This is a genomic window from Pseudomonas sp. AM4(2022) (assembly GCF_036346515.1).
GTDB lineage: Bacteria > Pseudomonadota > Gammaproteobacteria > Pseudomonadales > Pseudomonadaceae > Aquipseudomonas > Aquipseudomonas paracarnis.
Genome location: NZ_JAOTNW010000017.1, coordinates 55506 through 113176, shown reverse-complemented (window position 1 = coordinate 113176; position 57671 = coordinate 55506). Strand labels below are relative to the sequence as shown.

The following is a 57671-nucleotide window of genomic DNA, read 5'->3' as shown; positions in this document are numbered from 1 at the left end:
GCGTGCTCACGGCGCGGGGATTCAGCTGCCCGCTTGGGAAGCTGCCCGAACTGACGGCAGTAAAACCGCTCGGGGCCAAGTGGTTGAACAACCCCTCCGAGAGAACGCTCCGGCAGCTATTTGCCGTACACATAAATAGTACTTTCATGGGTTTCTCCTAGACAGGGATGCTCAGCCGCAACGCCAGTGCCACCAGCGTTACCAGCAAGATAGGAAGGGTGAGGATGCTGCCGACTTTGAAGTAGTAGCCCCAGGTGATGCGGATATTTTTCTGCGACAGCACATGCAGCCACAGCAGCGTGGCCAGACTTCCGATGGGCGTGATCTTGGGGCCAAGATCGCAACCGATGACGTTGGCGTAGATCATGGCCTCACGTACCAGTCCCGTAGCGTCGCTGCCCTGAATGGACAGAGCGCCGATAAGCACACTCGGCATGTTGTTCATGATCGAGGACAACAGCGCAGCGGTGATACCGGTGCCCAAGGTAGCGGCCCATAGGCCATGCTCGGCAAATATGTTCAGCAGCCCCGAGAGCGAGTCGGTTAGGCCGGCATTACGCACGCCATAGACCACCAGATACATGCCCAGCGAAAACACGACAATTTGCCAGGGCGCATGCTTGATGACCTTTCTCGTGGAGATGATTTGGCCTTTACCTGCGATGACCAGCAGGATCATCGCACACGCAGCAGCAACGGCGCTGATGGGGATACCTAACGGCTCCAGTGCGAACAGACCAACCAGCAGCAGGCCAAGTACCCACCAGCCAGCAATGAAGGTCGCCCGATCACGAATCACCGACTCTGGGGCCTCAAGCTGATCCGCGTCGTACTGGGCGGGAATGTCCTTGCGATAGAACATCCAGAGCATGAACAGTGTCGCGGCCACGGCCACTAGGTTCACTGGCCACATGATAGAAGCGTATTCATCGAAACCCACGCCAAAAAAGTCTGCCGAAACGATGTTCACCAGGTTGGACACCACCATCGGCAGACTGGCGGTATCAGCGATGAAGCCTGCGGCCATCACGAATGCCAAGGTGGATGCCGGGCTGAAACGAAGCGCCGTCAGCATCGCGATGACGATTGGGGTCAGAATCAGTGCGGCTCCATCATTAGCGAACAGTGCCGAAACGGCTGCACCGAGCAGGATCATCAGCGCAAATAGGCGTCCGCCTTTGCCCTGACCCCAGCGAGCGACATGAAGCGCCGCCCACTTGAAGAATCCCGCTTCATCGAGCAACAAACTGATGATGATCACAGCAATGAAGGTCGCGGTAGCGTTCCAGACGATGTGCCACACAACCGGCACATCCCCCAGACTTACGACGCCAGTCAGTAGTGCCAGAACGGCACCCGCTGCCGCGCTCCAGCCGACACCTAACCCCTTGGGTTGCCAGATAACAAAGACGAGCGTAACTACGAAAATCGATGCTGCGATGAGCATGGGTGTGTTCCAGATCAGGAGGTCAGCAGCAGGAGGCTTGGCGCACGGGTCTGTCTTCCATGGAAGCCAGCCGCCCTTGATGGTCGTTAACCCAGGACTGGTGCGCCTGCGTAGTAACATTCAGAACATCCAGTGCCCACTGTTCAAGCTCGGGATGTAACCGGTAGTAAACCCACTGACCCTGCCTCCGATCTGCGAGTAACCCGCAAGCCCGCAGTTGGGCAAGATGCCTGGAGACCTTCGACTGGTTATCGTCCAGTGCCCAGATCAACTCGCACACGCACAGCTCACCCTCAGCCGAAAGCATGAGCATGATCCGAGCGCGAGTTTCGTCCCCCAGGCATTTGAAGAAGGTGTGTGGTGCAAGGCTCATAAGCAATTGCTCCGTATATGTGGATAATCGAATATACAGATTCAATCACATTCAGCCTACTTGCACAAATGCCTGTGGCGGGAGTTAACGATGGGGGGCAATGCTCACCGGTCGACCACGGGGTAGCGACCCGGAAGGATTAGCAATCGCCTCAGCACGCGGACGAAGGTTTGATTTTCGAATGGATGTTCGCTGAAGCGATTTTGGATTCAGTACGCTAAGCGTAATGGCAGGATAGCTGGTCAGGTCGAATGCAATTGAGTGGTCAGCGCGAATGCAAATGAATGGTCATCGTGAATGGAAATGGGTGGTGAGATGCTAGGTAATTTTCCACCTTGGTCGCGTCATCTTTGTATAGCCTATAAATACCTATAGACGTAGTTTTCTATTTCCTACTGCGCAGGTAGTACCAGCCTGTCACCGTTCCCCTATCATTACAGGGGGCCTCTCGGCACATGATCAGGCACGTTACCACGCTCTCGCTTCTAGCGTTAATCGCCAGTTGCACGACCCAAACGGCGCAGACACCCAAGCCCGCTTTCGACAGCAGTCGCAATCCGGACATGTTGACGCCAGACCTCTATCCTGGCGGCGCCGTTCCTGAAAAAGAACCAGTAGTGCGCTATGGCCGCTACACCCTCGTCAGCACGCTGCCAGATTCTGGCCAACGTGACCTGATGGCTCAGATTATCGACATCAGCATTCCAGCCAACATGCACCCAAATGTGCGTGAGGCCATGCAGTACGTGGTGGACCGTTCAGGTTATACGCTTTGCTCGGCAGACTCTGGCCACGTCAACATCCTTTACACCCGACCACTCCCAGCAGCCCAATATAAACTTGGCCCTATGACCCTGCGTAACACCCTGCAGGTGCTCGCAGGTCCGGCCTGGCAGGTGAAGGTCGACGAGGTCAACCGTCAGGTGTGCTACGTCCTGCGCCCTGGCTACCAGCTCCCGGACTCTCCACGTCCTGCATCAACTCAGATTGCCCAACTCAACACATCGACAGCTGCACAGCCTATCGCAGCGAAGAGCAATAACAATGATGCGGGCAGCCAAGTAGTAGTCGCCGCCGTTCCCCAAACAGCGCCTTTCACAACAACGGCATCAGCCGCTACCCCTGTGGCGAACACTGCACCAGCCAAAACCGTGGCCCCTCCTAGGGTGATTACCAAGGATGGCTCTACAAAACAAACGTCTGCCTTGCCGACTCAGAGTCCGGCCTCGACCTCGTCCAGCAACCCAGATGCCAAGGCCGCTTCAACTCCGAAACTGGTCACCGCGCCGTCCGCAGTTTCTGCAGCGCCAAAGCCGGTTGCGACGGACATTGCAGCGCCGAAGCCGCTGGCCCAGACATGGACGGCTTCAACTGGCTCAACCCTTCGTCAAACCGTCGAAGGCTGGGCTGAAAAAGCGGGCTGGAAACTGATGTGGCAGGTCGATGATTTGGATTACTCAATTGACGCTCCACTTCGATTTGAGGGCAGTTTCCAAGAAGCCATTGGGTCGATTTTCCCTCTCTACGACTCGGCTCCACGGTCCTTTCTGGTCGATGTGGTCGACAGTAACTCCTCACAGCGGCTGATTTTTATTACAGAGAGGAACAAATGATGACTGCTCGTCTCTGGATCAAAAGCACAGCCTTGTCACTTATCGTCGCACTGGTGAGTTCCTGTTCGCTGCAGCGTGTGAATGAATCGGCCAGCCGAGCTGAAAATGACGCTGCGACAGCCTCTCAATACAGCCGATTTCTGAGAAATCAGCAGCAAGAGTCCGCGCGCGCTACGGTGGTGTTCAGCGACAAACCATGGGTGTCCAAAAAACCGCTGGTCGCCAAGCGTGGTTTACCGCTGACCATGGATTGCGACATCACCTATCGCCCCTCATATAACGTTGGGATCGCTGAGATCGCGCAGTACATCACTAGTGAATGTGGTGTACCGGTCATCGTAGCCCCTGACGCAATCGACCCAAGTGTCCTTTCCAGTTCGACGCAGGGCAACTCAGGACCTGCAGTTCCACCTGGTTTGGGCTCTGCCGACAACCTGACCAACTTCATGCCCGCCGGCGTCATCGGCAATGTTCCGAGCAACGCCCGCTCAATGAATTCGATTGGGCTGACTGCACCCAACACATTCCCCATTAAGTACAGCGGCAAGCTGTCAGGGTTGTTGAATCAAGCGACCTCCCAGTTGGGCTTAGCGTGGAATTATTCCTCCGATGATCGAAGCGTGCATGTCACTTACTTCGACACCAAGACGTTCGACGTCTGGGCATTTGGTGATGACCAGGTCATTGAAAGCACAGTGAAGTCGGGCTTGCTGACCGCTACAGGCAGCGGGAGCAGTTCCGGTGGTGGTGGCGGCGGATCTTCGTCGACAGGTGCATCGGGTGAATCAGGCAGCAACCAGAGCACCACCGTTACCATCAAGACCTCGCTGATCGGAGACATTGAAAAAAACGTCAAGGCGATGCTGAGCCAACAGCCCCAAGGTCGGATGTTCCTCTCGCGTTCCACTGGCACCCTGACGGTAAGTGATCGACCAGAAGTACTCTCAAACGTTGCTAAATACCTGAATTCGATCAACAGCAGTATCACCCGTCAGGTGTTGTTCAACGTCAAAGTTTTCGAGGTAACTCTCACCGACACAGACCAGACCGGCCTGGACTGGACGGCTGTCTATACGTCCTTGAGCAACAAATGGGGCTTTTCGCTGAAGAATGCCACCACCGGCATAAGCACGGGCGCGGTGTCGGGCTCGTTGAGTATTTTGGACACGTCGAAGTCTCCTTGGGCTGGCTCCAACTTAATCATCAAAGCACTTTCCGAACAGGGCCGAATCTCGAACGTTCGCTCGCCGTCGGTCACCACGCTGAATCTGCAGCCGGCACCCATCCAGATCGGCAACGTAAAGAGCTATGTCGCATCAAGCTCGACAACCACTACGGCTTCCGTTGGATCGTCTACTTCGCTCACCCCCGCGACTATCACCAGCGGCTTCAACATGATGTTGCTCCCTCGAATCATCGACCAGGACAACATGTTGCTGATGATCACCCTGAGCATGAGTAGCAAACCGACCTTCACCACTTTTACGAGCAACGGCTCCAGTGTCCAGACAGCGGATTACGACACCAAGAATCTGTCGCCCAAGGTCAAATTGCGCAGCGGTCAAACCCTCGTACTGACTGGTTTTGAGGAGAACAGCGAAAACGCAACCAAGTCTGGCGTAGGGGATCCTGGATTCTTCGGTTTGGGCGGCAGCCGTGTCCGCACCACAGGGCACAGCGTACTCGTAGTGCTGATTACTCCTGTTGTTGATAGCGACACAGGCAGCCCCAGCGCGGTGATTTCACCTGCTGCCAACGAGCCTTGGGGCTCTTGCCCTACCCCACTGCTGCATTGCACAGGTTCCAAGGGGTAAGCCATGGTTGCGGAAACCTCAAAAAATGCACGCTCTGCTCGAGTCCAGGTACTCCAGTATCGTGGAAAATCATTTGTCACCGGTCTGCGCTGGCATCCGCTGGGTAGTGTCACCGGGCACATGAAGGAAGCGCGCCAGTACGGTCGTGAGCACCACCTCGACATTGTCGCCATTAGAAGAACACCAGCCATTATTCAGGCAGGTTTTGTAGCGCGCAGCGAGGAGGTCATCAAAGGGATGTACTCGCTCGCGGCCACCCTGGCTGGACAGCTGGGGGACTCATGGATCGCGGCCTGGAAAACTGAAAGCGAGATTGACCAATATGCCCTCGTTGCTGTGTATCAAGGTGGCGTGATCTCTGGCTGCGACATGATCGGCACTGGTGCTGAGGTCCGCCGCCGAGTCGCGCAACAACGCAGTCGTGGGATCAACTTCGACAACGAGTACCTGCCCCCAGAGTTCGATATGGGCGGTCAACCACTGGACGTGGCAGAGCTGCTTCAGCCGTCGCATCTAAAACGCGAGTACCGGCTACGGCCACTCGTCTTTGGGCTATCCAAACCAGAACTTGTACAGCTGGCGGTTCTTGGCGTGCTGATCGCTGCCGGCATCATCGGATGGGCTCAATGGCAGAACCATCAGGACCAGATAGCCAAAGAGGCGGCTTTCCAGGCTGAACAACAACGCCTGGCAGAGTTGGCCAGACTGCAGAAAGAATCCGGTATGGAACAGACGCCCCAAGCGCTTGAACACCCTTGGGCCAAACGTCCATCTGTTGCAGATTTCCTGGAGGGTTGCAGCAACGTCATTTATCAGTTGCCTCTGTCCATTCAGGGATGGCAGTTCACGAGTGCCGTCTGCGACGGTGCACAAGTCTTGTCGTCTTATAAGCGCTCGGGCAATAGCACGGCCGACAAACTGATACAGGCGACGCAGGGCCACTTTTCTGATCGGCCGGCCTTCTTTGACGAGGGCAACTCGGCCACGTTGAAATTCGACATCTCGCTACCCGCAGCCGGTGATGAGCCTCTAAAAGACGCCATCGTGATGTTGGCGAACCTGTCGTCTTGGCTGCACAGCTTCACTCAAACCCCAGTGCTGAAAGAAGTGCCGGTCGTTGTGCCCATTCAACCAGCGATTCCGGGCCAACCTGCGCCACCGCCGCCCCCACCGCCTCAATGGAAGCAATTCGAGCTGAGCTATGCCACTGGCATTACGCCGCTGGACTCATTATCCGGCGCACCCAGTCAGGGCTTACGGCTGCGCGAAATCACAACCAAATATGAGACCGGCCACCTTGTCTGGTCAGTAATAGGTGACCTTTATGCGAAATAAAGCGCTGTGCTTTTTGTGCTCCATCCTTGCGTTAGGGGCACCATCGAGCTGGGCAGATGAGAACACCCTATCTGGGGTGAACGTCGGCGAGCTGGCCCAGATTCAAAGCCAGACGATCTTGTTGAATGCCAAAGCCGAGAAGGCCAAGGCCGAAAGATCGATCAAGGGCGAAGACCAAAGTGCGACGACGCAGCCGTCAACTGTGTTTTTTTCTCAAGGAAACCTCACACAGCCGGCTGCAGCCTCGGCGCACAGCAGTGATACACAGTCTGACTTGCCTGTCGTGAAAGCGGTATTCGGCTCAGCAAAACGGCTGCGTGCAACTCTGCTCTACAGCAGCGGATTTGAAGTAGACGCAGATGCCTCATCTCGGGAGTTACCCGGTGGCTATCGCATGGCCATCCTCTCCGTCGAAAACGTGACCCTCGAGCGTGGCGGTAAGCGCTACCCCCTCGGCTTTTCCAGTACGCCCCCGGCCAGCTTGAGCAACGTTAACAATTCAGCCCCCAGCATTACCCCATCAGCACCTATGCCGCCTGGGCTGATCCCTGGCCAACGTTGATTGAGAAGTTCGATGACGATCCTGACTGAAAAACCAGATGTCATAGAGCCTGACAGTGATGAGTCTGCTGCAGTCCTACTGACGTCGCACCAAACACTGCTGACGGCCCCTGGTGGACCGTTTGAGCTGAAACCCGAGCTGCGTCAACTATGTGCGTTGACCAGCGATGGGATTTTGTATGTGTCAGCCCAACACCAAACGGATGCCTATGTCATGGCATTCGAGGACCAGCTGGAACACGAAAATCACCACTTTGAGGTCAAGGTCTGCTCGATGAGCACGATCAAGGCACTCTACCGCGCCAATGATGATGCAAATGGTAAAGCACTATCGGCGACTGAGACGAAGCGCCAGGCCCAGGTGGTGCAGCTTTTAGGAGAAGCCCACCGGCGCAATGCCAGCGACGTCCACTTTGTCGTAGGTCACGATATCACTCGAATCTTCTTTCGCATCCACGGGCTCTTGTGGGAGGCAGAACAGCACCAGAGCCAGGTGGGCATGGAGCTCTGCTCGTCCCTCTACAACAGCATGTGCGATGTCGCGAAAGACCACTACCAGCCGCAGGTGAGCCAGGACGCCAGGGTAAAACGCGCCTATGTCGACCAACTCGGTTTGTTCGGTGCCCGAGTCGCCACTCGGCCGCTCGTAGATGGCCCTCTGATGGTTTTGCGTCTGCTGTATGACGACAAAACCAAAATGACGCTTAGTGATCTCGGTTTCCTGACGCAGCAAATTGATGCATTCAGCCGCATCCGCAGCTTGCCTTATGGGGTGAACCTGATCACTGGACCCACCGGTTCCGGCAAATCGAAGTCGCTGCAGGTAAACCTGAACCTCTTGCACGAAGAGTGCGGTGGAACAAAACACATTCTGACGATGGAAGATCCACCTGAATATCCACTTCTCGCCAATCAGTCACCGCTGGGCGCCGGTGAAACCTGGAATGACGGGATCACCAATTCCATGCGACTCGACCCTGACATTCTCATGTATGGGGAGATCCGGGACCTTGCATCAGCACAAGCGGCTTTCCGCGGCGGTATGACTGGTCACCTGGTGCTGACGACACTGCACACCAACAACGCTGTAGCAGCTCTTCAACGACTGATCGACATGGGTGTAGACCGACACCTGGTTACTGATCCTGCACTGATGACAAGCGTGGTCAATCAATCCCTCTTGCCCGTGCTGTGTTCCCACTGCCGCGTCCCCGCACGCGAGCATCTCGGGCAGCTCAACAGTGCGCTGGTGCAGCACTTGCGCGATTTGGAAGCGATTGATGAGACCTACCTCAAAGGACCGGGATGCCCGCATTGCAAAGGCTTGGGCATCACCGGTCGCACGGTGGTTGCGGAAACTTTGCTCACCGACCTTGAATTCATGCGCGTTTTCAATGGGCAGGGTGCAAGTGCGGCACGTCGCCACTGGGTCAAGGAAATGGGCGGTATTACCAAGACCGCACACACGATCATCAAACTGAAACAAGGATTAGTAGACCCCCGCCACGCCGAAATGACGGTGGGGCCGTTGGACTTTGACCGGCAAATCCTGGAGCTCGCTCATGCTGAGTGACGTCAGAGCGATGCTGAATCGTTGGGCAGAGACCTTCTATGCCAAGCAGTTTGGCAAAAACGAAAGAATCCAGTTCTACGAGAGCCTGATGGGCATCCTTGAGGATGGTGTGTCGCTTGAAGACGCACTGCACACGGTGGCCAGAGCATTCAGCGATAACGGGCAGAAGCTCCATCCAGTGTCCCTTGCCTGCAGGGATATCGCGCAATCGGTAAAAGGTGGGAAATCGCTGAGCATTTCCTGCGAAGGCTGGGTTCCCTATGACGAGAACTCTTTGATCGCTTCCGGGGAAGACACCGGCAACCTGGTGCAGGCATTTCGGGACTGCGTGAGGATCATCGAAGTACGTCAGCGGATCAGCAAACTCGTAGCGTCCGCCACCGTTTTCCCCTCCATGGTGTGGAGCGTCATGGCGGCGTTGCTGTATGTGATTGCAGTGTGGATGGTGCCCTCCATGACACGACGCTCCAACCCCGAGGCGTGGACCGGCGTGCCGGCCTTCCTCTATGCCCTATCGAATTTCGTGACCCACTACGGGCTAGTGACGCTGATAGCTGTAATCGTCTTTATCCTCATATCGATCATCACTCTACCCGTGTTTTGCGGCCTTCAGATTACGGCCGCCAGCCCTTCGTGGAAGCTGCAGTTGAACAAGCTGCTCCAGGTCCTGCGAGTCCGAGCAGAGAGGCTCCCGCCTTGGTCAGTCTACAAGGCGCTCCACGGATCGATCTTTCTGCTCAACATGGCTGTGATGCTGCGCTCCGGCATCAACCAACTAGATGCGCTGACCTCTCTTCAACGCAATGCCTCTCCATGGTTGAAAGAGCGCCTGAGCGCCATTCATTACGGAGTGAGCGCCGGCAAAAACTTCGGTACCGCATTGAAGCTTGCGGGTCATCAATTCCCAGACCCCATGGCGATGCATTTTCTGGAAGTGCTCGCCACCCGCAAAGGCTTCGCTGAGTCGATGGAACGGTTTTCCAACCGGTGGCTGGAGCAAACGCTTCAGCGCGTCGAAGCCATCGCCAAATCTCTTATCGGCATGTCCTCCATGGCCATGGGGGTCATGATGATTCTGGTAGTGGTCGGGATCTTCCAGTTGGCCGGCAATGTGACTGCAACGCTTTAAATCAAACCTAAATGAGGTACTGGAAATGCCAACAAACACTCAAAACAACCAACGCGGATTTCTCTCCCTGGACGGGATGTTCTGGTTGATGCTGATCGCGGTGGCACTTGGTTTCATCGTGTTCATGGGCTACAGAACGTTCGGCAGCTCGGACGTCACCATTGAACAGAGCAATCTCGGCACGTTGCTGAGCAATACCAAACGACTGAAAAGCACCACGGGCTACGCCACGGCAGGCACCAACTTGGCGCCTTCTTTGATCAACCTCGAGGCAACTGGCGGCATGAGCATCAACGGTAATGCCCTGTCCAACCGCTGGAACGGCGCAGTGACCGTAATGAGCAACGGCATGACCTTCACCATCACAGAATCCAACCTTCCGAAAAATGCCTGCATCACCCTTGCCTCGAACATGGCCAAGGACAAACAGACAACGACGGCGATCAATGGCGGCACTGCAATTGCCGGCGAAATCACTGCGGTGGCAGCTGCGACCAGCTGCTCCTCGGACGCCAATACCATCGCTTGGACTTCGTACTAAGGAACTCAGTGTGAGCGTGATCTCTGATGCTGAATTCGTCGACCTGTACCTCGGCGATGGATTTGCCGACGCCAAAGGTCTCCCTGGGCAGGCACGAAGGGTTGAAGCGCCCGCCGAATGGCGGGCAGACCTTGAGCGCTTACGGGCGCAGTGCGAGGAAAAGCACAAGGCAACCCAGGATCCAGAGTTCGCCCTAATTGAAGATGGCGTCGTCCTTCGTGTAACCCAGTTGCTGGATTTGAATGGCAAGCCTGTGTTTGTCGTAAGCAAATCCTCAGTCCAGATCCGTCCATTGGACATGCTGGGTCTGCCCGACTATCTGCAGGACGCGCTGATGAGCGACACGGTACGCGGCCTGATATTTATTTGTGGGGAAATGGGCACAGGGAAAACCTCAAGTGCTGCATCACTGGTGAAAGCACGTCTCGAGGCCTGGGGAGGCATTTGTGTGGCTGTAGAGGATCCTCCAGAACCATTTTTGAATGGCAGGCATGGGAGTGGGCGCTGCATTCAAGTTCCGGTCTCTCGCCGGATGGGGGGATACGAGGAAGCTTTGATCCTAGCGCTGCGCACAAGAGCCGATTTCCTGTTCGTGGGAGAAATTCGCGACAGCTCGACAGCAGCACAAGTAATTCAAGCCTCGATCAATGGCCATCTCATTATCAGCACAGGTCATGCCGGCAGCGTTACTCAAGGCATTGAACGTATATCAGCCCTGGCTCAGCCGTTACTCAATAACGCCCGAGAGCTGCTCTCCAAGGGGTTGGTGGCTGTTCTTCACCAGTCCTTATCAAGTGGCAACGAAGGAAGTCGTCGATTAACCCTGCAGAGCCTGCTTTTCACAGGCGATGACGGACCGGGCATCCGAGAGAAAGTCCATGCAGGAAAGATCACGATGCTCGATCACGACATCGCTCACCAATCATCAAGGAGTCTCTGGAATGACCAGTAGGATCAAGCAGCGGGGGTTCTTGAGCTTGGACATGGCGATCGGATTGGCCGTTTTCTCCGTTGTCGTCACTTTGGCGATCGCATGGCAAATCAAGCAGATGGATTCTCAGGACTATCGAATTGCGGCTGATCAACAGAGAACCATTTCAGAGGCATTGGCCAAATATCTGAAGGATAACTACAGCGTGGTGCTGGCCAACGCGGCAGCAACCGTACCGGTGCAAATAACCGTTCCGATGCTCGTCAACACCAACTACCTTCCTGCAGGTTATAGCCCCACTAACGCCTTTGGGCAGACCATTGTCGGCCTCGCCCGGAAACCCAACGCCAATCAACTGGAAGTGATTGTGGTTACTACAGGTGGGCAGACGATTCCTGAAATGGGTATTCGAACCATCGCTGAAAATCTCGGAGGACCTGGTGGGTTCATCTCTTCTGCCAATCCGAACATCGTCCAGGGCGTGCGGGGTGGATGGCAGGTAGCACTAAGTAACTATGCTATAGCTCCTGGCCCAGGACATACAGCTAGCGCACTTTTTCTTATGGATGGAGCGTTGGCTAATGACTATCTATATCGAAACGCAGTGCCCAATCATCCAGAATTCAACACGATGAATACTGATATCACGATGGGCAACCACAATATTAACAACGCAGGAAGTATCACAGCGTCAGGCAACATAACAGCTAACGCCGACATTACAGCTCGAAACGTTATCGCCACAGCCAATGTTAATGCCGCTACTGCAACCATTACCGGTGATACCAGCACAGGTGGTTGGTTCAGAACACGTGGTGACACAGGCTGGTACAGCGAAAAATGGGGAGGCGGGATTTATCAAAATAGCCCCAACTGGGTCCAAGTTTATAACGACAAAAACTTTTCAACCGGAGGTGAACTATGGGGTGGAAAGATAACCTCGACGGGCAAGATAACGGCCTATGATCGCATTCAGACAAATGAATATTTGTCCCTGGGAGGCATAGCTACCGAGGGGCAACAGTGCAGTGACCGAACCCTTCTTGCAAAAAGCGCCGCGGGAATAACGTTGTCCTGCGAACAAGGCTTATGGAAAAGACCAGGTGGGTGGGAATTCCAGCTGATCCAGGGCACCTGCCAGGCGCCTGCCAGAGGAAGTGTGACCTGCTCCCTTGGCGACACTACATGGAAGTCATGCTCTTTAACTGGCGCTTTTGGCATCGGGGATAGTGAGACTGGGTACATCTTCAGAAATGCAAGTGGATGGTTTCTCTCCACATCTCGACTTTCCTGGCCAGGTCTTTTCTATTGGAGCTGCTTCAAATAAAGCATCCATTTATAAAATTTCAAAAACGTTTTATAGTATGTTTATGGGGATTATTGCAGTGCAGACGCTTGAGAATAACGTTGAGTATAGTGCTGGAGAATTACAGACCTGGCTAAGCACCCGAAGCAGGATATGCTCAACTGTGCTATGGCGTCGCGCACTAGAAGAAAAAGAGGCATTCGAGGTCGGCGAGTTCACTTACAAGTTACAACCAACGGCCTCTGGTCGTTATTTAGTAAAAAAGATCGCCACTATGGAATTAATCAATCCACAACGCAAACCAATGAGCATCAAGCGAGCCGCAAAGTGGACTGTCATTGCGCTTGGCCTAGTAGGAATTTGCTTAACATTGATTATCCTCACGAAATAGTTTTGTTATTGACGCGTAGGTGGTAACAACCACCATTTTGTGGATGGAGCTCATATCATGACAATGCAATGGCTCGTTTTGATGATTGTGCTCATTGCCTCCAGCATTTTCATGGAGAACCAACATCAGGACCAACGTACATCCGACTACGCTACCCTCGACTCACTGGGTCGCGGCTTTCTGGTGTACCGATCTGCCGCTACCGAATATGCCCAGGCCAACCCGGGCTTCAGCGGAGTACCGAGCGATTCTGCGCTCAACCTACCTGGGTGGTTTGTGAAACCTGTGGGCGTAGGTTCTTACATCTCATCAGGAACGGCCTATACTTATTTTGATGGGGTTGCACCGTCAGGCTTGCCTTCTGTGCTGGTAGACCTGACAAAGACAACTACCGTTGGTTTAAAGCGTTCAGGAATGCTGATTTCACAGATAACTGGGGCGACCGGTATAGCAATTCCGTCCCCTGTTCCCGAAGGTGCGGTCGTCGCAGTCAATTAGTCTGAGTCGACCGACTTTGAAAGGCGCCGGGTTGCATAAGCTCCGGCCTATCAACATAATGATCACAACAACGTTTCCACCCCGTTGGCTACTGGCGGTCATCAGTAGCGCCCGGTGATGCGGCTTGCCTCATCACCAACCCCAAAGCACGCATAGCTCCGGGAAGGGCGTGCGGACCTGGTTCAGAGCTCTCCCTGTGTCTCCCTGTTCAAGCCAGACACGCAGCCGTCTAACTCGTGAATTGCGAGTTCAAAGGCACATAGGGCTCTGTTGAGGTTCGAAGCACCGTAGTCTAAGGGCCACACTGGTGTTGTGGCCCACACTTTTTAAAGCTCACACAATAGGTAGCCTGATCATCTTGCAAAGGATGATCAGGCTACCTATTGGTAGCTGCTTTTCCTTGCCGGTGGCCCGCCGGCGAAACGCAGGGCTCCCTTTGTGCGCGGATGCGTGCCTTATGCTAGCTGGCCTCAGCCACGATAATCGGCCAGGTGTTGGAAGTAAGACGTTCAGATCACAGCCCAGGGATCAACAACGCCTTCATCCCGCACAGGTGGTATTTTTTTCTGAAAGACGCTACTTACTACATCCGAGAGTGACTGTTGACCCAGCTACTCTCGGTAGCTTCTCCTGTCGACCTGAACCTTCTTTGCCCTCCGCGAAATATCCCTCTCCGCTTGACACATCACCATCCCCCCTTCGATGATATGGACGTGCTTTGCTGACGTCGTCAGCATCATGCCCAGGCAGTCAGGATCTTGAAGACTGCGACACGATGTTCGTGTCAGATCCGCCCAAGACCGCTGAGCTTCTGGTAGCGCGGTCGGTCGACAATCGTCGATGGAAGCACCTTATGCAACTCACCTCGCGGGGAATCACTTCCCCAACGGGGTCAGTGGGTTCTCCGCATTCAACCTGCAGGAGAATCACCATGTCCAAACTTGCTTATGGCTTCGGTTTCGCGCTTGGCACCATCACGCGACAGTTTCTGCGTGCGGTAAAGAAAACCAGCGCTGCGCCCACAGCTATCCATACCAAAGCAGCTCCGTTGCTTCCACCGCCCTGCGTACCTGAGCGTCTCGTACGTGAGATGGATCATGTACCGGCAATAACTCGTAAAGGTGTCGACCTGAACCTTTGGTACGCGGCTAACACTCGAGTGGTCGAAAAGCCAGCTCGGAAACCGCGTAAGAAGCCAGCTGCACGCTCGTTGGTGCCAGCAACTTGCTAAGTCTGCGTCCTTCGCCTCTGTAGGGAGCCTTCCCAAAGGGAAGGTTTCCTCAGAGTTTTCACGGTAGGGGCTTGACAAGCGACAATCGTATTTCCATGATCTGCACATGTATCGCTGACGTCGTCAGCAACATGCCCAAGTAGTCTGGATCCGCAAGACTACGATGCGGTTTTCTGCATTGATCCACTCCCAAGATCGCCATAGCTTCCGGTAGCGCGATCAGTCGACTTAGTCGATGGAAGCACCTTTCCCACCCATGACGGGCCTACCCCGTCAGGGCAGGCCTCTCACTTTTGGAGGTCTGATGAAAACTGAACTGGCTCTCTACCAGGCGTTGATTTCGATTAACGTCCCGGAACAGAAGGCAAATGCTGTTATTGAAGCTTTGGAGACCGACATGCTTTCACGTTTGGCTACCAAGGCAGATTTAACTGCTCTTGCTGCAGAGTTCAAATCTGAGATTTCACAGCTTGAAGTCAAGCTCACCATTCGCATGGGCGTCATGTTGTCTGCAGCTGTCGGTGTAATGATTGCTGCAATGAAGCTGATGCATTAAACAACCTTAAGCTCCACCCACCCTCGCGGGGAATACTTTCCCCCTAGGGCGAAGTGTTTCTCCGCTTTCTGTTATTTCGAAACTGGAGAATCACCATGAGCACTAATCAATCCAACGAAGCAAAATTCTTCGACCTTCACACCACTGGTATCGGTTATCTCAACCGTATCCGTGAAGTGAAACCTCGCGGCAAAGGTAAGCCATTCATGGCAGTTACCGTTGCGGCTCTGCGCGGCTCGATGGATGATGCCGAGTATTCCTATATCGACTGCAACGTGGTCGGCGCTGAAGCTGAAAAGCTGATTCGTCGCAGCCAAGCAGCCGTTGAAGCCGGAAAGAAGGTCCTTGTGAGCTTCCGCATCGGTGATATCTGGACCGACGCATTTACCTACGAGAAAGGCGATAAAAAAGGTCAACCTGGAGCAAGCCTCAAGGGACGCCTGTTGTTTATCGGCTGGATCAAGGTGGATGGCCAAACCGTCTATGAAGCAAAGCCTCGTGAAGTAGAACCAGTTGTTGAAGACGGCGAAGCGGAACCTGAAGCACAGCTCGCAAGCGAAGAAGCATCCGAGCCAGTAGCAGAGGAACAATCCAAGCCAACGCCCGCTAAACAGCAGCGTACGGCATCTTGATTCACTTTGTTGAAAGGCACCCTTCGGGTGCCTTCATTATTATCAAAGTCCGCAGGGAACACCTCCCTTCCGGGCACGGTGATTCTCGTCCGTTGGAGACTCACCTTTATGAACACGTTATTTACGCAATCTCTCGATATACGCGTTGCTTATGCAAAAGCGGAAATCTATGGCGACGAGATTACCCAATATGAGGCTGAGATCGAGGCTCATATTCTGGGTGCCGACGCGTACCGCGCCGGCCAGCCGAACGTACCCGAGCTGTTCAAAACCGTTCCTGCGCTCAGTCGAGCTTGGGGCGAAGGAGTGAACGCGGCCATTAATGGTGGCGGTTGGTCACGCTTTACTGAAGAAGACCAGCAGCAGCTAATAACACCGGAACCATACATTGTGTCGGATTTTGCATACGGGAAACTTGCATTCGCCGAGTGCGGTATCGAGTACCCCCTCCAAATACTGAAGAGCGCTGCGGGCTATTACATTGGTACCGCTGATGAGTTTGAACCGGTATCAAGGGAGTCCGAAGAATACTACCGCAGCGAATATGCCGCGAAACAAGCTTTTGACCTCAACCTCTGGACACAACGCCACGTGTGCTGGTCCTGACATAACCAAAACATACCTAACCGGGAAACCACTTCCCGGACGGGCCGGGTGGTTTCTCACACCTGGAGATAAACATGCAAAGCACCACTAACCTCGTGTCGTCTGACCTGCTCAAGCTCCCGGTCGTTTTAACACCCCGGGCCTGGCAGGAAGCGGTGCATATTGAAAACCCTCAGGATGCAAGTGTTGTCAGTGAGCGACTGGGCGAAGTTGTCCTGGAGGCCTACCGAGAACTGCACTTGCAACCTGACAGCACACAGATCCATTTCGGCCTCTATCGTTTATTGCCTGCCGGCAATAGCACTGATCGAGTCTGGCTGGACCTAAAACTTGACCGTATAGAATCACCGCCAGGCGTTTTCTATCTGTACATCTCACTCAAGGAAGAAACTCATACTTCTTGCCCGTAATCCTTCGACAATCACAGCACTGCCCAAAGCCCGACACCTGTCGGGCTTTTTTCATTCGTAGCAGTGTGGAGCTGCCCATGATCAACATCCCCGGCCAACTGGCCATCCGTACCATCAGCGGCCGTAATGGCGAATTCAACGTCGGACGGCTTTCGACCTCTATCGGTGAGTTCGTGATCAAAGACGCACTCCTCGATCAGTACGATGAAGGCAAATACCGAGGCGACTTTCTGATAACGGAGATCCGTCCTTCGTATTACTCCACAGCAGGCCGCCTGATCGTTGAGATCCGTGCAAGGCTGGAAAGCATGAGCCTCGACGACGTCGACAATCTGACACCAGAAGACGCCGCCAGGCTCTCGCCAAACGAGCCTGACCCTATGGATGAAGAGTCTTCTTCCAACCTCTCCAAGCCTGTGCAGCGTAATAATCCGCCCGCCCTACCGGCCACCAATAAACAGGTATCAAAAGAGGATGCCCCGTTCGGGATGACCCCGACCGGCGCAACCAACGACCTCGAGGCAGATGCCGAGTTGTTCGGCACAATCTGGCCTCTAAGCTATACAGTCAGGCTGGACACAACTGTTGATCGTCAGCAACTACGCCAACAGTGCAGTCGGCTCTCGGAGCTCGGCTATTTACACAACTTCAAACTGCAGGTATGGAATATCTCCAATACCTAACGATGCCGGCGATACGCCAAGCCAATCGGCACATTCATGAGAGGCTCCCTCCTGGGCGCTCCTCGACTCAACAGGAGCAGCACATGAATCTAATCTTCAATAACCTGACCCAACAAATCCTTGAAAACATCGAAGATCAGCTCGCCAATAACGAGGTATCGACGAATGAGGAGCTTTGGGACTTCTTCGTAGAGGAGCTCGAAATGACGGCAGAACAAGCCGATGGCGCCGTTGCCCTTCGCCCCAAATACCTGGGGCAAATCTTTCTCACTGGGCACAGCCCACTATTTCAAAACGAGACGGTCTAGTTTGGCGCGGGGAGTCAGATCGATCTGGAGGGCATCACCATCAGGCTTTGTGTTAACGACAGAAAAGCCCTCCCAAAAAGGAAGAAAAGTATAATATCGCACATAAGAACGCCGGTTTGTTAGATGTGTTTGCTCGCACGAACATCATCAATCAAATCGGCGTTCTTGTTTCTGTGTTGCCCGGAATTCCTTGAAGGTAAGCGTCCGGTAAACACGCCTTCCTGACGCCAACGCCTTAATAGTTGAGATCGGTAGTAGACCACGCCGCACGCTTGCGACGCTTTAGCTGGCGCTGAGATTGAGCGGATGCTTGAACAACGTGACGTGGCCTAGGCCGCGATACAGGACAGGTTAGGAAATTCGCGGCCTCATCCAGACGCTGAGTTAGGCACGCGTCTGCAGTGCCCTGTTTACGTAAAGAGATGAGTTTAGCGACTAGATCAATTAGGCGAAATTCTAGCAAAGAATCCCGCCTAATCCGGTAGTCAGGCCGTCCTAGCGCGATTTGTGGCAACAATTTGCTCATCTGTAAACTGACTGCCGGGAACCATAAATTTTGCGATAAGTGCGTCTCGGTTTTGAGGTGCCCGTACCTTGTCTGCCGCCTCCAGCGCCATCTTCAGCTCCGGCAATGTTAGCTCGGTGCAGTAGGCTGGTGTTCCTGGTTGCTGACGCCACGAATCTTCAAGGCTACCAGCGGCAAGCGCGATAAAGCCCGTATCCTCAACGAGATCCTGCGCGACGGCCTCTGCATGAGTGTCATCCCCTGCTACATGTAAGCCAATGCGTGTCGAAGATCCAGTTGGTTGCCGATTGTCGGCAAGAGTCGCTGCAAGGACGGCGTTCCAAGCCTTAATGACCGGGCGGCTAAACTGCTCGCTTACCCAAACGTTCACGGGCTTGCCGTCGTCAACTTCTATGATTGCCCCGTCGCGTCCCGGATAGTAATTGGACGTGTCAATGACAACGACTTTCTCGGGGACATTCTTTAACGTCTGTTTGAGATCTGGATATTTTGGGAAGGGTATCGAGAGGATCACAACGCCTACCTCGGACACTGCCTCTTCCTTGGTCACAGCGTGTGCGCCGATTTCACTGACCAGGTTTTGAAGGCTTTCGGGGCCTTTCGAATTTGCCAGCTTAACTTCATGGCCGCACGCGACGAGCTTGCGGGCAAGGGTAGCCCCAATATTGCCGGCGCCGCTAACTCCGATTTTCACTTCAATAACCTCCTCACCCACAACCAATATTCAAGTTGCTACCTGGCTAGGTGTGCGAATGAATCAAGCGTGTCGCAAAGCCGCTGCGATCTGGGGTGAGCACGCATGTCGCTTGACTCAGGTAAATACGACTCTTCAAGAATGAAAGGTTACGCTGTCGGTAATCGGCACACGATGCCAGCGTCTAGCGGCATCCAAATTACCGCCATTCGCCCCTTTTGGGTCGGTAGCGACGACCACTTTCGACAATCGGTGTTAATGGTTAAGCCTCAGTCCGTTCCGCATCTCAACGGTGTCATCGACCTAACCCCTCACATCGAACGGCACTCTCGAGCTCCGTATCGCCGAGCATCATTTCAAAACCCGCGGTTTCTTCCTTACGAGATAGTTCAGTGATTAAGGAATCAGAATTTGCGATGAAAATATTGACCGCGGCCGGCGTTAAAAAACTAGGTAATTATGTTACTCAGCAGCGTTGCGAGGAGTTTGAGGTAATTTCGTGTCTGTGCTTAGCGACACCGCTACGTAGCGTAAATTTTTAGCTAGCCGTATTATTTTTGACGACGGATAACGAGATAGCTACAGCAGAATTACAATTCTGACACAATCCCAGCGGAACCTTCTTTTTTTGAGCCGTGTCAAAGTAGGCTGTTGACTAGCACCGTATCGCCGGCTAGAGGAGACGCAGGTCTGCAAAAAATCGCATACCAACAACATACTTTCATCCTAAACTACAATTAGTTTAAATGAGTTTTATTAGCCGTTCTGAAAGGTAGGATCCATATTTGTGTTTTTGTTTGTAGCGATGAGAATCTAGATTGAAGCCAACCACTACATTAGGCAAGGAGAAGCATGTGGGATCCAATCACGCTCATGGCGGTGCCGCTCTACGTGAAGGACACCAGAAAAAACTACTCATGGCGCTTGCCCTGACTGGTATTTTTATGATTGCGGAGGTTATCGGAGCATGCGTTACCGGCAGCCTAGCCCTGCTGTCTGATGCATCACATATGCTCACAGATACTGCTGCTCTGGCAATTTCACTGATTGCTCTCCAAATAGCCAAGCGGCCAGCGGACCAGAAACGGACTTTTGGATATGCTCGCATAGAGATCCTAGCCTCAACGTTCAATGCCTTATTACTCTTTATGGTCGCTGCCTACATTTTGTACGAGGCGTATCAGCGCTTGCTAGTACCGTCGGAGATTGCTACCGGTGCGATGATGTGGATCGCAATTGGGGGTCTTTTTGTGAACCTGATATCGATGCGTCTGCTCTCCTCTGCCAGCAGTGAAAGTCTGAATCTCAAGGGAGCCTATCTTGAAGTCTGGAGCGACATGCTTGGTTCATTGGGCGTGATCATAGCGGCACTTGTCATCCGATTTACAGGTTGGAGCTGGGTCGATACGATTGTCGCCGTAGCAATCGGTATATGGGTGTTTCCACGTACTTGGCAGTTGTTGCGCGAAAGCTTGGGGGGTACTTATGGAAGGGGTACCCGACAATCTCAATATTGCGGAAATAGAGTCCCTGATACTTGGAGTAGATGGGGTCATGGAGGTCCATGATCTGCATGTTTGGGCTCTAAGTAGTGGCCGCAATATCCTGACGTCGCACGTAGTCGTGCGAGATTCATTAAATCGAGATGTTATTCTCGCATCAGTCATTGACGCGGTGAGTAAATCGTTCGAAATTCATCACTGCACGATTCAAATGGAGCAAGCAGCCTTTCATGATAATGCTCCGAAGCCTTCACACTAGTCGTTTTTTTGATGACGCTAATTGTTGTATTTGCAGGCAGAAGCCCTAAGAAAAATCGACTTAAGATGCGTTCCCCAAGACTATACGCGCTTTTAAATATGCATTACTGCCACCTCTAAATTTAACGACTAATCGAGTTGACCGGCGGCCAATATTAAAGGAGCCTTCAGGCAGATTCGCCTGCTACGCGCACTGAAGGCATCCGCCAGCTTTGGCCTTAAAAACCTTACCATTGACAGATTCTCGATTATTCCAAACAATCAATTTATCATAACTATCAATAATATTGCGCAAAAATTACAAATTTGCAAAGCTTACGCGCATTTAGCCAATTCGCGCTAGGATCAGTTATTATTGAGTTAATGTAATGCGCATGAAAATAAATAATGAAATTAAACACCAAGCACACAGCAGTACTACCAATCAGCGTATAACCACACTGGCGGCCGATTGGACTATTATTTTACTCACATCCTGAGATAAGTTATGCGCGTTCTAGTTGTGGAAGACGAAACCAAAAACGTAGAATACCTTCAGCAGGGCCTTTCTGAAAGCGGGTACATCGTAAATATAGCAAACAATGGTGTTGATGCCGCTCACTTATTCAATACTAATATTTATTCGTTTCTGCTTCTCGATGTGAACCTCCCTGACATCAATGGCTTGGACCTTTTGGAAGTCATTAGAGAAACCAGCCGGGTCCGCGTCATTATGCTGACTGCCTGGGGACGAACCAACGACAAGCTCAAGGGTTTGGACGGTGGCGCAGATGACTACCTCGTCAAGCCCTTCGAGTTTCCCGAGCTGCTTGCTCGCATGCGCTCGCTGCAAAGACGTGGCGACGAGCTTTTTGAGAAAAACGCGCTGAGAATTTCGGATGTAGAGCTCGACTCTGTGCGCCATCGGGTGTTCCGTGGATCTACACGCATAGACCTCAACACCAAGAAATTTGCTCTCCTGCACCTTCTCATTAGTCGAGCTGGCAAAGCACTTACACGCTCTCAGAGCATCTGGCTGATATGGGACATGAACTTTGACTGCGATAATAACGTTATTGACGTCTCTATCCGGCGATTACGCTCGAAGATCGATGATCCATTTGAGACCAAGCTCATACATAAACTTCGAGGCATAGGGTACGTTCTGGAGGAGCGCGCATGAGGCCGTTCAGTCTGGCTGTGAAGCTGGGATTCAAAGTCGGTTTGATGAGCGCAGCGCTGCTCCTCCTTTTCGCCACCTTTGGGTATGTGATGGTGAGCCAAGCTCTCGAGAGAAACTCCCGAATGGACCTCGAAGTGAAAATGGCGGGTATGACTCACAACCTATCCGCTATCACTAGTATCGCTGATGTCAATCCAGACGCGCACCAGCTAGTTGACTTGGTCATGGGGCACAATAATCTGTACGTCAGCATCTTTGAGTCAGGACAAACGCAAACTCCACTGCTCTCAATAGGTTCGAAGGCAGTCAACCTGGAAGTGCACAAGTTCAAGCCAACCGAGCAGGTTAAACAGCACGAGTGGCGTGACTCCACGGGTCGCCCGCTACTTAGCGCTTCGCGAGTAATGAATCTAGGCGATGGAACCGAAGTTAGTGTGTTCATGACCATGGACCAGTCAGCCAACCAAGCCCTGCTCGATGCATTGCTAACCTGGGCGCTGATGGTCTCGCCTCTTATTCTCTTGCTGATCTTGGCCATTGGATGGTGGACTGTGCGCAGAGGACTACTGCCTCTGACCAAGTTCTTGAGGATTGCCTCGAAAATTTCCACCGAGAGCCTTGATCATCGCCTACCAACGAAGGGGATGCCGGCAGAACTGAAGAAGCTCGGCGATGGAATCAATATCATGCTGATGCGTCTAGATGATGGGGTTCAGCAGCTATCGCAGTTCTCGGACGATCTTGCTCACGAACTGCGTGCACCTTTGTCCAATCTCATGGGTAAGGCTCAGGTTGCGCTGACCCGGGAAAGGTCTCTTCCTGAGTACCGAGAAGTCTTGGAGTCGTGCACGGAAGAGTTGGACCGCATGAGTCGAATGGTTTCCGACATGCTATTTCTAGCCCAGGTCAGCCACCCCGCGTCAATGGTAGAATTCGAAAATGTCTGTTTGCTCGACGAAATTCAGCGGGTCTGCGACCTCTTCAGCATTACGGCCGAAGAAGGCGAAATACAACTCCAGCTCACAGGAAATGGCGTGGTGCGTGGCAATCAGATAATGATTCAACGAGCCATCTCGAACCTTGTCTCGAACGCGATTCGCTACTGCCCAAGAGGCCGGACGGTTTACGTGAAAGTTCAACGCGGTGCTAACGGAACTACCTTGAGTGTTGGTAACCCGGGGCGCGGAATCGCCAAGGAACACCAGGTGCATTTGTTCGAGCGGTTCTACCGTGTAGACAAAAGCCGAGCACGAAATGAAGGTGGTACGGGTCTGGGCCTAGCTATAGTACAGTCAATTATGGGATTGCATCAGGGTTCTGCGAGCGTAGAAGTGACTGATCAGAATTTTACCTGGTTTCACCTCAACTTTCCCGACACCCAAATGAAGCAAACGCAAATGGGCGCAGCCTAGGTCCCGTATATGGAGGGGGCCGATTTTAGAAGAGCTCTCTTTTTTACTTGAAAGCTTTAATGCCTGAGGGCTGCCGTATTGTTTTGGTCTTTAGCTCGACGTCTAGAGGGGAAGGCAGCCCTACCCGAAAATATGGCGAGCAGCCACATATAACGCGACCTTATCGGCACGCCCCCCCCCCCGCCTTAAACTCTTTCACGCCCCTCTGAGTGAACCACAGACGGAGTCAAAAAAATTCGACAGCCAGTTTGACTAACCGCCAACGGCGCCGCATTTGAGATGCCAGCTAATCTAGCCGTTAGCTTCGATGCGTAAACAAAAATATCCAATCGCTGCTACACAGTCTTTAGATCGTTTATGGCTAGCTTCCACTAGTGGCAAAAAATCCAAAAACATCAATGGCTTAGATATCACATTAAAGGTTATGAAAGAAAAATAGCCTGCTTCGGAGCTTTCACAAACACAAAATTTATACCGTTTCACCAAACGCATAAATTACGAAATTGTAATGATTCCCTCACCCTGCTGTTAGCTTCAAAATCCTAAACTATCAAACCACAAAGGCTGCTAGTTAAGCAGACCTAGTAAACATCGAGGGCACAATGAAATTCATAAAACTCCTCTCTATTGGTATCGTACTGACTGGATTTATGAGTTCCGCTTTTGCTGAAGACGGTTTCGAGCGAACCAAAAATTTCAAAGATAACTTCCGAGCCGAGCAAGCTCGTCTATGGGGTCCTGATGTATCGGAGAAAAGTAAGCAGAAAATTGCTCAAGAAAAACAGAAAGAACCTAAGGGCATTAGCAGCAAGTCGACAACTAAGAGACAGTAAAAAACAATTAACACGATCAAAGCCATCGACAAAAAGCCAGATTAATATCTGGCTTTTTAGCAACCTCTCCCTAATTGTACTTATTAAATAATTTTTCAGCATCAAAGATAAATCCTGAGATGGATTATTCACTTTAAACTGAAAAGCAGCTAGAAATTTAAATACTCTCTTCGCCGGGCTCTTACTTTCAACGGGAGCCAGTAGCACTATCTCCTAGAATATTTTCACCATCCTGTGCAGTGTCCTTCCAGCGGCATAGAAGCAGTTGGCTCGCGTTCGTTTCAGTGATTATTTTGCAACCAACGTCTACAGGTAGATCAGAATCGCTGTCGCGCAAACGCCTGGAAAGGTAGAACGATCTGTCGCGAGGCCACTTGTCAGGATCTTTGATGCTTTTGGACATTCCCCGGCTATAAAACTCCGACGAATACGAGCGGCGGCCAGGATAAATCAGGGGGCCCGATTGAGACGACTGCACATCCAGCCAGGCCTGCACTAAATCTCGCTGGTTCTGAGGACGATCCTCAAGCACACCGTTATAGATAATACCGGCGCCCGCGACTGGCAGCATCAGAGCGCTCGCTGCAGCAGCCCAAGCAGTCTTTCTGCCCACTTCGCTGATACATTCGGCAAGGAGTAGCGTCCATGCAGGCAGAGCAGGAAGAAGATAGGTCCAGAGAATGTTACCAGAGAAAGTAAAGAAAACAGGTGTCGCCAATGCCCAAAGCCAAAGGTATACATCGAAGCGCTGCATCGTCCCACGCCTGCTAATAACGAGGGGTAGAAAGAAAGTCCAAGGAAGCAACGCTAAGCCAAGCTGAATCCATATGGTGCCGTAGGGCTTGGCGTGAGCACTCCCGTAGAGATCCCCGGCCCAATCACTTACAACATATCGGCTCCAGTGCTCGCCGACAAAAAAATACTCAAGGAAACCCGGCGTCTTCATTTCGGCTGCAATGTACCAAGGCACTGATATACCTAACATGAGAGCAATCCCCGTTACCCAAGGAAGCCTCAATACCCGATTCCATTGCTTGTAGATGACGATCCAAAAAAATGCTGGCGCGCCCATCAGTACCAAGGTCAGTGGCCCTTTAGCAAGCAGGCCCAAGCCGAGAGCTAAGAACATAAGGTAGGCATCCCCTTTGCCTGCGCACTTCATCCAACGCCAGAAACCATAGCTGGCCAACAGGATCGAGAACGATAAAACGGGGTCAGTCAGCACAACACCACTGGACACCAAGCCCAGCGCCGTGCCGGAAAAGATGATGGCTGCCCAAATGCCCGCCTTGCGCGATACCTCCTGTGTCGCGAGCCTGATGATGATGAAGCAGCTTGCCAAGTGGAGAAACCAGGCTGGGAATCGAGCAGCAAACTCATTGGTGCCGAATACCGTCATGCTCGCCGCTTGGGTCCAGAAAGACAGCGGTGGCTTGCCCCAAAATGGAACTCCGTAATCGAACATCGGAGTCACCCAGTCACTCAGTTCAACCATCTTGCGTGCCATTTCAGCGTAGCGTGCTTCAGAGGTATCCATCAGGGGATATACGCCCAGCCCCAGGAGACGCAAAAGCAGAATCGAACTCAGGATGAACCACAATGTTCGCTCGCTTTTCAAATTCAGCATTTCTTACCCTCGAGTGAGGAAGCCGGAGGATGAATAGTCATGGGTCGCGCTTCATTATTACTATTTAGAAAATAAAGGGGGCGGCGTTTGACCTCCGCGAGCGTTACGCCTACGTACTCGCCCACCAGTGCAACACCCACGCACATGAATGAAGCAATTCCGACAAGCAGGTGATGGATGTCAAAGGAGCCTGCTACCAGTACTGCGAGCAGGTAGCAGATGCTGGAGACAAAGAAACTGAAGCTAATGAGACTGAATATACGAAGCGGCTTGCGGGAGAAGCTGAGAATACTTTCGATGGCTAGGTCCAGCAGGCTAGCGGCGTTCCACTTGGTATTGCCGGCATGACGGGAAGTGCGATTGTAGGGTAACTCAATGGTGCGAAAGCCTACCCAGCCGATCAAACCCTTAAGAATTCTGGAGCGTTCGTCCAGCGCTCTTAAGGCGGCCAATGGAGCAGGACCAATCAGACGGAAGTCACTGACATCCACCGGAAGATCAACTTTCTCCACCAGGCGCCGCATGATCCAGTAATAGCTACGTGCACTCGTGCGTTTTAGCCAGGAGTCGCCAGTTCGCAAGTCGCGTTGCATGTTCACAACGTCGTAACCCATCTGCCAATGATATACCATACTCGAGATGAGTTCAGGTGGATCCTGAAGGTCGACATCAATGAAGATCAATGCGCTACCGCGTGCATGGTCGATCCCTGCACTTAACGCAGCCTCTTTTCCGAAGTTCCGACTTAGGAACAGGCATCGTACATTTGATCCATCTTGATAGTGTCGAAGTAGGTCTGCAGTTTGATCGCTACTACCATCGTCGACATAGAGAATCTCGCACGAAACAGGCAGGCGCTTTACAACTCTGGTGATGCGCTTGTGAAATTCCGGAATGGTTTGCTCTTCTTGAAAGCAAGGAACCACTATTGTTAACAAGGGGTCAGCGCGTTCGGAAAGCCGATGTGATGTCCGCATGATTGAATGTCCAGAAACGATGCGCAGTGAATCCGAGCGCAGTTAGGGTTAAAGTCACTAAAATCTGAGAGACAAGCGGTGAGAGATTGAATTTAATCAGAACCCACATACCTACACCATTACCGATATTAGTTGCCAACGAGACAAGTACAAACCTGATAGGTTGAAGCTTATAAATTCCCGTCGCCACGAAACTGAGCCTTCTATTACCAATATAGCTAATAATAGCGCCTATCACGCCTCCGCCAACGCTGGCTAACACTGGATCAGTAACTCCATTTACAATAAGCAGGAGAAATACAAAATAGTGCCCCCCGGTTGCTACGAATCCAATGCCTAGATAACGAATAAGCAAAGCTATGATCGACATGCTTGTATTTTCCATCTACAAAGACTAAACAACCCGAAGTGAAAAAAAAGTGAACTGCATGTAATTTCAGAACTAAATGATGCAGCACCTCGACAATAGCTGTGCCACCCAACAAACACCAAAAAACCCTAATAATAAACTGAACAAATAACTCTAGCATGATCCAGAGATTACAATTCTGATAAGAGCATATACATGATGGCACTTTAGATCTTGGACAATTAAGCACTTTCTCAAAACATGAAAACCAGTAACGACACCAATAATTACACCAATTAAGTATCAACTTACCAACCAGTGATCCATTTTCTCACGAGCGCCCATCAGTTTAAACAAGAAGCAACCTGCTAAACGTACGTGTCGTCGAGCTAAGCCCATATATTCAGTGTTTATTTTTGGTTGGGTAGCAAGCTAGTACGACCCAGAACTTGCTGCCACACCATCGACTTTCGTTTTTCGTTCAAAGCCTGAGGACTCACCTAAAGCAATTATCCGGAGTTAAGTCTTTAAGTAAGCCTAAGCCCCGAGCCAATTATAAACTTTCCAATAAACACCCTTATCAAGCCGCACTTCGACTGAGTCAGTGCTCATGCTTTGCCTGGATGTCACAGAAATCAGTTTTTTTCAAAATTCGCTGCTTCTGAGTGCAAATTCGCCGGCCTAAATTTTTTAGCTGGACTTGACTTACTTTTGGGGAGGGGGGCAAGGACTGACAATCTTTGGTTAAAACATGTCAAGGACCATAGAAAACGCCAGGCATCGCCTGGCGTTTTTCTATGGCCTCTAAAAATCCTATCGATGCATTCAATTTTTGTTGTTGACACATTGGGAAAACAAAGAATAACGAATCGTATTAAGCTCACCCCGCGAGTCTTCGTAGGTCATCAACCGTTGATACACCTCGCAAGTACGGGGATCCTGGGACTGACGCACAAATTTTGCAACATCAATCTTCATTCCATACTTGTAGTCCTGAATCTCTGGTATTGGCTTATTATTTTTCGCCGCATAGCTAGCCACGGCGTTCTGATGTTCCTGAATATATTGCAACTGCTTCTTTTCGGAAAACGTAGTAGCTTGTGAAACTATAGGCAAAACAGCTAGGGCTGCCGCAATGATAAGCTTTTTCATAAGGTCCTCTCAATATCAATCTTATTGGGAGTAACCTTATCAACTCACAGGCATCACCGGCATGACGGTAAACTTACAATTTTGAAAGGTGACAACAATATCCAGAATGAAAAGCCCACAACGTTGCTGTGGGCTTCTGTTATGGGCTATCAGCTACCCGCTTCATCACCATCATCATCTTTGCGGTGTGCCCATTGATACAGAGCAGGAAGCACCAACAGAGTAAGCACGGTAGACGAAAGAATCCCGCCAATCACCACTGTCGCCAGTGGCCGCTGAACTTCAGCACCGGTACCTGTTGCGAGAGCCATCGGGATAAATCCGAGGGATGCGACTAGGGCTGTCATCAGAACGGGCCTTAACCGTGTCAACGCGCCTTCATCTACCGCTTGCCGGAGGGTACGTCCTTCCTCCCGCAGCCCGCGGATAAAAGAAATCATAACCAGGCCGTTTAGAACTGCCACACCGGACAGCGCAATGAAGCCAACTCCCGCCGAGATAGACAGCGGGATATCCCGCAACCACAGTGCAACTACACCGCCGGTGAGTGCGAATGGAATTCCGGTGAAGACCAGCATGCCATCCTTCAAGTTGTTGAACATCAGGAACAGCAGTGTCATGACCAGAAGCAATGCGACTGGAACAACGATCTGCAGACGCTTGGCTGCTGATTGCAACTGCTCAAACTGGCCACCCCAGGTAGTCCAGTAGCCTGCTGGGATCTGCACAGTAGCCAGCGACTTAGTCGCTTCTTCAACGAACGAGCCTAGGTCACGGCCTCGAACGTTTGCACTAACTACTACCAGCCGTTTCCCATTTTCGCGGCTGATCTGGTTCGGGCCCAACTGCAAGTCAAGATTAGCGACTTGGGACAGAGGAATGAACCCTATCTGATTAGCATCCTGAGCAACATTAGCAGGCACAGGAATCAGCAAGCTGGACATACCCGCTACGTCAGTGCGCACGGTCTCAGGCAGTCGCACCACCATATCGAACCGACGATCGCCCTCATACAATGTACCTGCCTGGCGGCCACCCACAGCAATAGCAATTGAGTTTTGCACATCCGCGATGTTCAAACCGTAGCGTGCTGCTTTTTCGCGGTCGATGTTGATGGTTAACACAGGAAGGCCGGAAGTCTGCTCAACCTTGACCTCCGATGAGCCCGGTACCGCTTTAAGCGATGCCGCGATTTTGTTGGCGGTGCTGTTGAGCGCGTCCATGTCATCGCCAAAAACTTTCACCGCAACGTCACTACGCACGCCCGAAATCAGCTCGTTGAAACGCAACTGGATCGGCTGGGACAACTCATAGTTGCTTCCCGGGACACCTGCTGCGGCTTTCTGCACCTCAGCGATCAGCTCATCACGAGGCTTATTGGGATTTGGCCACTGATCCTGAGGCTTAAGCATTATGTAGGCGTCAGAGGCGTTAGGCGGCATTGGATCAGATGCGATTTCTGCAGTACCCGAGCGTGCGAACATCCGCTCTACTTCTGGGACCTGCGCTATTACCGCTTTCTCCAGGCGCTGTTGCATCTCGACGGACTGAGTAAGGCTCGTTCCGGGCACTCGCATAGCCTGCATCGCAAAGTCGCCCTCACTAAGGCTGGGAATGAACTCGCTACCCATACGACTTGCAAGTATACCGCTAAGTACGACCAGAGCTACTGCAGCCGAGAACGCAATGTTCCGGTGCCCAAGAACCCATTGCAGTATCGGCTCATAGCGCTGTCGGGCGGTGCGCATTACCACGCCCTCCTCTTCCTTGACCTTGCCAGTGATGAACATGGCGATAGCAGCAGGAACAAAGGTTACGGAAAGAATCATTGCCCCCAGCAGCGCCATTACGACAGTGAATGCCATGGGGTGGAACATTTTTCCTTCGACGCCGGTTAGGGCGAAGATCGGCAGATACACTACCATGATGATCAACTGGCCAAATATCAGTGGCCGGCGAGCTTCACCTGCAGCGGCAAAGACTTCATGGAAGCGTTCTGCTTTGGTGAGTATGCGACCATGCTTGTGTTGCGCATGAGCCAGTCGGCGGATCGCGTTTTCTACTATAACCACGGCACCATCTACAATAATGCCAAAGTCGAGTGCTCCCAAACTCATTAGGTTTGCACTAACCTTGTTGTTGAACATACCTGTGAAGGTAAATAGCATGGACAGCGGGATCACCATTGCGGTGATCAGTGCTGCGCGGATGTTGCCGAGGAACAGGAAGAGAATAGCAATTACCAGAATCGCGCCTTCCACCAAGTTCTTCTTCACCGTCGCAATGGCTTTTTCAACCAAGTTGGTACGGTCATAAACGGTCACAGCAACCACGCCCTTCGGCAGGGTGCGGTTGATGTCGGTCAATTTGGTGGCCACAGCTTGGGACACTGTACGACTATTTTCACCAATCAGCATAAATACGGTACCGAGTACTACTTCGCGACCATTCTCAGTAGCAGCCCCCGTTCGCAGTTCTTTACCGATGCTGACTTCAGCAACGTTGCTGATGCGAATCGGCGTGCCATCTACACTGGTAATTACGATGTTGGCAATATCTTCGATATTGCTTACCTGACCCGGCGCACGAATGAGCAACTGCTCACCATTACGCTCGATGTAACCGGCGCCCACGTTGGCGTTGTTGCTTTCCAATGCAACTACCAGGTCATTAAGTGTCAGCTTGTAGGTAGCCAACCGCTTCGGGTCCGGCGCAATCAGAAACTGCTTGGCGAAGCCACCGATGGTGTTGATCTCGGCAACACCAGGGACGTTGCGCAGCTGCGGCTTGATAATCCAATCCTGGATCACTCGCAGGTCGGTGGGAGTGTAAGGAGTACCATCTTCTTTGAGTGCGCCATCTTCCGCTTCAACGGTCCACAGGAAGATTTCACCAAGCCCGGTGGATACAGGCCCCATGACGGCCTCGACCCCATCTGGCAACTGTTCCTTTGCAACCTGCAAACGCTCGTTAATGAGTTGGCGGGCAAAAAAGATGTCAGTACCGTCTTTGAAGATCACGGTGACCTGTGACAAGCCGGAGCGAGATAGGGATCGGGTTTGCTGAAGGCCCGGAAGACCGGCCATGGCCGTTTCAACTGGAAACGTGATCCGCTGTTCGGTTTCCAACGGCGAGTAACCAGGGGCGCCAGTGTTAATCTGCACCTGGACGTTTGTGATATCAGGCACCGCATCAATGGGCAGTTTTTGGTAGCTGTAGATACCTATACCGGCCATGATTAGAACTGCGATCATTACTACGATGCGCTGCTCAATGGCGAATCTGATGATACGTTCAAACATAAGAAATCATCCTGTAAATTCGCATCAGTGGCCATGCTCGGCAGACGCTTTGCCAAGCTCAGACTTGAGCGTGAAGCTGCCACTGGTTGCCACTTGGGCACCCGATTGGAGGCCTTCGGTTATTTCCACATAGCCACCGGCACGGCGACCTAGAGTTACCCTGCGAGTGTCGAAGCCCTCAGTGGTCCTCACGAAAACTGCAGTTTTTTCCTCGACGGTCTGCACCGCTGACTCTGGAACAGCTACAGCAACTTGATCAGTTTGTGACGTGACTGCGATGCTCACGAACAGCCCCGGTCGCCAGGCCCCATTGGGATTGGTCAGAGTGACACGGACGGGCGCTGCACGATTCTGCTCGCCCAAAAGGCTGCCTACGTAACCCACCTTGCCCTCGACCTCAGCCTTCATGTCAGGAGAAGAAACCTTTACCGAGCGGCCAGTCACGACCTTTCCGAGATCGCCAGGAGGAACCGCGAAAGTTGCCCACACCTGATTAAGATCGGACAGGATGAAAGCATTGGTTGCCTCGCTGACCACCTCACCGACGGTCAGGTGCTTTTCCACTACAACTGCGTCGAAAGGCGCACGCAGTTCATAGCGGTTACCGCCTGCAGAATTGACCGAAGCGCCGATTGCTCCGACCTTTTGCTTAGCGTTGGCCAGTGATATTTCAGCTTCTTGCAAAGCTTGTCGCGCCTGAAGGTAATCTTGCTCGGCGGAGATTTTGTCCTGCCACAACTGCTTCTCGCGGTCAAAAGTCAAGCGTGCCAACTCAACACGTCGCTGTGCAGCTTGTTGCTCACTGCGCATATCCGAGATCTGTTGACTGGCAATCACCGCAAGGACTTGGCCCTTCTTGACCGACTCGCCCAGGTTCGCCTGAACGCTTTCAACAACTCCAGGAACGCGAGGTACCACATGTGCGGTGTGGTCCTCATCAAACCGTATTTCGCCAGGAAAAGTCACAATAGTGCTAATCTCACGGGGAGCAGCTGCTTCCAGAACGACGCCCGCAGCCTCAATCTGCTCGGCGCTAAGCGTCATCTTGCCCTCTTCCTCATTGGCATTTTCGCTGTGGCCTTCCTCACCGTGACCTTCATCCCCCCCGTCTTTAGCAGGTGCTACAGCAGTTCTCTCATGGCCATCTTCAGTGCCATGTTCGGCCTTACTGACTGGAGGCTGCTCGGAACTGGAGTTCCAGGCGAAACTGCCAAATCCGAGGACTGCCACAGCGATTACCGCGAGCGCGATCTTGCGTTTGTTATCCATTGCTACTCCTGCTGATCTTAGGTACCGGCTTATTCAAAGACGCATACAAGGAAAATGCCTGGCCTGTTCAGCGCGTATTGGCAGTCAAGCCGACGTCGCCATACACCCTTTCCACTTGAGCACGCGCATTGGTCGCAGCCGCCAAAGAGTCGAGGTACTGGCCACGAGCAACTATCAAGGTGCGCTGAGCATCCAGCACTTCGATGAAACCGAATTTGCCCATCTCAAATCCACGAGTTGCGGTATCCACGGCCTGTTGAGCTGAAGGCAGGATCGTCTTGTCATAGGACTCGACCTCCTGCATGGCGGTAGCCCACTGATTCACTGCGGTTTGAGTTTCGGAACGTAGCCTGAGCTCAACAGCGTTTCGCTGGTCTCGGGCCTGATCTGCGCGGCGAGAAGCGGAAAGAATGTTGCCCTGATTGCGATCAAACAGCGGTAAAGGCATCGACAGCCCCACGACATTGACCCTCTCGCGAATAGAGCGGTCGTATTGGCTACCAACACTCACGGTGAGATTCGGGATGCGCTGCGCCTTTTCCGCGCCTAGTGAGGCATCGCTCTTATCTATTTGAGCAAGCGCTTGACGCATATCTGCGGTTTGATCGAGCTTCGCCAGTAATTCTGTAGCTTGCGGCGGCTTGCCGGGAGATAGGTCTGGCGAGTCAAGACGATCAAATGCAGTGACCGAACTGCCTATTAACTGGGCCAATTGCTGGTAAGCCGTTGACTTCAAGGTTTCAGCGCGCCTTACCTGTAACTTGGCTTCAGCCAGTTGCACCTGAGCGCGCGTGGCTTCCACCGGCGAGGACTTACCGGCACGCACCCGTCCATCGACGATGCGCAGACCGCGTTCGGTGAGCTCCAATGATTGTTTTGCCAGATTCAAGCCGGTCTGAGCTCTCAAAGCAGCGTAGTAAGATTGAACAACATCTGCACGAAGGCTATTGACTCGACGGTCCAGCTCTAACTGCGCGACGCTTTGACCGTAGGTTGCAACCTCGACACGAGCACGTCGCTTGCCACCCAACTCTAACGGCTGACTAAGCGCGACAGTCGTCGTGCTGGTATTACGACGGGTGTCTTCTACTTGATAAGAAATTTCAGGATTGGGGATGAGTCCAGCCTGCTTGCGCACTCCTTCAGAGATTCCGATCTCTTGACGTGCTGCTGCAAGATCGGGGTTAGCGTCTATTGCCGTCGAAAGCGCTTCAGCCAGACTGAGACTCTGGGCAAATGCGGCAGGCACCCACAATCCAGACAAGACCATACAGAACACAAAGACTTTCAAAGGAAAGATGGGGGTTTTAGATAAAGCAATGTGATTATACCAGGGCACTTTGATAGTCCTCATGCACAAACTTTGATAAAGCTTGGCGAGAACGCCTAAACAGCTGCCAAGCTCCTCTGGATCAGGTGATGGCACTCTAATCAGCGATCACTATCAGAGGGGTGGCTATAAAATTACAATTTCGTTAGAAACCCTGGGGGGATAGTCGAAATAGAAAGCTTTCAGGCGAAACGCAGGGATTTAGTGAAAAAGATTCTGGAAGCCCTGCAACGGTGGAAATACCTGATAACAGAATTGTAATCACCCCGTCACCGACTCGTTATCTTTGATCTGCAAATATGACCCAGGCGCTATTCTAAGTGCTCCACCGGGCCAAAACAACAGACTATACCCGCGTAGGTAAATCATAATAAAAACTGCCGTAATCAAAGGAGCATCGCATGAGACACAAAGTAACTTTGTATTTGGCTGCGGTTTCAGCTTTTTCTGGAAGCTATGCCCTCACGGCACAAGCGGAAGGTAAACCAGAAGGTTTTATTGAAGGTAGCAGCCTTACTGTTCTAAACCGCAACTTCTATTTCAATCGTGATAATCGTGATGCATCTGCGCCGACTTTCAACAGCGGCAAAGGCAATACCAACGGTTATTCCGAAGCTTGGGCACATGCGATAATCACTAAATTCAACTCTGGTTTTACGCAGGGCACTGTGGGCTTTGGTATAGATGCGTTTGCAATGATTGGCATCAAGCTTGATACTGGTGGCGGGCGCAACGGTGGCCGTAGCAGCTTTGACGTGCTGCCTGTTAACGGTGACGGCGAAGCACGTGATGAATACACTAAGGTGGGTGGAGCAGCGAAGTTTCGGCTGTTTGATACTGTCGTAAAGGTTGGAGATGTTTTCCCCGCAACACCCGTCGTGGCATCGGGAGATTCTCGCTTACTCCCTGAAAGTTTCCGCGGCGTGACGGTCGAAAATAGTAGCATTCAAGGCCTAACCTTGCAGGGTGGTCGACTGCATGCGATGAGCCAGCCTGGTTCCAGCAACTTGAACGATAACTTTGCCACATTTTATGCCGGCCCGGTCAACTCGCCTTGGATTGGGTACGGCGGCGGTGATTACCAAGTCAACGACAACATCACGGTGAGCCTTTACGCCAGCCAATTGAAGGATGTTTGGAATCAATACTATGCCGGTAGCAGCCTCACTTACCCACTCAGCGATGATTTGACGCTTATCGGCGGATTCAACTACTACAAAGCTGTAGATGAAGGCAAGAAGCGCCTGGGCGAATTCGACAACAATATATGGAGCGCCAAGCTCGGCGTCCGGTACGGTGCGCATACTCTTGCACTGTCTCATCAGCGAAACAATGGCGATGACGACTTCGACTACCTTCGTCAATCAGACTCAATCTTCGTTGACAACTCAATACAGTACAGCGACTTCAACTCACCGAAGGAACGCTCTTGGATGCTGCGCTACGACTTGAACATGACCAGCTACGGTATTCCGGGGCTATCGTTCATGACTCGTTATGCCAGAGGTTCTGGTGCAGACTATTCGAACGCCAATCAATTCTATATGCGCACTGATGGTAACGGCGATCCGCTCACGAATCAAAAACGTTGGGAGCGTGATATTGAAGTCAAATACGTCGTACAAACAGGTGCGGCGAAAGATCTTTCCTTGCGATTACGTCAAGCAAATACTCGTGCCACTGCATTCGAATCGGACTTGGATGAAGTACGCCTGATCGTTGAATATCCACTTTCGATACTGTGAGCCCTAAACAAGATCGATTTATTCATGTGACTCGCCTAAAACAAAAATAGCGAGCTTAAAGAATTCACCTTGAGTTGCTTAAATGCTCCTTTGGTAAAAGGTGAATATTTTGCGCCCCCCTGGGGCGCTTTTTTTTACCTAAAATTCGAGTAAATCTTCGAGTACGCGCACCGCGTCCCGATGGAGTTCATGACTGCACCAGTGACCGCCTTCTTCAGCATGAGAAAAATCGCCCTCATCTGCACGGAATAAAATGGCCATAATAAAAAAAACAACCCAACATTTCATAAGGTCAATTCAGCAGTAGAGAAATAACCCGCAACTGGTTGGTCCGAGCCACGATATAATATATCGCGATGTTATCAAGTGTATTGCTCACTGATTACAAGTACGTTATTTAGCCCCCACCCAAGTGGTTTTGAATTATCATTCCTGCCAATGATGACAGCGCATTCGCGTAGTTAAAACAGCTCAGTCATATCGAGACAAAATCCAATGCGAATTCTGGTAATTGAGGACGAAGTAAAAACTGCCGAATATGTGCGCCAAGGCCTTACGGAGAGCGGTTATATCGTGGATTGCGTACATACCGGATACGACGGGCTTTTTCTGGCCAAACAACATATGTACGAGTTAATCATCCTAGATATCAACCTGCCGGAGATGGATGGGTGGCAGGTACTTGAATTGTTGCGAAGAAACAATTGTCTTTGTAGAATTATGATGCTTACTGCTCGAAGTCGCTTGGTTGATAAAATCAGAGGACTAGAGAATGGTGCAGATGATTACCTAATTAAGCCTTTTGAATTCCCGGAACTGCTTGCTCGAGTTCGCGCACTGATGCGCAGGTCTGATAATCCAGCATCTGTTGAGATCATTCGCGTAGCCGATCTGGAGCTGGATCAAAGCCGTCATAGGGCGTTTAGAGACGGTCAGCGTATCGACTTAACAACGAAGGAATTCGCACTTCTGCACTATTTAATGAGAAATACGGGAATTGTCCTGAGTCGTACACAGATCATATCTCAGGTATGGGACATGAATTTCGACTGCGATACAAATGTTGTAGAAGTTTCAATTAGAAGATTAAGAGCCAAGATGGATGATCCTTTTGAAAACAAACTGATACATACACTCAGAGGCGTAGGATATGTTCTAGAAAAACGCTAGCGTGCTGTTCTTGAAGCAATCACATACGCTCCTGTGATTTCGCCGACTCACGGGCACTTCAGGTTTCATCCAAGTTTGTCTTTCACTTGGCGCTTCTGGCCTACCGCGTCGGATATACATTTCGGCGCGCAAAAAACTTGCTAATCGAAGCTTTCAACTCGCCTACCGGTCCAAAACCGTGGTGCGAAAAAACACCATACCCCCCCGAAACAGCGCTCGATAATGCTTATCCACAAGCTGGATTTCAGTGTCCAATGTATGTGGAAGCGTTCAGACCCGCTTTCACTTTAGGTATTTGTGAGTAACGTAGTTGCCGATGATAAAGTGTAGTTCAAGGAACGTGGATTTTTATCAGTTGATACTCTCATAATCTGGTGAGACGAACTACGTGACGGTGCCACGGCGCACATATCCATGTAGTTGCGTGTGGATATGATAAATCTACCGGGGCATGAAGCCTAAGCATGCCATGGAGTGGACAATACGGTCGTGACTTAAAGGTCGCATACTCTATGATCTCTGAAGGCGAGCAAGTGAATCACTCCGGCTCTCTAGATACCTTGCAAGCTCATTGCATAACGCTTTTAAACTCTACAGTGAAAGCTACATATTGAAACGATTACGGCGTTTTGCGTTGATGGTTGACGATATTCGACACCTCCCCTTGCCGTCGGGTTAAGCCGTCACACTTGCTCAATCGTCAGAACTTTTGCATTAGCTTGAGTATCGCCATAAGCGTCCGGGCATCACGCCTTGCGTGATTAAAAAGATTGCGGCAGCAACTGATCGATTTCACTCGCCCGCTGCGTCGGCAGCCGCGTGAGAGCATCCTTCAGATATGCATACGGATCATGACCATTCAGGCGCGCAGACTGGATCAGACTCATGATCGCTGCCGCACGTTTTCCGCTGCGTAAGGCCCCTGCAAAGAGCCAGTTCTTGCGCCCAAGGCCCTATGATCGGATCTGGTTCTCTGCCCAGTTATTGTCTATGGGTACAGCCCCGTCATCGAGGTAGCGCGACAGCGCTGCCCAGCGTTCGAGACTGTAATCGAGTGCTCTGCTGATGGCTGAGACTTCAGGCACGAGGTCACGCTAGGCAATCAACCTGGCGTGCAGCATATTCATCACCCGTACAGCTTTTTCTTGCCGTATTCGGAGTCGTAAATCCGGCCCCAGATCGCGACTTCGCTTTCAATTTCGTACAACAACTGGATATAACGCAGAGCTTGCTCCGCAAGCGTGCTTTTATTCTTAGCGTGCAGCTCAAAGAAATTACGTTGCGCATGAGCCATTCACCCGATCTCGGTCACGTCTAGTTCGAAGCTGGCTTTGTAACCGACACAATCATCGCAGACCAGCTTGTCCTTCCAGTCATTCAGGAAGTTGCGAGCGTGTTCTCCGGCGCGGCTAGGGCTGAAGTCGTGAACCACCGCTGCCGCGTCCGAGAACTGGCTGGTGGCATAGGACCAAATATAAGAACTGTGGGTTTTCTTAGTTCCCGGCATGAGCATTTGCACAGGTGTCTCATCGGCTTGAATAATCTGCTGCCCGAGAACCACGTCGCGCAGCGCATCAACCAGCGGCTGGAACTGAACCCCAGTCACGGCCATCTGGCCACCGTCGGTGAGGCTATGCACGCTAACTCCTCCTCTCTTTCTCTTCGTTAAGTAGCATCAGCCATGAATTCATTCAAAAAGACCGTTCAAGTCATTGCACTCGTTGCAACGCTAAATGCAGCCTCATTGTTACAGGCAGCGTAATCAATTGCCGTCTACAAAGCCCCTAACTGTGGCTGCTGGACCAGGTGGATCGCTTATCTGAAGGAGTGGTCGACTATATGGAAAACAACATTAGCGATATGAACGAGAAGCTCGGCGTACCCGTAAATCTGGCGTCGTGCCACACGGGAGTTGTAAGTGGGAAATTCGTCGAAGGCCATGTTCCGGTCACACAAATTGCTGAACTAAGTCGACGAGCCAATCTGGACGGAATAGCTGCCTTCGGTATGCCCGTGGGATCGCTCGGAATGGAGTCAGGTGACCGACGCAGCGCCTACCCGGTAATTGGGATGAGCAAGTCAAGGGGAGAGACGGTTTTACAGGATTTTCCGGCCCGCTAGTGGCTGAGGAACCGCTCTACTAAACTGGTTGAATACCGGATACCGGGTTTCGAAAAAGCTACAGCCGGCTGATCAAATCTTCCGGCTGGAGTCTGATTAGCGGATCGCTGTATCCAAGCAAATATTAGTCGAAAATTTCCCGTAAAAACGATTTCTTATGATAAACCTGCTCTTCCTGATGCCTCGACTGATTCTGATGGCCGTTCTGATATCCGTCCCGCCAACCACCACCGTGACCAGGCTGCGGCGCGGAGTGGCCGTGCTTAGTGCCGCGTTTGTTGTCATGGTGGCCAGAAGACGGCTGGGCATACACAGGTTCAGACGGAGGTGTACCTTGCAGCGACTGAGATACGCTCTGTGGAAGAAAACGAGCTTCTTGTTCTTCCTGCTGGCTACGCTCGATGATCTTGTCGAGTTCTCCCCGGTCAAGCCAAACACCTCGACATTGCGGGCAATAGTCGATTTCAACGTTTTGACGTTCCGACATTACCAACAGTACTTCTTTGCAAACTGGGCAGTGCATGGTTCTCTCCTCCAGCGAATGAGCTATATAAAACGCAGCAGCCATTTCACCGACGCAGCAGCCGCAAGCCATTGAATACGACGAGCAAGCTCGCCCCCATGTCGGCGAAAACGGCCATCCACAATGTCGCGAAACCAGAGAGAGCCAACGCCAAGAAGACAACTTTTATGCCCAGAGCCAAAATGATGTTTTGCTTTAGAACCGAGGCGGATCGGCGACTCAGGCTGATAAAGTACGCGATTTTTCGAGGGTCGTCGTCCATGATCGCAACGTCAGCTGTTTCGAGAGCTGTCGCTGTCCCTGCGGCTCCCATTGCGAAACCTATATCGGATTGCGCTAAGGCGGGGGCGTCATTAACGCCGTCACCAACCATCCCAACGGCGCCATATCTGCGTTTGAGTTCAGCGACTGCAGTCTGCTTGTCCTCTGGCATCAGATTTCCACGGGCATCCTCGATGCCCAATTGCTCAGCGATCGACCTCGCCGTCGCAGGATTATCCCCAGTCAGCATTACTGGAACCACGTTCAAAGCCTTCAAAGCAGCCACAGCTTCAACACTCTCCGGTCGGACTGTGTCTGCGACCGCGAATATCGCGGCGGGGCCGCTATTGCCGCATAGCACGATCACCGTTTTGCCAGTTTCCTCAAGCCGTGAAAGTCTGGCCTCCAGCTCCGAAGAACACACGCCCAACTCCTCAACCAAACGATGGTTGCCTAGATGCCAAAGATGACCGTCGATCGTGCCTTTCACGCCTCGGCCATTTAGCACACTGAAGTCACTGACAGGCAGAGCCACAGCGCCAGGCTGCTGCGATTTCCACCCATTGACCAATGCTTTCGCTACTGGGTGGGTACTTTGCTCATCAAGACTCGCAGCAATCAAAGTTGCCTTCTCGATAGACAAGTCACTGAATATATCTGAGTCAGTCAGAACTGGCTTGCCCTGAGTCAACGTGCCTGTTTTATCCAGAGCAACCACCTTCAGCAGGCGCCCGCTTTCCAGGTAGGCACCACCCTTGATCAAGATTCCATGCCGTGCGGCTGCGGCAAGACCACTCACAACAGTGACAGGCGTTGAGACGACCAAGGCACAAGGACACGCGATGACCAACAACACCAGGGCCTCATACAACCATTCACCCCACGTACCACCAAGCAGCACTGGGCCTAAAACGGCAACAAGAAATGCCACCGCCACTACGGCTGGGGTGTAATACCGTGCGAACTGGTCAACGAACCTCTGCGTCGGCGCCCGCTGAGACTGCGCATCCTGAATCGCGGCAGCAATACGAGCGAGCGTACTTTCGCCAGCGACTGCCGTGACAGTCGCCTCCACGACGCCGTCTGTCACGATACTGCCAGCATATAGCGGATCCCCCTCTGCCTTATCTACTGGCAAGCTTTCACCAGTGATAGGGGCTTGGTCGAGAGCAGCACGACCAGATTCCACCCTCGCATCCAGCGGTACCCGCGACCCTGTGCGAACACGAATACGGCTGCCGAGAACGACATTCTCAACCGGGTGTTCTTTCCAGCCAGCTTCGGTCATGACTTCCGCAGTCTCAGGAGCTAATGCAGTCAGCGATTTAATCGCGTTACGCGCTCGCTCAAGTGAGAGTGCTTCGATGGCTTCGGCAATAGCGAAAAGGAAAACCACCATCGCGGCTTCCGGCCACTTGCCAATCACCATGGCACCCAAGACAGCCAAAGACATCAAGAAGTAGATGTTCAATGTGAAGTTCTTTACAGCGATCCACCCCTTCTTCAGAGTTGGTAGACCAGCAGTAAGAATGGACAGCGCAGCCAAGGACATTACAGGCAAAGAACCCTCCTGTCCGGTCGTCCAAGCGATCACTTCAGCGGCGATGGCAGCTAGACCGCTGACCGCCAGCAGCCCTTTCAAGCGCGTCGTCAGAGCAGGTGAAATGGCATTCGGGGTTGCGCCGGCCTCGATGAGATTGGGCCCCATATCCAGCGCGGTCAAAGCGATGACTATCGCCTTCGGATCATCCAAGCGATGATGCACTGTCAGCTCACGATCCAACAGATTGAAATCAAGTCGTGCGATGCCAGGCATCGGCTCTAAGCGATTACGAATTAGCCGCTCTTCGGTAGGGCAATCCATCTTATCAATGCGATACCGAACCAGGGTCGTGCCTTCTGGCTCAGCCATGGCCGAATGTGAAGTCACCGCCCCTGCGGAATCCACTTTGCTCAAACAGCAATGGTCGGCATCGGAATGGGCTTGAGCTGAAGTGCCATGATCGTGTGCGCTATGGTCTTGATTATGGTCGGTGGACTTGGCTCCACAAGGCTGAGAATCCTTCGAACCGCACGCATGCGATCCCGTTCTGCCCAAGCTCTCGGCGTGATCAGGCCCATGCTCAACATGATGTGCACGAGAATGAACCTGTTTGGCGAAGGTCTCGCGGGGGTCAGCAGAACAGCAATCGTCCGACTTCGGCACGAGGTGCAATTTGGCTTTCGACGGGTTTTCCTGGCTCATGACGCATCTACCAATAAGGATATGGCGTCATTGAACAGCCTGTAGTAGCTACAGTGTCAAGCAATGAGTTTGAAATTTCGACTGGGCCGAGGGCGCCGCTCGAGTCTACGTCCCTCAGTGCGAGCGCCTGATAGCTGCATGCTGCGATGCATCAGCCAGGTTGGTCAGCACCTCAAATGCCCACTCAGCTTTCACCCTGGGAGTCATGCATATCGAGCAAGTCGTCAATCGCGTTGTGAAGCCTACGAGTAAACGTTTGGAGAAATCCGCCATGATGGTTTTCGACGCCATTGGCATGTGTCGGCTGTAGACCTCTCTAAGCGCTCATTACCATCGGTAGCCGACAGGGTTAAGGGTAGAAATATCCAGAAAGCTCCTCGACACAGTCGCACCAGCATGTCCTCCTCAACAACCCTACTACAAGCTTTTCGGCATTAATTAGGAGATGCCCACTGGAAATCCGGTGACACCTGCTAACCGAGAATAAAACCCCGCCATGTCTGGCGGGGTCTCATCAATCACCCTTCTTGTGCTTATGCACGTCCAGGTCGGGATGCTTAGGCTTGTTCTCGGGGGTTACACGGCGACGCTGGTCTGTCTTGCCGGTTGATTCGGCAATTGGCTTGGGCCCAGGTTTGATGGCCATAGAACTTGCTCCTTCAGTTGATAGGTATATGCCCTGGCAAACGTCTGCCGTGTAAGCGTTCGCTCAGTACGGTCACGAGATTGAGGGCCCCAAACACTATAGCTTGATATTTTTATGCCAGCAGTGGCGCACCACTTTAGTAAGCGTCTGCCGAACACATCTTGCACCAGCCCGTTTGGTGTAGACGGACGCTCGAAAGACCCTGTCGAGACTATCGCGCTATTCGGTTTCAATGGCAGCTTGCTCCCCTATGCTCTTGACTCGTCTAGGAGCAGCAACCAGAGCGAGCCCCAGCAGCGGGTTCGAACAGTGACTCAATAATCGTACAGTCTGGAGTGTTCGAGCCTAGGCATCTTGACTCACACGTGCCTGCCATTGAGAGCAGCTCTATCCGGATCTGCAGGAGCTTAGCTACCTTAGATTCCACTTCTGCCAAGTGCTTCTTGACCACCGACAACGCATCAGCACACGGACGATCAGCATCTGCCGCGAGCGCAATGAGTTCGCGGATATCGTCGAGTGGAAAGCCCAGTTCACGATTCTGCCTGATGAAGATGAGTCGTGACCGATGCTTTTCGGTATAGATTCGATGCCGCCCTGTCGACCGTAGGGCCGGAGGGAGAAGGCCTATTTTCTCGTAGTAGCGAATCGTTTCAATGTGGCAACCCGTTGATTTCGACAGCGCTCCGATTCCTGACATCCAAACTCCCCAAGCATTTTCTTGAACCTGTAGTAGCTACAGATATTAACCTGCTCAATCGAAAAATGATTTCACGCGTTTTAAGGGCATTCCGTGGACAGAGAACAGCTAGAGAAGAACCAGATTCCCGTTTACTTCGTCGCGGTCATTGTCGCGGCTATCGGGGGCCTGCTCGCACCTGATGCCTCTCAAGCGTTAGGTGCGTTGGTGACACCAGCCATCGCTGTGCTGATGTACGCCATGTTTCTGCAGATCCCATTCTTGGATCTTCGCAAAGGGCTTGCAAACAAGCGTTTCATGACCGCGCTGCTGACCGCCAATTTCGTCGCCATCCCCCTGTTGGTTTGGGCGTTGACGATGGGCCTAGCCGACCACCCGGCGATTTTGGTGGGCGCACTATTGGTCTTGCTGACGCCTTGTATCGATTATGTTGTTGTGTTTACCCATATCGGTAAGGGCGACTCCAAACTGACTCTGGCGGCAACACCATTACTACTCGTGCTTCAGCTTGTGCTACTACCCCTCTATCTAGCCTTCATGGTGAGTGATGACTCGGCGGTGGTTATATCGGTCGGCCCATTTGTTGAGGCCTTCGTAGTGCTGATCGCTTTACCCTTGGTCTTGGCAGTAGCAACAGCTGCCGGGGCAAAGGGGTCACGCATCGTTGAGGGCTGGAACAATGTATGGGCTTGGATGCCTGTGCCAGCTATGGCGGCTGTATTGGTCGTAGTGATCGGCTCTCAGATTTCAACGGTGGTCAGAGACATGGACAAGCTGCTGCCTGTTATTCCCGTCTACATTGGTTTCATGCTCTTGGCACCCGTGGTGGGTGCGCTGGTGGCTCGGGCGTTTAAGTTACCGGCTAGCACGGCAAGATCTGTCGCTTTCAGCAGTTCGACACGAAACTCATTGGTAGTTCTACCATTGGCATTGGCCTTGCCCGAGGAAATCAGAGGGCTCGCTGCGGCAGCAGTGATTACTCAAACGCTGATTGAGTTGGTCAGCGAACTAATTTACATCCGAGCAATTCCTGCTTTGGTGTGGCGCAAAATGTAGATGCCAGGGAAGACATAAGCACAAAACACCCTGCGCGATTAAACAGGTGCCCACCTGTGCGGCAGCAGCTTGTTAATCTCACTCGCGCGCCGCGTCGGCAGGCGCGTGAGAACATCCTTTAGATAGGCGTACGGATCATGGCCATTCAGCCGCGCTGACTGGATCAAGCTCATGATCGCCGCAGCCCGTTTTCCGCTGCGTAGCGACCCGGCGAAGAGCCAGTTCTTGCGCCCAAGAGCCCATGGCCGGATCTGGTTGTCGGGTAGTCAGACGCGGTTGCCCGCGTCCAACCCCCTAAGAACCGTGCATGCGAGTTTCCCAGCACACGGCTCAAGCCTCTGCTAAGGCGCCATTGGGCACCCGGTTATACATCGTCGACATTGGCAAATTGCACATCTCGTGGGCAACGCAGGTGGTAAATCTCAAGATTAGCCGCAGCGTCCGTCCCGCCATGACCTAGCTTCACAATATGGCGACTGTGCCACGGTGTGTCTTTGGTCACCGGCTTGAAGCAGGCGCAGCACCTGCCGCCCTGTTGCACCCATACCCGATACAGCTTGGCTCGACCTTTAACGGAAGTGAGCATCTTCTTGCCCCAGCGGGACTCGAAGTACTCATCCCATGCAGGGTCGTGAGGGTTGGCAGCAGCCTTAATCTTGATATGTCGCACAATCGGTGTGTCTGAGGCGTCTACTAGCGTGTACTGACGCTTCCGACCATCGGCGGATTTTTCAGTACACGAGAACACCCAACGGCGCGCCCCTTGTACTTTGAAATACCGATCCTTCACCCATCGGCGTGTCTTGCGAGGGTGGCGACGTACCGCCCATCGCCAGAGCATTTCCCACACTGCGCTGTCCACCTGGTTGAAGACCTTCTTGGCGACGACATGACTGTGATAGTTCGCCCAGCCCCGTAGAACCGGGTTGAGCAAACCTATCAAGTTAGCCTGTCGTATCGTTTTGTTGGTCTTGATCAACTCTCGCAGCTTGGCAAGTAGAGCCCCGATGTTCGCCTTGGACGGCTTGATCAGGAGCTTGCCGTTGTACTTGCGCAGGTTCCATCCGAGGAAGTCGAACCCGTCCCCTATGTGCGTTATCTTGGTTTTTTCCGGAGAGAGGACAAGTCCACGCTCTGCCAGAAATTCAACCACGGCGGGCCTGACTTCATTCTCCAGCCATTCTTTCGAACAACCAGTGATGATGAAATCATCTGCATAACGCACCACGCGCATTTTTCGGGCTGTCCACTTCGCGTTGGGAAATCTCTTCGCCAGCATCGCTTCCAACCCATCCAGCGTCATGTTCGCCAACCCCGGGGATATGATGCCTCCCTGCGGGGTTCCGGCGTGGCTGGGGAATAGCTGCTTTTGGTAGACATAACCAGCCCGGAGCCATTTCTGCAAAATCGCCTTGTCCATGGGAATGTTGGCGATCAACCAGTCATGGCTGATATTGTCGAAACAGCCTTGAATGTCGCCCTCTAACACCCATTCCGCGTTTGCTTTTCGTGACAGCACACCAAAGCACTGTGCGACGGCATCCGCAGTTGAGCGTTCCGGCCTGAACCCATAAGAGTTCGGGTCGCCGGTAGTTTCCGCTATCGGTTCCAGAGCCAGCAGATGAAGCGCCTGCATGGCCCGGCATTTCATCGCGGGAATTCCAAGAGGTCTCGTTTTGCCGTTTTTCTTCGGAATAAGCACTCTCCGAAGCGGGAGCGGCGAGTAACCTCGCCGCGTCAACGACTCTATCGCGCCGAGCTTGGCCCTAGGCGTATTCCAAGTAACCTTGTCCACGCCGGGGGTATTTTTGCCTTTGTTTTCAGACACCCGTTTCACAGCAAATGCCTTGCCACTGAACGAGTGAGTCAGCAGCCATTGCAGGGCTTTCACCTTGTTATGTCTGCCATCTTGTACAGCCTTCACAATACGCGCTTGCAGCCCTCTGACACGACGTTGTACGGCGATCCAATCGATGCTGTCCCACGACGTGCCGGAAGGTGCACACGCCAATGCTGCTGCGTTCATTTGCTCTCCTTCCGTTGAAAGGGTTCTACCTACTCTCGTGTGAAGAGAGACCATGAGGACGTCTGCCCGCTTTCGCGTGAAGTGATGTTTCAACCTCTATCCAACCCATTACAGGACGGCGTTCGCTTTTTCCTCGTTCCTTCGCCCGCACCGCCATGGGCAATTTTTACAAACGGCTTTCCCTGACGGGAGCGATACGGGATTTCCACGTTCCGCTTACTGAAGTGCGTCGGGTTAGGTGCCTGCTATCGACCGGGAGGCATGTGGGTCACGAATGCGTAGTAGAAAGACGCAGTTCCCACCTCCATTACCATTTTGGTTCGAGCGTGTAAGCCATTTCCGCTCGCTTAATTTAACGATCGTTGCGCAGATTCACGTGTGTTCACCATACCAACTATCTAGCACTTGTCCGGCCATGGCTGCCAGAAGGGTACGCCTCTCACGATTGGTACCCCGCACCTTGCGGCGCCTCGTAACATTGTCGAAGGCGCTCTTGATTCAGCCTTCTAGATTCACCCGGTGACACGGGTGGTTCCCACCAAGGGGGAACAACTTCATTAAGCGACTTCGTGTCGCACCTCCGCCCAATTATTATCAATGGGAACCGCCCCGTCATCGAGGTAGCGCGACAGCGCTGCCCAGCGTTTAAGGCTGTAATCGAGCGCTCTGCTGATGGCCGAACCTTCGGGCACAAGATCACGCTGCGCGTTCATCCAGGCATGCAGCCTATCCTTCACCGGTACGGCTTTTTCTTGCCGTATTCGGCGCCGTAAATCCGGCTCCAGGTCTCTGACTTCTCTTTCGATTTCGTACAACAACTGGATATAGCGCAGGGCTTGCTCGGCGAGCGTGCTTTTATTCGTAGCGTGCAGTTCAAAGAACTTGCGCCGTGCATGGGCCATGCAGCCGATCTCGGTCACGCCGAGTTCAAAGCTGGCCTTGTAGCCGCCAAAATCGTCGCAGACCAACTTGCCATTCCAGTCCTGAAGGAAGTCGCGAGCATGCTCTCCGGCGCGACTGGGGCTGAAGTCATAAACCACCGCTGCCACATCCGAGAACTGGCTGGTAGCGTAGGACCACACATAGGAGCGGTGGGTTTTCTTTGTTCCCGGCATGAGCATCTGCACCGGTGTTTCATCTGCGTGGATGATTTGTTGCCCAAGCACTACTTCGCGCAGCGCATCGACCAGCGGCTGCAACTGAACTCCGGTCACGCCAACCCATTGAGCCAAGGTTGAACGTGGAATCGCCAAGCCCGCTCGACCTAAGATCGATTCCTGACGGTAAAGCGGCAGATGGTCAGCAAACTTGGCGATCATGACGTGTGCGAGCAGGCCCGAAGTCGGGATGCCCTTATCAATGACCTGCGGCGGAACCGGTGCCTGGATCAGCGTTTCGCAGTTATCGCAGACCCACTTGCCACGGACATGGCGTTCGACGGTGAACACGCCGGGCGTGTAGTCCAGCTTCTCGCTAACGTCCTCACCGATGCGCTTCAGGGCGCAGCCGCATGGGCGGTGAGTGTTGTCCGGTTCGTGATGGATCAACGTTCGCGGAAATTCTGCCGGCAATGCCGTGCGCTTGGGCCTTAGCTTTTCCTCGGTCGCCTCTGGTGCTATTTGCAACGCCTGAAGCTCGGCCTCAATCGCCGCGATATCAGTATCGATCAGGTCATCTAGCAGGCTGGCCTGTTCAGGATTCATCTGCTCGCTGCGCTTGGCAAACTTCAAACGCTTGAGCTGGGCGATCTCGTGGGTCTGTTTCTCAATGACTGTTTGATCACGGTTGATTTTCTTGCCCATAGTGTCGACTTGCGAGAGCAACTGCGCTGCGAGGACGCGCAGTTGATTGGGAGACAGTTGGTCGAGATTGGGCGAAGAAGTCATACGCCGGACTTTGCCAGAGCGGGCGTTTCGCGACGATAGACCGATAGGCTAATGGCTGCCGTTAAAGCAGTGTGATCGAGCCTCCAGAACCTGCGCGTTGCCATGGCAGCCCCAGCAACAACGTTTGAAGTTGCTCGGCATCCAGTTCCATCTCAGGACCATGGCGGATGCCAGGCCAGTGGAACTTGCCTTGGTTTAACCGGCGCGCCGCCAGCCATATTCCGAAGCCGTCATGCACCAGCACTTTCATGCGATTGGCGCGGCGGTTGGCGAACAGATAAGCGCAGTGCGGCTGCGCCGCACCGAACACCGCGATCACCTTGGCTAGCGCCGTTTCGGTGCCTGCGCGCATGGCCATCGGTTCGGTGGCGAGCCAGATGGAGTCGATGTGAATCATCGCAGAATATCTCGAAGAAAAGTCGCGCAGGCGGCAGCACTTTCAGTGGGCCAGTCCACTTTGATGATGGCGCGCGGGTGCTGTATTTCAACGCAGATATTCGATGATGCTGGATGGGAGTTCGCCCCCGCCAGCGGCATGGCTAACGGAATAAATGCAGGTGGGTGTGCCGGAATTTTCTGCGTTTGCAGCCGAATCCATTTGTGGACGAGGTTTGCGTTGAGGCTATGGCCGAGCGCGACGCTGGCAATCGAAGCGCCTGGTTGGGCGCACTCTTGAATGATCTGGGCTTTGAAGGATTTGGAATAGGAACGGCGTGTTGGCTGCATGAAATACCCGCTTGAAAGGCTAGAATTGGTGTCCACTTAATTTAAATGCACACCATGTCTTCGCTTTGCAGAGCTGGGTAGATGACCTGGCCGGACGGTTACCCACTTTATTCTGACTCCGCAGATCATTATCACGGGTTTTTAAGACTTTACTCCGCGCAGTGGGGCTACGGTATATGGCTTTACCCAACACCTTGCAACAGGCATTTCGACGGTGATGGCGGATTGGGCAAAAGCAGCCAGTGAGGGTGTTTTTTTGGCTATGCCGGCAGCTCTCAGATTACTTGCCTGCAGTTGATGGCCAAGAAAATCGCCGTGATTCAAAGCACGTCGGGAGATGTGCCAGATTCTGGTCTCGACTCGCTGAACCAAGATGGTGATTCAGTTGAAATGACACTTGCAAGGCAGCTCATTGCTTCATAGTTTGACGGCCACCTTCGGGTGGCCATTTTTTTATAACGATCCCAATTTACCAGCGGCCAACTCGACACTTCAAAAACCATGCGTCCTGGAAAACCTATTTCCTGATGCACCTAAGAGACTGGTTTGAGAGGGTGTATTCGCTTTTGCGCGAGGACGCCCATGAACCTACCACGCCCTACTCGAACCACAGCGATACTCAGTCTGTGCCTTGCATTATTGGCAGGCATTCTGTGTTATGAGCATCATCAACTCTCCCAACTCCGCACCAGCTTGGCTGCGACTGCAGACAAAGAGTCGCTCGATGCGTTGTTGACGCGGCTTGGCAAAGTCGATGAGCGACTGGGCACGGTAGCCGGCAACCACCTGGTGACCAACGAGGACTTCCGAGCCGGGCAGCAGGCTTTATCGAATCGAATTGATGCCGCACAAGCGTATGCAAAGCAAGCGACGGAGTCAGCGCAAGAAATCTCTCAAAATGCTGCGTCTGCTGGTGAATTGCTAGTCCTCAAAGCCAGCGTCGAAACACTCGATAGCCGTCTTCAAGAACTCAGTCAGTCACGCATCAAACAAACCACTGCTGTGCCCCTCAAGCCCAAGCCTAAGCCCGTTGCCCGCCAACCAAAGCGGCCAAAACCGCCCGCTACCGCCACTGTCACACCGCAAACACCCCCTTTTACCGTTGTCGGTATCGAGTATCGCGGCGGTGAACGCTTTTTGTCCGTAGCACCGCCTGGCAGCACGCAGTTGAATCAAATTTACCTTATCCGACCTGGTGACGCTGTGGCGGGCACCGCCTGGCGACTCAACGCGCTGGACGGAAGATCCGCACGCTTTGACGTGGCCGGAACACCTCAAACCGTAACCGTCGCGCAATAGGACCTCCTTTATGCACTCCCCTACCACTTCCTCGAAAACAATGAAGCCCAGGAACATTTTGGGTTTCATTGCAGGCTTGGCCACCTTCGCGTTTGCATACGGCTGTCATGCGGCTTCGGGGCAATCAACGTCGATCTCGAACACTCAGAACAGTGAAGTTCACAACTCTTCTCAAGGAGCAAGTCAGACAGAACTCGCCCGCGAGTGGGGATTGACCCCCCAAGAATGGTCCCGTTTTCAAACTGTGATGGAGGGTCCTCGCGGAATCTATTCGCCAGGCCTGGATCCTCTGACAGCACTTGGCATCGAAGCGAAGTCGGAGGAGGAGCGGCGACGCTATGCAGAGCTGCAGGTGCGAGCCGAGCGACAGCGTATCGATAAGGAACTGGCGTACCAAAGGGCCTATGACCAAGCCTTCGCACGTCTTTACCCCAATGAAAAAGTCATCCAACTATCGTCCAACCCTGCATCTGCTCCTGGCTCGGGAGCGTTAACTGCTGTGAAAGGCACTGGACGACTAGCCGTCTTTGTTCAAGACAGTTGCAACGCATGTATTGACCGCGTCAAAGACTTACAGAACCAGAAACAGTCCTTTGATCTGTATTTCGTTGGAAGTCAAGGTGATGACGAAATAATTCGCCGCTGGGCCATCCTTGCCGGAGTCGAACCGGCCAGCGTGCGAAACCGACAAATCACACTGAATCACGATGCCGGTCGATGGCTTGGCCTTGGACTCGGCGGTGAGCTGCCGGCCGTGGTACGCGAGGTGAATGGACAATGGCAGCGTCTGTAATTCGCGCGGCTTTAACGGCGGGGCTACTGCTTACCGCGGCATTTGCTAACGGTGCCGAGGTTCCGCCGCCGGCCTATCAGTTGATTGCCTTGCCTGCCGGCGTTCCGTCCGAGGTGCTGTACTCCGTTGCACTGCAAGAGAGCGGCACCCGACTTCGCGGCCAGATCGTCCCCTGGCCCTGGACGTTGAATGTCGCCGGCGCCGGATATCGCTTTGCGACACGCAGCGATGCTTGCAGAGCGTTGATGATCGCCCTTCAGACCGCAGGCCCAAATAGAGTCGACGTCGGGCTTGGACAAACCAACATCGGTGCCAACGGTCACCGTTATAGCTATCCCTGCGAAGGGCTGGATCCGTACAAAAACCTCTCGGTTACGGCCCAGATCCTGGCTGAGCAAAGAGCCAAAGGAGGCGACTGGATCACCGCTGCTGGTCGGTACCACCGCCCTGCCGGAGGCGAACCCGCTGCCCGATACCGACGAGCTTTTGCCAAACACCTCAGCCGGGTCACCGGTATAAACCTGATGGCGAATAATCCATGAATAGATTGCTGCATCTGCCTGTTTTGCTGTCTTTGGCCTCCCCCATGGCAGTGCATGCCACCTCGCTGATTGTTGTTGAAGACCGAGGGGGTGTTTCCGCTCTGCCCTACTACCAGGACTTGGCTCCAGAACCTACCGAGCAGTCAGCACAGTCAGAGAATATTGGTGTGCGTGGGCAAGGCTCGTTTCCAGTGCGCTCTGACCAACTGACACCCGGGCAGGTACAGGGCCGGGTAATCAATGCACCTGGCCTGCAACCATTGTTTCTTGTAGGCGACGATGAAAACTCCAGAAAGTGGTTATCACAGCGCCGCGATCAGTTACAGCAACTGCAGGCAGTTGGCCTTGTGGTTAACGTGGCCAGCGCCGAGCGGTTTGCCGAAATCCAACGATGGGCAGGAAATCTACAGTTGGTCCCGGCACCATCAAATGATCTGGCACAGCGCCTGGGAGTCCAGCATTACCCGCTGTTGATCACTGCCACAACGATCCAGCAGTAACCAGGGTATGGCCTCTCTTACGCACATCACCTTGGTCATCAAGCAACCAGATGACCCACGAGCAGGCCAACTGCTTTTTGAACAGGTCACCTATGTCGCCAAGCTCTATGGCGGCACCGTCATCGCCCGCGTACCTGGTGACGAGGTGGAGCTATGTCAGCGGCTAAAAGAACGCCTGCCCGAGGCAGTTGAGCAAGCGAGGCAAGAGTTGGCCAATTCATCATCACGCATGAAAGGAGGATCCCGCCCCCATGAAGCTGACCAAGAAGCAACGCTGCGAGCTTCACGCTAAATTCGCGGGCCATTGCGCATACTGCGGTGTGCTGTTGGGTGACCGGTGGCATGCGGACCACATGGAAGCAGTATGGCGAGAACCAGAGAGGGTGGACGGCAAGTACTCGGGTGCCATCATTTTGGGGCGGCCAGAGAACCACGCCATCAACAACATGATGCCCGCGTGCGTGCCGTGTAATTTGAGCAAGGCAGCGATGCCACTAGAGGTCTGGCGAGAGCGCATTGCTGGACACGTCAACTCCCTCAACAGCTACCACCCCATATACCGCCTGGCCAAGTCCTATGGGCTGATCGCTGAGACAGGCAAGCCAGTCGTTTTCCATTTCGAAACAGTGGGGCCACTGTCCCCTTTCACTCATAGGAAGTGATCCATGGCCACCTCCTACACCATTGAGTCGTTACTACGCCCTGCTGTTGAGCTGTACACAGTTTGCGTATGTGCCGCTGCGGCGTTGCTCTGTATTTTCGCGCCCTGGGCGGTTGCTCTGACGCCTTTATTCGGCATGGTTGCCGGTACAGGCTTTCTGGGTCTAGGGTTCGTCCGCCTCAAACAAGCGTTGGTGGTACTGCATTACCGGCGCAATATTCGGCGCCTACCCCACTACACCATGACCAGCAAAGACATGTCGGTCAGCAATGAGCGGCTATTCATCGGTAAAGGCTTTCGCTGGACCCAAAAACATACTCAGCGGTTGATGGAGACTTACCTCCCAAAGTACGCCGAGTATGTCGAGCCCACGTCTATCTATACCTTTGCTCGCAGAATTGAGGAGCGTTTGGAGTTCGCGCCCTTTCCACTCAAATTGCTGTCAAAGGCTACCTCGTGGGATGTGCCATTTAACCCGGCGCGTCCACTTCCTCCAGTCGGGGGGCTACCGCGCTTACACGGTATAGAGCCGAACGAAGCGGATGTCAGCCTACCACTGGGTGAGCGGGTTGGACACTCCCTTGTATTGGGGACTACTCGTGTTGGAAAAACCCGCCTGGCAGAGTTGTTTATCACCCAAGACATCAGGCGTACCCGCCGTAGCCCCCGGCGCCGCGTTCATATGGGGCGCCGCGTGCAACCCGTTCATCGAAGCCAGCGCAATGTAGAAATGGACCTGGACCGCGAAGTGGTGATTGTCTTCGATCCTAAAGGCGACGCAGACCTTCTGAAGCGCATGTACATCGAATGCAAGCGCGCAAACCGACTGGAGGAATTCTACGTGTTCCACCTAGGCTGGCCCGATCACTCCGCTCGCTACAACGCCGTCGGCCGGTTTGGTCGGATCTCGGAGGTTGCCACCCGCATTGCTGGCCAACTTTCGGGGGAAGGCAATTCCGCGGCATTCCGGGAATTCGCCTGGCGTTTCGTCAACATCATCGCGCGCGCCCTCGTGGCACTGGGACGTCGGCCGGACTATGAACAGATCCTCAAGCATGTGACAAACATTGACGCGCTGTTTATCGAGTATGCGCAGAAGCACTTTGCTGAAAATGATCCCAAAGCCTGGCAAACCATCGTTGAGCTGGAAGGAAAGATCGATCGTAAAAACCTCAGTTTCGCCATGAAGGATCGACCGCTACGCGTGGTGGCCCTGGACATGTACCTCACTCAGCAACGCATCTCCGACCCAGTGATGGAGGGTCTGCGATCAGCCGTACGCTATGACAAAACCTATTTCGACAAGATCGTGGCCAGCCTTCTGCCGTTGCTGGAAAAACTGACCACAGGCCGGATTGCAGAGCTGCTATCTCCCGACTACATGGATCTTGAGGACCCACGTCCAATCTTTGACTGGATGCAGATCATCCGCAAACGGGCAGTGGTCTATGTCGGCCTGGACGCTTTATCTGATACAGAGGTAGCTGCAGCGGTGGGCAACTCGATGTTCAGCGACCTGGTGTCAGTTGCTGGTCATATCTATAAGTTTGGCATCGATGATGGCTTGCCCGGGGCCACCGGCGGCAAGGTAGCAATTAACGTACATGCGGACGAATTCAACGAACTGATGGGCGATGAATTCATACCGATGATCAACAAAGGCGGTGGTGCCGGCATGCAGGTCACGGCCTACACCCAAACCATGAGCGATATTGAGGCAAAAATCGGTAACCGGGCTAAAGCTGGCCAAGTCATCGGTAACTTCAACAACCTGTTCATGTTACGTGTACGTGAGACTGCAACCGCCGAGCTGCTGACCAACCAGTTGCCAAAGGTCCAGGTGTTTACCAGTACACCAGCGAGCAGTGCAAACGACGCTATTAACGGCAACACCGCTTTCACCTCTAACACTCACGATCAGATCCAAAGTGTCAGCGTACCGATGATCGAACCGGCGCATGTGGTTGCCCTACCCAAGGGGCAATGCTTTGCCCTGATAGAGGGCGGGAATTTGTGGAAGATTCGTATGCCGTTGCCGGCAAGCGATCCCGATGAAGTGATGCCCAAGGATCTTCAGGCCTTGGTTGAGGGCATGCGTAAAGGATCCGGAACCAGCAGTGACTGGTGGCAAGCACCGGGATATGACGCATTAAGTGAGTCGCTTCCTGATGACTTGGTAGACGACTTCCGCCAGATGGCCAATAACGGAAAAGCCGCATAGGCTTGAAGGAACAGAGCCATGGCCGATATCGCGGAAAAAGCCCAGCAACAACAGGAAGGTCAAAAAAACTTCCTGGGCATGCTGTTCTCTACCCCTTTTCATTTCTTGGGGGTGATGTTCGGCTCCTTGCTCGGCGCCATCGTCGTTGAATGGCTTTGCATGTACACGTTCTGGCCGGATGCCGGCTGGAAACATGCTCAGCAGATGTTCCAACATGAACTGGGCTGGCTGTCCCAGGATCTGCTGCACAGCGTTGTCATCAAAGAACCGGGGCGTACGGCAACCTGGCTGGCACAAACGGTCTATGACTGGCTGATGGTGAAAACCGGCATGCAGGACAACATAAGTGCACTGACACAGTACGCTCGCTCAACATCACCACAACAAACGGGAACCTTGAACCTTCGCTACGAACTCGGTCGGGCGATGATCAAATTCCAGGATTATGGCTTAGCCGCGTTATACACAGTCCTGACCTTCTGTGTGCGAATGGTCATTCTGACGTTGACGATTCCACTGTTCGCCCTGGCGGCGTTCACTGGCTTGGTCGATGGCCTGGTGCGGCGTGATCTACGAAAATTCGGCTCCGGCCGCGAGTCAAGTTACCTGTATCACAAAGCCCGGGGGACGATCATTCCGCTGACCATCGTGCCCTGGACAGTCTACCTGGCCATCCCCATCAGCATCAGCCCCCTTTTGATTCTGTTGCCCTGCGCCGTGCTGTTGGGTGTGTCCGTTTACATCACCGTTTCAAGCTTCAAAAAATACCTTTAGGAGCTGCCCATGCAGTGGGCACAAGAACAGCAGCCCATCATCCATTCTACGGCTGACAAGCTGCTGGTTCAGGCTTTTGCCGGTACCGGCAAAACCACCACACTGGTGGGCTATGCCACACAACACTCCTCGGTGAAAATGCTCTACCTCTGCTACAACAAATCCGTCGAGCTCGCTGCCAGGGGCCGCTTTCCACGCAGAAACGTGGTGTGTAAGACGGCGCATGGCCTCGCATATGCAGTCTATGGCAGTCAGTACGCCACCAAGCAGACCAATAACTTACGCCTGACGGACATCGCAAGGGCCATCAACACCCAGGACTGGGAGCTCGTGCGGGATGTCCTCAGCACGCTTAACAACTTCATGGCCAGCGCCGATGACGAGTTGGGCCGTGTGCATTTTCCCAGGTTCCAGGGGCAACGAATGCTCACAAGTGCCCAGGAACGTTTCCTGAACAATGCTTTAAACGTGGCTAAAACCATCTGGAACCGGATGATCGATCTGCAGGACACAGCAGTGTCGATCACCCATGACGCTTACTTGAAGCTGTATCAGCTAAGCAAGCCCGACCTGAGCGAACGATTTAACGCCATTCTGCTCGACGAAGGTCAAGACGTGAACCCAGTTATTGCCGACATAGTAAAAATACAACGGGTCCGCAAGGTGGCAGTCGGCGATCCCCACCAGCAGATCTATCGCTTCCGCGGCGCAGAAGATGCGCTCAACAGCGACTGGATGGCCGACGCCGAACGTCACTACCTGACCCAAAGCTTTCGCTTCGGCCCTGCCGTCGCGCATGTGGCCAACATCATTCTTTTTTACAAGGGTGAGACACGAAAGCTGCAGGGGTTAGGTTGCAATACCCTGGTTAAACGGGCTCTGCCTGAAGAGCTACCGCATCGCACGTTTATCCATCGTACCGTGACCGGCGTCATCGAGAACGCCCTGCAGCTGGTCGCAAGCAACCCCAAGATTTTCTGGGTCGGCGGTATCGACAGCTACTCGCTACGCGATCTGGAAGATTTATACCTATTCAGCCGCAACCGTAACCATGAGGTGCACAACCGCAGGCTGTTGAGAGATTACCGGGACTTTTCACAGTACGTGGAAATAGCCGAGGTAAGCCAGGATACGGAGATGTTGCGATCGATCAAGATCATTACAGCCTATCCGGACCTGCCCCAGCGGATCCAAACCCTACGTTCCCGCTCAGTAGATAACGAGCTAGACGCCACCGTGACACTCACGACTGGGCACAAGGCCAAGGGGCTGGAGTGGGACTTTGTCAGCCTGTATGACGACTTTAGCGCTGATCCGCTTTCACCCGATATCGATCAAGGTCGTAAAGATGACGAATTGAATTTGATGTACGTGGCGGTGACGCGAGGGATGAAGATCCTAGCGTTGAACTCAATGGTGCTTTCTATCATGCAGCGCTATGTCGA

Annotated in this window: 51 protein-coding genes and 5 pseudogenes (2 of these 56 cut by a window edge); 35 read left to right on the top strand and 21 right to left on the bottom strand. The window is 53.0% G+C overall.

Features of this window, described 5'->3' with window-relative positions; translation table 11 throughout:
- The 3 genes in view from ODQ19_RS21465 to ODQ19_RS21455 are tightly spaced (at most 22 nt apart) and all read right to left on the bottom strand, a layout consistent with a single transcriptional unit that may run on beyond the window.
- Window positions 1-148: the 5' portion of an arsenate reductase ArsC gene (locus ODQ19_RS21465; RefSeq protein WP_169850814.1), read on the bottom strand. 323 nt of this gene lie to the left of the window's left edge; only the first 148 of its 471 coding nucleotides appear in the window; its start codon is at window positions 146-148; its stop codon lies off the left edge, out of view.
- Window positions 149-157: 9 nt separating this feature from the next.
- Complete coding sequence (locus ODQ19_RS21460) at window positions 158-1447, bottom strand: arsenic transporter (protein ID WP_169850815.1); 1290 nt, start codon at window positions 1445-1447, stop codon at window positions 158-160.
- 22 nt (window positions 1448-1469) lie between these two features.
- Complete coding sequence (locus tag ODQ19_RS21455) at window positions 1470-1820, bottom strand: metalloregulator ArsR/SmtB family transcription factor (RefSeq protein WP_065869863.1); 351 nt, start codon at window positions 1818-1820, stop codon at window positions 1470-1472.
- A 455-nt stretch (window positions 1821-2275) separates the two neighbouring features.
- Here ODQ19_RS21455 and pilL2 point away from each other — a divergent pair, with 455 nt between their 5' ends.
- The 17 genes from pilL2 to ODQ19_RS21370 all read left to right on the top strand — a co-directional run bounded on the left by pilL2 (window position 2276) and on the right by ODQ19_RS21370 (window position 17938).
- Complete coding sequence (gene pilL2 / locus ODQ19_RS21450; protein WP_169850816.1) at window positions 2276-3433, top strand: PFGI-1 class ICE element type IV pilus protein PilL2; 1158 nt, start codon at window positions 2276-2278, stop codon at window positions 3431-3433.
- Window positions 3433-5247, top strand: a complete 1815-nt coding sequence (pilN, locus tag ODQ19_RS21445) for a PilN family type IVB pilus formation outer membrane protein (RefSeq protein ID WP_019818091.1) — start codon at window positions 3433-3435, stop codon at window positions 5245-5247. The genes pilL2 and pilN overlap by 1 nt, the downstream gene beginning before the upstream one ends.
- Window positions 5248-5250: 3 nt before the next feature.
- The gene (gene pilO2 / locus ODQ19_RS21440) at window positions 5251-6582 is read left to right on the top strand and encodes a type 4b pilus protein PilO2 (RefSeq protein WP_024073376.1); all 1332 of its coding nucleotides are present in this window, start codon (window positions 5251-5253) and stop codon (window positions 6580-6582) included.
- Window positions 6572-7144 (top strand): type IV pilus biogenesis protein PilP, encoded by a 573-nt coding sequence (gene pilP, locus ODQ19_RS21435; RefSeq protein ID WP_008437355.1) that lies wholly within the window; start codon window positions 6572-6574, stop codon window positions 7142-7144. Before pilO2 ends, pilP begins: the two co-directional genes overlap by 11 nt.
- Window positions 7145-7156: 12 nt before the next feature.
- Window positions 7157-8716 (top strand): GspE/PulE family protein, encoded by a 1560-nt coding sequence (locus tag ODQ19_RS21430; protein WP_103451918.1) that lies wholly within the window; start codon window positions 7157-7159, stop codon window positions 8714-8716.
- On the top strand, window positions 8706-9845 hold the full coding sequence (locus ODQ19_RS21425; protein ID WP_019818094.1) for a type II secretion system F family protein: 1140 nt from the start codon (window positions 8706-8708) through the stop codon (window positions 9843-9845). The genes ODQ19_RS21430 and ODQ19_RS21425 overlap by 11 nt, the downstream gene beginning before the upstream one ends.
- A 25-nt stretch (window positions 9846-9870) precedes the next feature.
- Window positions 9871-10386, top strand: coding sequence for a type 4 pilus major pilin (locus ODQ19_RS21420; protein ID WP_019818095.1), 516 nt, complete (start codon window positions 9871-9873; stop codon window positions 10384-10386).
- 10 nt (window positions 10387-10396) lie between these two features.
- On the top strand, window positions 10397-11338 hold the full coding sequence (locus tag ODQ19_RS21415) for an ATPase, T2SS/T4P/T4SS family (protein WP_008437359.1): 942 nt from the start codon (window positions 10397-10399) through the stop codon (window positions 11336-11338).
- Window positions 11328-12644, top strand: a complete 1317-nt coding sequence (gene pilV / locus ODQ19_RS21410) for a shufflon system plasmid conjugative transfer pilus tip adhesin PilV (protein ID WP_019818096.1) — start codon at window positions 11328-11330, stop codon at window positions 12642-12644. Before ODQ19_RS21415 ends, pilV begins: the two co-directional genes overlap by 11 nt.
- A complete protein-coding gene (locus ODQ19_RS21405) occupies window positions 12577-13014 on the top strand; it encodes a hypothetical protein (RefSeq protein ID WP_124356003.1) in 438 nt (145 codons plus the stop codon). The genes pilV and ODQ19_RS21405 overlap by 68 nt, the downstream gene beginning before the upstream one ends.
- Window positions 13015-13071: 57 nt before the next feature.
- Window positions 13072-13512 carry a type IV pilus biogenesis protein PilM gene (gene pilM, locus ODQ19_RS21400; protein WP_019818097.1) on the top strand — a complete coding sequence of 147 codons (441 nt, stop codon included), beginning with the start codon at window positions 13072-13074 and terminating at the stop codon, window positions 13510-13512.
- A 1535-nt stretch (window positions 13513-15047) separates the two neighbouring features.
- Window positions 15048-15299: a hypothetical protein gene (locus ODQ19_RS21395; RefSeq protein WP_008437363.1), complete on the top strand. Its 252-nt coding sequence runs from the start codon at window positions 15048-15050 to the stop codon at window positions 15297-15299.
- Between the two features lie 95 nt (window positions 15300-15394).
- Window positions 15395-15931, top strand: coding sequence for an STY4534 family ICE replication protein (locus ODQ19_RS21390; protein ID WP_019818099.1), 537 nt, complete (start codon window positions 15395-15397; stop codon window positions 15929-15931).
- A gap of 108 nt (window positions 15932-16039) precedes the next feature.
- The gene (locus tag ODQ19_RS28240) at window positions 16040-16537 is read left to right on the top strand and encodes a hypothetical protein (protein ID WP_186355116.1); all 498 of its coding nucleotides are present in this window, start codon (window positions 16040-16042) and stop codon (window positions 16535-16537) included.
- Between the two features lie 74 nt (window positions 16538-16611).
- Window positions 16612-16947, top strand: coding sequence for a hypothetical protein (locus ODQ19_RS21380; protein ID WP_019818101.1), 336 nt, complete (start codon window positions 16612-16614; stop codon window positions 16945-16947).
- A gap of 77 nt (window positions 16948-17024) precedes the next feature.
- Window positions 17025-17630 carry a DUF3275 family protein gene (locus ODQ19_RS21375; RefSeq protein ID WP_019818102.1) on the top strand — a complete coding sequence of 202 codons (606 nt, stop codon included), beginning with the start codon at window positions 17025-17027 and terminating at the stop codon, window positions 17628-17630.
- A gap of 83 nt (window positions 17631-17713) precedes the next feature.
- Entirely contained in the window at window positions 17714-17938 is a 225-nt protein-coding gene (locus tag ODQ19_RS21370) for a hypothetical protein (protein ID WP_019818103.1), read from the top strand.
- Between the two features lie 485 nt (window positions 17939-18423).
- On the opposite strand, the gene ODQ19_RS21365 is transcribed toward ODQ19_RS21370, so the two are convergent.
- On the bottom strand, window positions 18424-19179 hold the full coding sequence (locus ODQ19_RS21365) for an NADPH-dependent F420 reductase (RefSeq protein ID WP_019818104.1): 756 nt from the start codon (window positions 19177-19179) through the stop codon (window positions 18424-18426).
- Window positions 19180-20012: 833 nt separating this feature from the next.
- Here ODQ19_RS21365 and ODQ19_RS21360 point away from each other — a divergent pair.
- The 4 genes and pseudogenes from ODQ19_RS21360 (at window position 20013) to ODQ19_RS21345 (ending at window position 24325) form a co-directional block, all read left to right on the top strand.
- Window positions 20013-20919 (top strand): annotated as a pseudogene (locus ODQ19_RS21360) (cation diffusion facilitator family transporter).
- A 486-nt stretch (window positions 20920-21405) separates the two neighbouring features.
- Window positions 21406-22080: a heavy metal response regulator transcription factor gene (locus tag ODQ19_RS21355; RefSeq protein ID WP_019818106.1), complete on the top strand. Its 675-nt coding sequence runs from the start codon at window positions 21406-21408 to the stop codon at window positions 22078-22080.
- Window positions 22077-23492, top strand: coding sequence for a heavy metal sensor histidine kinase (locus tag ODQ19_RS21350; RefSeq protein ID WP_019818107.1), 1416 nt, complete (start codon window positions 22077-22079; stop codon window positions 23490-23492). The genes ODQ19_RS21355 and ODQ19_RS21350 overlap by 4 nt, the downstream gene beginning before the upstream one ends.
- Before the next feature lie 602 nt (window positions 23493-24094).
- Window positions 24095-24325, top strand: a complete 231-nt coding sequence (locus ODQ19_RS21345; protein WP_019818108.1) for a hypothetical protein — start codon at window positions 24095-24097, stop codon at window positions 24323-24325.
- 187 nt (window positions 24326-24512) lie between these two features.
- Here ODQ19_RS21345 and ODQ19_RS21340 read toward each other — a convergent pair whose 3' ends face one another.
- From ODQ19_RS21340 to ODQ19_RS21310, 7 genes are all read right to left on the bottom strand, one after another.
- A complete protein-coding gene (locus ODQ19_RS21340) occupies window positions 24513-25952 on the bottom strand; it encodes an ArnT family glycosyltransferase (protein WP_019818109.1) in 1440 nt (479 codons plus the stop codon).
- Window positions 25946-26929, bottom strand: a complete 984-nt coding sequence (locus ODQ19_RS21335) for a glycosyltransferase family 2 protein (RefSeq protein ID WP_330211136.1) — start codon at window positions 26927-26929, stop codon at window positions 25946-25948. The genes ODQ19_RS21340 and ODQ19_RS21335 overlap by 7 nt, the downstream gene beginning before the upstream one ends.
- The gene (locus tag ODQ19_RS21330) at window positions 26895-27314 is read right to left on the bottom strand and encodes a GtrA family protein (RefSeq protein ID WP_024073372.1); all 420 of its coding nucleotides are present in this window, start codon (window positions 27312-27314) and stop codon (window positions 26895-26897) included. Before ODQ19_RS21330 ends, ODQ19_RS21335 begins: the two co-directional genes overlap by 35 nt.
- Window positions 27315-28103: 789 nt before the next feature.
- A complete protein-coding gene (locus ODQ19_RS21325) occupies window positions 28104-28430 on the bottom strand; it encodes a DUF2790 domain-containing protein (RefSeq protein ID WP_019818112.1) in 327 nt (108 codons plus the stop codon).
- Window positions 28431-28579: 149 nt separating this feature from the next.
- Window positions 28580-31732 (bottom strand): CusA/CzcA family heavy metal efflux RND transporter, encoded by a 3153-nt coding sequence (locus ODQ19_RS21320; RefSeq protein WP_024073371.1) that lies wholly within the window; start codon window positions 31730-31732, stop codon window positions 28580-28582.
- 24 nt (window positions 31733-31756) lie between these two features.
- Window positions 31757-33001, bottom strand: a complete 1245-nt coding sequence (locus tag ODQ19_RS21315) for an efflux RND transporter periplasmic adaptor subunit (RefSeq protein WP_024073370.1) — start codon at window positions 32999-33001, stop codon at window positions 31757-31759.
- Between the two features lie 67 nt (window positions 33002-33068).
- Entirely contained in the window at window positions 33069-34340 is a 1272-nt protein-coding gene (locus ODQ19_RS21310) for a TolC family protein (RefSeq protein WP_131672237.1), read from the bottom strand.
- Between the two features lie 392 nt (window positions 34341-34732).
- Between ODQ19_RS21310 and ODQ19_RS21305 the strand changes: the two genes are divergently transcribed.
- Both ODQ19_RS21305 and ODQ19_RS21300 read left to right on the top strand, forming a co-directional pair.
- Window positions 34733-36076, top strand: a complete 1344-nt coding sequence (locus tag ODQ19_RS21305) for an OprD family porin (RefSeq protein WP_024073368.1) — start codon at window positions 34733-34735, stop codon at window positions 36074-36076.
- A gap of 495 nt (window positions 36077-36571) precedes the next feature.
- Window positions 36572-37246: a heavy metal response regulator transcription factor gene (locus ODQ19_RS21300; protein WP_019818115.1), complete on the top strand. Its 675-nt coding sequence runs from the start codon at window positions 36572-36574 to the stop codon at window positions 37244-37246.
- Window positions 37247-38007: 761 nt separating this feature from the next.
- Here the strand turns inward: ODQ19_RS21300 and tnpC (ODQ19_RS21295) are convergent.
- Window positions 38008-38858, bottom strand: a pseudogene (gene tnpC, locus ODQ19_RS21295) (IS66 family transposase); the annotation flags it as partial.
- Between the two features lie 227 nt (window positions 38859-39085).
- Between tnpC (ODQ19_RS21295) and ODQ19_RS21290 the strand changes: the two are divergent.
- Window positions 39086-39367 carry a DUF411 domain-containing protein gene (locus tag ODQ19_RS21290; RefSeq protein WP_307847822.1) on the top strand — a complete coding sequence of 94 codons (282 nt, stop codon included), beginning with the start codon at window positions 39086-39088 and terminating at the stop codon, window positions 39365-39367.
- A gap of 124 nt (window positions 39368-39491) precedes the next feature.
- Here ODQ19_RS21290 and ODQ19_RS21285 read toward each other — a convergent pair whose 3' ends face one another.
- The 4 genes from ODQ19_RS21285 to ODQ19_RS21270 form a co-directional block, all read right to left on the bottom strand.
- Entirely contained in the window at window positions 39492-39890 is a 399-nt protein-coding gene (locus ODQ19_RS21285) for a TFIIB-type zinc ribbon-containing protein (protein ID WP_073844972.1), read from the bottom strand.
- 46 nt (window positions 39891-39936) lie between these two features.
- On the bottom strand, window positions 39937-42396 hold the full coding sequence (locus ODQ19_RS21280; RefSeq protein ID WP_024073364.1) for a heavy metal translocating P-type ATPase: 2460 nt from the start codon (window positions 42394-42396) through the stop codon (window positions 39937-39939).
- Between the two features lie 514 nt (window positions 42397-42910).
- A complete protein-coding gene (locus ODQ19_RS21275) occupies window positions 42911-43042 on the bottom strand; it encodes a hypothetical protein (RefSeq protein WP_024073362.1) in 132 nt (43 codons plus the stop codon).
- Window positions 43043-43307: 265 nt separating this feature from the next.
- The gene (locus ODQ19_RS21270) at window positions 43308-43742 is read right to left on the bottom strand and encodes a MerR family transcriptional regulator (protein ID WP_024073361.1); all 435 of its coding nucleotides are present in this window, start codon (window positions 43740-43742) and stop codon (window positions 43308-43310) included.
- Between the two features lie 93 nt (window positions 43743-43835).
- On the opposite strand from ODQ19_RS21270, the gene ODQ19_RS21265 reads away from it, so the two are divergent.
- Complete coding sequence (locus ODQ19_RS21265) at window positions 43836-44798, top strand: arsenic resistance protein (RefSeq protein ID WP_024073360.1); 963 nt, start codon at window positions 43836-43838, stop codon at window positions 44796-44798.
- Between the two features lie 38 nt (window positions 44799-44836).
- Here ODQ19_RS21265 and ODQ19_RS21260 read toward each other — a convergent pair.
- From ODQ19_RS21260 to tnpA, 5 genes and pseudogenes are all read right to left on the bottom strand, one after another.
- Window positions 44837-45058 (bottom strand): annotated as a pseudogene (locus tag ODQ19_RS21260) (transposase domain-containing protein); the annotation flags it as partial.
- A 104-nt stretch (window positions 45059-45162) separates the two neighbouring features.
- Entirely contained in the window at window positions 45163-46824 is a 1662-nt protein-coding gene (gene ltrA / locus ODQ19_RS21255; protein WP_024073359.1) for a group II intron reverse transcriptase/maturase, read from the bottom strand.
- Between the two features lie 578 nt (window positions 46825-47402).
- Window positions 47403-48710, bottom strand: a pseudogene (gene tnpC / locus ODQ19_RS21250) (IS66 family transposase); the annotation flags it as partial.
- Window positions 48711-48771: 61 nt separating this feature from the next.
- Window positions 48772-49107, bottom strand: a complete 336-nt coding sequence (tnpB, locus tag ODQ19_RS21245; RefSeq protein ID WP_024073357.1) for an IS66 family insertion sequence element accessory protein TnpB — start codon at window positions 49105-49107, stop codon at window positions 48772-48774.
- Window positions 49104-49436 (bottom strand): IS66-like element accessory protein TnpA, encoded by a 333-nt coding sequence (gene tnpA, locus ODQ19_RS21240; RefSeq protein WP_073844970.1) that lies wholly within the window; start codon window positions 49434-49436, stop codon window positions 49104-49106. The genes tnpB and tnpA overlap by 4 nt, the downstream gene beginning before the upstream one ends.
- A gap of 191 nt (window positions 49437-49627) precedes the next feature.
- Between tnpA and ODQ19_RS21235 the strand changes: the two are divergent.
- The 10 genes and pseudogenes from ODQ19_RS21235 to ODQ19_RS21190 all read left to right on the top strand — a co-directional run.
- Window positions 49628-49859 (top strand): annotated as a pseudogene (locus ODQ19_RS21235) (DEAD/DEAH box helicase); the annotation flags it as partial.
- A 159-nt stretch (window positions 49860-50018) separates the two neighbouring features.
- Window positions 50019-50735 (top strand): hypothetical protein, encoded by a 717-nt coding sequence (locus tag ODQ19_RS21230; RefSeq protein ID WP_024073356.1) that lies wholly within the window; start codon window positions 50019-50021, stop codon window positions 50733-50735.
- A gap of 40 nt (window positions 50736-50775) precedes the next feature.
- Window positions 50776-51528, top strand: coding sequence for a TIGR03759 family integrating conjugative element protein (locus ODQ19_RS21225; protein WP_124380072.1), 753 nt, complete (start codon window positions 50776-50778; stop codon window positions 51526-51528).
- A complete protein-coding gene (locus tag ODQ19_RS21220) occupies window positions 51513-52070 on the top strand; it encodes a lytic transglycosylase domain-containing protein (RefSeq protein WP_126588903.1) in 558 nt (185 codons plus the stop codon). The genes ODQ19_RS21225 and ODQ19_RS21220 overlap by 16 nt, the downstream gene beginning before the upstream one ends.
- Entirely contained in the window at window positions 52067-52570 is a 504-nt protein-coding gene (locus ODQ19_RS21215) for an integrating conjugative element protein (protein ID WP_057725797.1), read from the top strand. The genes ODQ19_RS21220 and ODQ19_RS21215 overlap by 4 nt, the downstream gene beginning before the upstream one ends.
- A 7-nt stretch (window positions 52571-52577) precedes the next feature.
- Window positions 52578-52862: a hypothetical protein gene (locus ODQ19_RS21210; protein WP_024073354.1), complete on the top strand. Its 285-nt coding sequence runs from the start codon at window positions 52578-52580 to the stop codon at window positions 52860-52862.
- Entirely contained in the window at window positions 52822-53232 is a 411-nt protein-coding gene (locus tag ODQ19_RS21205) for an HNH endonuclease (protein WP_169850817.1), read from the top strand. Before ODQ19_RS21210 ends, ODQ19_RS21205 begins: the two co-directional genes overlap by 41 nt.
- A gap of 3 nt (window positions 53233-53235) precedes the next feature.
- Window positions 53236-55452, top strand: a complete 2217-nt coding sequence (traD, locus tag ODQ19_RS21200; RefSeq protein WP_169850818.1) for a type IV conjugative transfer system coupling protein TraD — start codon at window positions 53236-53238, stop codon at window positions 55450-55452.
- An 18-nt stretch (window positions 55453-55470) separates the two neighbouring features.
- Entirely contained in the window at window positions 55471-56226 is a 756-nt protein-coding gene (locus tag ODQ19_RS21195) for a TIGR03747 family integrating conjugative element membrane protein (RefSeq protein ID WP_169850819.1), read from the top strand.
- Window positions 56227-56235: 9 nt separating this feature from the next.
- Window positions 56236-57671, top strand: partial view of a UvrD-helicase domain-containing protein gene (locus ODQ19_RS21190; protein ID WP_169850820.1) — the 5' portion only. The gene runs 43 nt beyond the window's last position; the window shows 1436 of its 1479 coding nt (coding positions 1-1436); it begins with the start codon at window positions 56236-56238; the stop codon falls past the right edge of the window.

Coding starts and splice junctions, on each gene's coding strand:
- ODQ19_RS21460 (WP_169850815.1), bottom strand. CDS start 1,447: ATGCTCATCGCAGCATCGATTTTCGTAGTTACGCTCGTCTTTGTTATC.
- ODQ19_RS21455 (WP_065869863.1), bottom strand. CDS start 1,820: ATGAGCCTTGCACCACACACCTTCTTCAAATGCCTGGGGGACGAAACT.
- pilL2 (WP_169850816.1), top strand. CDS start 2,276: ATGATCAGGCACGTTACCACGCTCTCGCTTCTAGCGTTAATCGCCAGT.
- pilN (WP_019818091.1), top strand. CDS start 3,433: ATGACTGCTCGTCTCTGGATCAAAAGCACAGCCTTGTCACTTATCGTC.
- pilO2 (WP_024073376.1), top strand. CDS start 5,251: ATGGTTGCGGAAACCTCAAAAAATGCACGCTCTGCTCGAGTCCAGGTA.
- pilP (WP_008437355.1), top strand. CDS start 6,572: ATGCGAAATAAAGCGCTGTGCTTTTTGTGCTCCATCCTTGCGTTAGGG.
- ODQ19_RS21430 (WP_103451918.1), top strand. CDS start 7,157: ATGACGATCCTGACTGAAAAACCAGATGTCATAGAGCCTGACAGTGAT.
- ODQ19_RS21425 (WP_019818094.1), top strand. CDS start 8,706: ATGCTGAGTGACGTCAGAGCGATGCTGAATCGTTGGGCAGAGACCTTC.
- ODQ19_RS21420 (WP_019818095.1), top strand. CDS start 9,871: ATGCCAACAAACACTCAAAACAACCAACGCGGATTTCTCTCCCTGGAC.
- pilV (WP_019818096.1), top strand. CDS start 11,328: ATGACCAGTAGGATCAAGCAGCGGGGGTTCTTGAGCTTGGACATGGCG.
- pilM (WP_019818097.1), top strand. CDS start 13,072: ATGACAATGCAATGGCTCGTTTTGATGATTGTGCTCATTGCCTCCAGC.
- ODQ19_RS21395 (WP_008437363.1), top strand. CDS start 15,048: ATGAAAACTGAACTGGCTCTCTACCAGGCGTTGATTTCGATTAACGTC.
- ODQ19_RS21390 (WP_019818099.1), top strand. CDS start 15,395: ATGAGCACTAATCAATCCAACGAAGCAAAATTCTTCGACCTTCACACC.
- ODQ19_RS28240 (WP_186355116.1), top strand. CDS start 16,040: ATGAACACGTTATTTACGCAATCTCTCGATATACGCGTTGCTTATGCA.
- ODQ19_RS21380 (WP_019818101.1), top strand. CDS start 16,612: ATGCAAAGCACCACTAACCTCGTGTCGTCTGACCTGCTCAAGCTCCCG.
- ODQ19_RS21375 (WP_019818102.1), top strand. CDS start 17,025: ATGATCAACATCCCCGGCCAACTGGCCATCCGTACCATCAGCGGCCGT.
- ODQ19_RS21370 (WP_019818103.1), top strand. CDS start 17,714: ATGAATCTAATCTTCAATAACCTGACCCAACAAATCCTTGAAAACATC.
- ODQ19_RS21355 (WP_019818106.1), top strand. CDS start 21,406: ATGCGCGTTCTAGTTGTGGAAGACGAAACCAAAAACGTAGAATACCTT.
- ODQ19_RS21350 (WP_019818107.1), top strand. CDS start 22,077: ATGAGGCCGTTCAGTCTGGCTGTGAAGCTGGGATTCAAAGTCGGTTTG.
- ODQ19_RS21345 (WP_019818108.1), top strand. CDS start 24,095: ATGAAATTCATAAAACTCCTCTCTATTGGTATCGTACTGACTGGATTT.
- ODQ19_RS21340 (WP_019818109.1), bottom strand. CDS start 25,952: ATGCTGAATTTGAAAAGCGAGCGAACATTGTGGTTCATCCTGAGTTCG.
- ODQ19_RS21335 (WP_330211136.1), bottom strand. CDS start 26,929: ATGCGGACATCACATCGGCTTTCCGAACGCGCTGACCCCTTGTTAACA.
- ODQ19_RS21330 (WP_024073372.1), bottom strand. CDS start 27,314: ATGGAAAATACAAGCATGTCGATCATAGCTTTGCTTATTCGTTATCTA.
- ODQ19_RS21325 (WP_019818112.1), bottom strand. CDS start 28,430: ATGAAAAAGCTTATCATTGCGGCAGCCCTAGCTGTTTTGCCTATAGTT.
- ODQ19_RS21320 (WP_024073371.1), bottom strand. CDS start 31,732: ATGTTTGAACGTATCATCAGATTCGCCATTGAGCAGCGCATCGTAGTA.
- ODQ19_RS21315 (WP_024073370.1), bottom strand. CDS start 33,001: ATGGATAACAAACGCAAGATCGCGCTCGCGGTAATCGCTGTGGCAGTC.
- ODQ19_RS21305 (WP_024073368.1), top strand. CDS start 34,733: ATGAGACACAAAGTAACTTTGTATTTGGCTGCGGTTTCAGCTTTTTCT.
- ODQ19_RS21300 (WP_019818115.1), top strand. CDS start 36,572: ATGCGAATTCTGGTAATTGAGGACGAAGTAAAAACTGCCGAATATGTG.
- ODQ19_RS21290 (WP_307847822.1), top strand. CDS start 39,086: ATGGAAAACAACATTAGCGATATGAACGAGAAGCTCGGCGTACCCGTA.
- ODQ19_RS21285 (WP_073844972.1), bottom strand. CDS start 39,890: ATGCACTGCCCAGTTTGCAAAGAAGTACTGTTGGTAATGTCGGAACGT.
- ODQ19_RS21280 (WP_024073364.1), bottom strand. CDS start 42,396: ATGAGCCAGGAAAACCCGTCGAAAGCCAAATTGCACCTCGTGCCGAAG.
- ODQ19_RS21275 (WP_024073362.1), bottom strand. CDS start 43,042: ATGGCCATCAAACCTGGGCCCAAGCCAATTGCCGAATCAACCGGCAAG.
- ODQ19_RS21270 (WP_024073361.1), bottom strand. CDS start 43,742: ATGTCAGGAATCGGAGCGCTGTCGAAATCAACGGGTTGCCACATTGAA.
- ltrA (WP_024073359.1), bottom strand. CDS start 46,824: ATGAACGCAGCAGCATTGGCGTGTGCACCTTCCGGCACGTCGTGGGAC.
- tnpB (WP_024073357.1), bottom strand. CDS start 49,107: ATGATTCACATCGACTCCATCTGGCTCGCCACCGAACCGATGGCCATG.
- tnpA (WP_073844970.1), bottom strand. CDS start 49,436: ATGCAGCCAACACGCCGTTCCTATTCCAAATCCTTCAAAGCCCAGATC.
- ODQ19_RS21230 (WP_024073356.1), top strand. CDS start 50,019: ATGAACCTACCACGCCCTACTCGAACCACAGCGATACTCAGTCTGTGC.
- ODQ19_RS21225 (WP_124380072.1), top strand. CDS start 50,776: ATGAAGCCCAGGAACATTTTGGGTTTCATTGCAGGCTTGGCCACCTTC.
- ODQ19_RS21220 (WP_126588903.1), top strand. CDS start 51,513: ATGGCAGCGTCTGTAATTCGCGCGGCTTTAACGGCGGGGCTACTGCTT.
- ODQ19_RS21215 (WP_057725797.1), top strand. CDS start 52,067: ATGAATAGATTGCTGCATCTGCCTGTTTTGCTGTCTTTGGCCTCCCCC.
- ODQ19_RS21210 (WP_024073354.1), top strand. CDS start 52,578: ATGGCCTCTCTTACGCACATCACCTTGGTCATCAAGCAACCAGATGAC.
- ODQ19_RS21205 (WP_169850817.1), top strand. CDS start 52,822: ATGAAGCTGACCAAGAAGCAACGCTGCGAGCTTCACGCTAAATTCGCG.
- traD (WP_169850818.1), top strand. CDS start 53,236: ATGGCCACCTCCTACACCATTGAGTCGTTACTACGCCCTGCTGTTGAG.
- ODQ19_RS21195 (WP_169850819.1), top strand. CDS start 55,471: ATGGCCGATATCGCGGAAAAAGCCCAGCAACAACAGGAAGGTCAAAAA.